This window comes from Actinokineospora auranticolor (assembly GCF_002934265.1).
GTDB classification, from domain to species: domain Bacteria; phylum Actinomycetota; class Actinomycetes; order Mycobacteriales; family Pseudonocardiaceae; genus Actinokineospora; species Actinokineospora auranticolor.
The window spans coordinates 57,672-115,342 of record NZ_PTIX01000014.1 but is presented as its reverse complement, the minus strand read 5'-3'; the positions used below and the strand labels follow the sequence as shown (position 1 = coordinate 115,342).

The 57,671-nt window shown below is 71.6% G+C and carries 44 protein-coding genes and 1 pseudogene (2 of these 45 cut by a window edge); 23 read left to right on the top strand and 22 right to left on the bottom strand.

Annotated elements, in window-relative coordinates; translation table 11 throughout:
* The 5 genes from treS to CLV40_RS23685 all read right to left on the bottom strand — a co-directional run.
* Positions 1-1,041, bottom strand: partial view of a maltose alpha-D-glucosyltransferase gene (gene treS / locus CLV40_RS23705; RefSeq protein ID WP_104481187.1) — the 5' portion only. It extends 651 nt beyond the left edge of the window; the window shows 1,041 of its 1,692 coding nt (coding positions 1-1,041); the start codon lies at positions 1,039-1,041; its stop codon lies off the left edge, out of view.
* The gene (locus CLV40_RS23700; protein WP_104481186.1) at positions 1,038-2,984 is read right to left on the bottom strand and encodes an alpha-1,4-glucan--maltose-1-phosphate maltosyltransferase; all 1,947 of its coding nucleotides are present in this window, start codon (positions 2,982-2,984) and stop codon (positions 1,038-1,040) included. Before CLV40_RS23700 ends, treS begins: the two co-directional genes overlap by 4 nt.
* A 127-nt stretch (positions 2,985-3,111) precedes the next feature.
* Positions 3,112-5,004, bottom strand: coding sequence for a right-handed parallel beta-helix repeat-containing protein (locus tag CLV40_RS23695; protein ID WP_104481185.1), 1,893 nt, complete (start codon positions 5,002-5,004; stop codon positions 3,112-3,114).
* A 535-nt stretch (positions 5,005-5,539) separates the two neighbouring features.
* On the bottom strand, positions 5,540-6,352 hold the full coding sequence (locus CLV40_RS23690) for an NYN domain-containing protein (RefSeq protein WP_245931514.1): 813 nt from the start codon (positions 6,350-6,352) through the stop codon (positions 5,540-5,542).
* Between the two features lie 26 nt (positions 6,353-6,378).
* The gene (locus tag CLV40_RS23685) at positions 6,379-9,132 is read right to left on the bottom strand and encodes an AfsR/SARP family transcriptional regulator (RefSeq protein ID WP_104481183.1); all 2,754 of its coding nucleotides are present in this window, start codon (positions 9,130-9,132) and stop codon (positions 6,379-6,381) included.
* Positions 9,133-9,520: 388 nt separating this feature from the next.
* Between CLV40_RS23685 and CLV40_RS23680 the strand changes: the two genes are divergently transcribed.
* Positions 9,521-10,732, top strand: a complete 1,212-nt coding sequence (locus tag CLV40_RS23680; protein WP_181043689.1) for a vanadium-dependent haloperoxidase — start codon at positions 9,521-9,523, stop codon at positions 10,730-10,732.
* Positions 10,733-10,788: 56 nt separating this feature from the next.
* Here CLV40_RS23680 and CLV40_RS23675 read toward each other — a convergent pair whose 3' ends face one another.
* On the bottom strand, positions 10,789-12,105 hold the full coding sequence (locus tag CLV40_RS23675; RefSeq protein ID WP_181043688.1) for an alpha/beta hydrolase family protein: 1,317 nt from the start codon (positions 12,103-12,105) through the stop codon (positions 10,789-10,791).
* Positions 12,106-12,391: 286 nt separating this feature from the next.
* Between CLV40_RS23675 and CLV40_RS23670 the strand changes: the two genes are divergently transcribed.
* On the top strand, positions 12,392-13,870 hold the full coding sequence (locus tag CLV40_RS23670) for a benzaldehyde dehydrogenase (protein ID WP_104481248.1): 1,479 nt from the start codon (positions 12,392-12,394) through the stop codon (positions 13,868-13,870).
* 219 nt (positions 13,871-14,089) lie between these two features.
* A complete protein-coding gene (locus CLV40_RS23665; RefSeq protein ID WP_104481182.1) occupies positions 14,090-14,917 on the top strand; it encodes an SDR family oxidoreductase in 828 nt (275 codons plus the stop codon).
* Positions 14,918-14,943: 26 nt separating this feature from the next.
* Here CLV40_RS23665 and CLV40_RS23660 read toward each other — a convergent pair whose 3' ends face one another.
* Both CLV40_RS23660 and CLV40_RS23655 read right to left on the bottom strand, forming a co-directional pair.
* Entirely contained in the window at positions 14,944-15,717 is a 774-nt protein-coding gene (locus CLV40_RS23660; protein ID WP_104481181.1) for a sulfite exporter TauE/SafE family protein, read from the bottom strand.
* Complete coding sequence (locus CLV40_RS23655; RefSeq protein ID WP_104481247.1) at positions 15,714-17,087, bottom strand: MBL fold metallo-hydrolase; 1,374 nt, start codon at positions 17,085-17,087, stop codon at positions 15,714-15,716. The genes CLV40_RS23660 and CLV40_RS23655 overlap by 4 nt, the downstream gene beginning before the upstream one ends.
* Before the next feature lie 94 nt (positions 17,088-17,181).
* On the opposite strand from CLV40_RS23655, the gene CLV40_RS23650 reads away from it, so the two are divergent.
* The 3 genes from CLV40_RS23650 to CLV40_RS23640 all read left to right on the top strand — a co-directional run bounded on the left by CLV40_RS23650 (position 17,182) and on the right by CLV40_RS23640 (position 23,370).
* The gene (locus CLV40_RS23650; protein WP_104481180.1) at positions 17,182-17,895 is read left to right on the top strand and encodes a GntR family transcriptional regulator; all 714 of its coding nucleotides are present in this window, start codon (positions 17,182-17,184) and stop codon (positions 17,893-17,895) included.
* A gap of 348 nt (positions 17,896-18,243) precedes the next feature.
* Positions 18,244-22,608: a molybdopterin cofactor-binding domain-containing protein gene (locus CLV40_RS23645; RefSeq protein WP_104481179.1), complete on the top strand. Its 4,365-nt coding sequence runs from the start codon at positions 18,244-18,246 to the stop codon at positions 22,606-22,608.
* Positions 22,609-22,854: 246 nt separating this feature from the next.
* Positions 22,855-23,370 carry an RNA polymerase sigma factor gene (locus tag CLV40_RS23640; RefSeq protein ID WP_181043687.1) on the top strand — a complete coding sequence of 172 codons (516 nt, stop codon included), beginning with the start codon at positions 22,855-22,857 and terminating at the stop codon, positions 23,368-23,370.
* A 10-nt stretch (positions 23,371-23,380) separates the two neighbouring features.
* On the opposite strand, the gene CLV40_RS38255 is transcribed toward CLV40_RS23640, so the two are convergent.
* Both CLV40_RS38255 and CLV40_RS23635 read right to left on the bottom strand, forming a co-directional pair.
* Positions 23,381-23,536 carry a hypothetical protein gene (locus tag CLV40_RS38255; protein WP_181043686.1) on the bottom strand — a complete coding sequence of 52 codons (156 nt, stop codon included), beginning with the start codon at positions 23,534-23,536 and terminating at the stop codon, positions 23,381-23,383.
* A gap of 152 nt (positions 23,537-23,688) precedes the next feature.
* Positions 23,689-24,537 (bottom strand): NAD(P)-dependent oxidoreductase, encoded by an 849-nt coding sequence (locus tag CLV40_RS23635; RefSeq protein ID WP_104481177.1) that lies wholly within the window; start codon positions 24,535-24,537, stop codon positions 23,689-23,691.
* A gap of 58 nt (positions 24,538-24,595) precedes the next feature.
* Between CLV40_RS23635 and CLV40_RS23630 the strand changes: the two genes are divergently transcribed.
* Positions 24,596-24,961 (top strand): MerR family transcriptional regulator, encoded by a 366-nt coding sequence (locus CLV40_RS23630; RefSeq protein WP_104481176.1) that lies wholly within the window; start codon positions 24,596-24,598, stop codon positions 24,959-24,961.
* Between the two features lie 108 nt (positions 24,962-25,069).
* Here the strand turns inward: CLV40_RS23630 and CLV40_RS23625 are convergent, their stop codons facing one another.
* Positions 25,070-25,753 carry an HAD family hydrolase gene (locus CLV40_RS23625; RefSeq protein WP_104481175.1) on the bottom strand — a complete coding sequence of 228 codons (684 nt, stop codon included), beginning with the start codon at positions 25,751-25,753 and terminating at the stop codon, positions 25,070-25,072.
* Positions 25,750-26,778 (bottom strand): ROK family protein, encoded by a 1,029-nt coding sequence (locus tag CLV40_RS23620; protein WP_181043685.1) that lies wholly within the window; start codon positions 26,776-26,778, stop codon positions 25,750-25,752. Before CLV40_RS23620 ends, CLV40_RS23625 begins: the two co-directional genes overlap by 4 nt.
* 12 nt (positions 26,779-26,790) lie before the next feature.
* Here CLV40_RS23620 and CLV40_RS39765 point away from each other — a divergent pair.
* Positions 26,791-27,864 (top strand): annotated as a pseudogene (locus CLV40_RS39765) (MFS transporter); the annotation flags it as partial.
* 135 nt (positions 27,865-27,999) lie between these two features.
* Here the strand turns inward: CLV40_RS39765 and CLV40_RS23610 are convergent.
* On the bottom strand, positions 28,000-30,648 hold the full coding sequence (locus CLV40_RS23610; protein WP_104481173.1) for a SpoIIE family protein phosphatase: 2,649 nt from the start codon (positions 30,646-30,648) through the stop codon (positions 28,000-28,002).
* A 45-nt stretch (positions 30,649-30,693) separates the two neighbouring features.
* The gene (locus tag CLV40_RS23605) at positions 30,694-31,455 is read right to left on the bottom strand and encodes a methyltransferase domain-containing protein (protein ID WP_104481172.1); all 762 of its coding nucleotides are present in this window, start codon (positions 31,453-31,455) and stop codon (positions 30,694-30,696) included.
* 103 nt (positions 31,456-31,558) lie between these two features.
* On the opposite strand from CLV40_RS23605, the gene CLV40_RS23600 reads away from it, so the two are divergent.
* The 7 genes from CLV40_RS23600 to CLV40_RS23570 all read left to right on the top strand — a co-directional run bounded on the left by CLV40_RS23600 (position 31,559) and on the right by CLV40_RS23570 (position 38,097).
* Positions 31,559-32,053, top strand: a complete 495-nt coding sequence (locus CLV40_RS23600) for a hypothetical protein (RefSeq protein WP_104481171.1) — start codon at positions 31,559-31,561, stop codon at positions 32,051-32,053.
* Positions 32,054-32,137: 84 nt separating this feature from the next.
* Positions 32,138-32,905 carry a MoaF C-terminal domain-containing protein gene (locus CLV40_RS23595; protein WP_104481170.1) on the top strand — a complete coding sequence of 256 codons (768 nt, stop codon included), beginning with the start codon at positions 32,138-32,140 and terminating at the stop codon, positions 32,903-32,905.
* Between the two features lie 31 nt (positions 32,906-32,936).
* Positions 32,937-33,323, top strand: coding sequence for a nuclear transport factor 2 family protein (locus CLV40_RS23590; RefSeq protein WP_104481169.1), 387 nt, complete (start codon positions 32,937-32,939; stop codon positions 33,321-33,323).
* Positions 33,324-33,602: 279 nt separating this feature from the next.
* Positions 33,603-34,796, top strand: a complete 1,194-nt coding sequence (locus tag CLV40_RS23585) for an ABC transporter substrate-binding protein (RefSeq protein ID WP_104481168.1) — start codon at positions 33,603-33,605, stop codon at positions 34,794-34,796.
* 43 nt (positions 34,797-34,839) lie between these two features.
* The gene (locus CLV40_RS23580) at positions 34,840-35,700 is read left to right on the top strand and encodes a branched-chain amino acid ABC transporter permease (protein WP_104481167.1); all 861 of its coding nucleotides are present in this window, start codon (positions 34,840-34,842) and stop codon (positions 35,698-35,700) included.
* On the top strand, positions 35,687-37,408 hold the full coding sequence (locus CLV40_RS23575; RefSeq protein ID WP_104481166.1) for a branched-chain amino acid ABC transporter ATP-binding protein/permease: 1,722 nt from the start codon (positions 35,687-35,689) through the stop codon (positions 37,406-37,408). The genes CLV40_RS23580 and CLV40_RS23575 overlap by 14 nt, the downstream gene beginning before the upstream one ends.
* Entirely contained in the window at positions 37,405-38,097 is a 693-nt protein-coding gene (locus tag CLV40_RS23570) for an ABC transporter ATP-binding protein (protein ID WP_104481165.1), read from the top strand. The genes CLV40_RS23575 and CLV40_RS23570 overlap by 4 nt, the downstream gene beginning before the upstream one ends.
* Before the next feature lie 63 nt (positions 38,098-38,160).
* Here CLV40_RS23570 and CLV40_RS23565 read toward each other — a convergent pair whose 3' ends face one another.
* Positions 38,161-38,871, bottom strand: a complete 711-nt coding sequence (locus CLV40_RS23565) for an SDR family NAD(P)-dependent oxidoreductase (RefSeq protein ID WP_104481164.1) — start codon at positions 38,869-38,871, stop codon at positions 38,161-38,163.
* A 143-nt stretch (positions 38,872-39,014) separates the two neighbouring features.
* Here CLV40_RS23565 and CLV40_RS23560 point away from each other — a divergent pair, with 143 nt between their 5' ends.
* Entirely contained in the window at positions 39,015-39,803 is a 789-nt protein-coding gene (locus CLV40_RS23560; protein WP_104481163.1) for a molybdenum cofactor biosynthesis F family protein, read from the top strand.
* Positions 39,804-40,096: 293 nt separating this feature from the next.
* On the opposite strand, the gene CLV40_RS23555 is transcribed toward CLV40_RS23560, so the two are convergent.
* The 3 genes from CLV40_RS23555 to CLV40_RS23545 all read right to left on the bottom strand — a co-directional run bounded on the left by CLV40_RS23555 (position 40,097) and on the right by CLV40_RS23545 (position 44,772).
* On the bottom strand, positions 40,097-41,545 hold the full coding sequence (locus CLV40_RS23555; RefSeq protein WP_104481162.1) for a GMC family oxidoreductase: 1,449 nt from the start codon (positions 41,543-41,545) through the stop codon (positions 40,097-40,099).
* A gap of 1,953 nt (positions 41,546-43,498) precedes the next feature.
* A complete protein-coding gene (locus tag CLV40_RS23550) occupies positions 43,499-44,383 on the bottom strand; it encodes a GNAT family N-acetyltransferase (RefSeq protein WP_104481161.1) in 885 nt (294 codons plus the stop codon).
* A 2-nt stretch (positions 44,384-44,385) separates the two neighbouring features.
* Positions 44,386-44,772: a YchJ family protein gene (locus CLV40_RS23545; protein WP_104481160.1), complete on the bottom strand. Its 387-nt coding sequence runs from the start codon at positions 44,770-44,772 to the stop codon at positions 44,386-44,388.
* A 160-nt stretch (positions 44,773-44,932) separates the two neighbouring features.
* Between CLV40_RS23545 and CLV40_RS23540 the strand changes: the two genes are divergently transcribed.
* A complete protein-coding gene (locus tag CLV40_RS23540; RefSeq protein ID WP_104481159.1) occupies positions 44,933-46,498 on the top strand; it encodes an alpha/beta hydrolase in 1,566 nt (521 codons plus the stop codon).
* 78 nt (positions 46,499-46,576) lie between these two features.
* Here CLV40_RS23540 and CLV40_RS23535 read toward each other — a convergent pair whose 3' ends face one another.
* A complete protein-coding gene (locus tag CLV40_RS23535) occupies positions 46,577-48,001 on the bottom strand; it encodes a peptide ligase PGM1-related protein (protein ID WP_245931512.1) in 1,425 nt (474 codons plus the stop codon).
* 377 nt (positions 48,002-48,378) lie between these two features.
* On the opposite strand from CLV40_RS23535, the gene CLV40_RS23530 reads away from it, so the two are divergent.
* From CLV40_RS23530 to CLV40_RS23505, 6 genes are all read left to right on the top strand, one after another.
* Positions 48,379-49,503 (top strand): FkbM family methyltransferase, encoded by a 1,125-nt coding sequence (locus tag CLV40_RS23530; protein WP_181043684.1) that lies wholly within the window; start codon positions 48,379-48,381, stop codon positions 49,501-49,503.
* A gap of 166 nt (positions 49,504-49,669) precedes the next feature.
* Complete coding sequence (locus CLV40_RS23525; protein WP_146108201.1) at positions 49,670-50,968, top strand: hypothetical protein; 1,299 nt, start codon at positions 49,670-49,672, stop codon at positions 50,966-50,968.
* Positions 50,969-51,174: 206 nt separating this feature from the next.
* A complete protein-coding gene (locus CLV40_RS23520; protein ID WP_104481155.1) occupies positions 51,175-52,419 on the top strand; it encodes an ABC transporter substrate-binding protein in 1,245 nt (414 codons plus the stop codon).
* Positions 52,420-52,514: 95 nt separating this feature from the next.
* Positions 52,515-53,387 (top strand): carbohydrate ABC transporter permease, encoded by an 873-nt coding sequence (locus CLV40_RS23515; protein WP_374065100.1) that lies wholly within the window; start codon positions 52,515-52,517, stop codon positions 53,385-53,387.
* Positions 53,384-54,244, top strand: a complete 861-nt coding sequence (locus CLV40_RS23510) for a carbohydrate ABC transporter permease (protein ID WP_104481153.1) — start codon at positions 53,384-53,386, stop codon at positions 54,242-54,244. Before CLV40_RS23515 ends, CLV40_RS23510 begins: the two co-directional genes overlap by 4 nt.
* Before the next feature lie 16 nt (positions 54,245-54,260).
* On the top strand, positions 54,261-55,130 hold the full coding sequence (locus CLV40_RS23505; protein ID WP_104481152.1) for a LacI family DNA-binding transcriptional regulator: 870 nt from the start codon (positions 54,261-54,263) through the stop codon (positions 55,128-55,130).
* A 36-nt stretch (positions 55,131-55,166) separates the two neighbouring features.
* On the opposite strand, the gene CLV40_RS23500 is transcribed toward CLV40_RS23505, so the two are convergent.
* The 3 genes in view from CLV40_RS23500 to CLV40_RS23490 are tightly spaced (each overlapping or abutting the next) and all read right to left on the bottom strand, a layout consistent with a single transcriptional unit that may run on beyond the window.
* Positions 55,167-55,361: an MbtH family protein gene (locus tag CLV40_RS23500; protein WP_104481151.1), complete on the bottom strand. Its 195-nt coding sequence runs from the start codon at positions 55,359-55,361 to the stop codon at positions 55,167-55,169.
* Positions 55,351-56,589, bottom strand: coding sequence for an MFS transporter (locus tag CLV40_RS23495; protein WP_104481150.1), 1,239 nt, complete (start codon positions 56,587-56,589; stop codon positions 55,351-55,353). The genes CLV40_RS23500 and CLV40_RS23495 overlap by 11 nt, the downstream gene beginning before the upstream one ends.
* A protein-coding gene (locus CLV40_RS23490; protein WP_104481149.1) for a non-ribosomal peptide synthetase crosses the window boundary here: on the bottom strand, positions 56,586-57,671 show its end. Its footprint extends 17,928 nt past the window's final position; only the last 1,086 of its 19,014 coding nucleotides appear in the window; its start codon lies beyond the right edge, outside the window; its stop codon occupies positions 56,586-56,588. Before CLV40_RS23490 ends, CLV40_RS23495 begins: the two co-directional genes overlap by 4 nt.

Sequence of the window (57,671 nt, the reverse complement as noted above, 5' to 3'; positions counted from 1 at the left end):
GATGTTCGCCTTCATCCGGGGATCCTTGGCGTACTCGGCGTACATGTAGTCGCGTTCCTCGTCGCTGACCATCTCCAGCGTCAACTCGTCGTGGTTGCGCAGGAAGATCCCCCACTGGCAGCCCGACGGGATCACCGGTGTCTGCTCCAGGATCTCCGAGATGGGGAACCGGCTCTCCCGGCGCAGCGCGATGTAGATGCGCGGCATCAGCGGGAAGTGGAACGCCATGTGGCACTCGTCGCCGCCGATGCCCGCGTCGCCGAAGTACTCGACCACGTCGGCGGGCCACTGGTTCGCCTCGGCCAGCAGCACCCGGCCCGGGTACTCGTCGGCCATGACCTTGCGGCAGCGCTTGAGGAAGTCGTGGGTCTCGGGCAGGTTCTCGCAGTGGGTGCCCTCGCGCTCGAACAGGTACGGCACCGCGTCCACCCGGAACCCGTCGATCCCGAGGTCGAGCCAGTACCGCATGACATCGATCATGGCGTCCTGCACGGCCGGGTTGTCGTAGTTGAGATCGGGTTGGTGGGAGAAGAAGCGGTGCCAGAAGAACTGGCTGCGCACGGGGTCGAAGGTCCAGTTGGAGGTCTCGGTGTCGACGAAGATGATCCGCGCGTCCGGGTAGCGCGAGTCGTCGTCGCTCCACACGTAGTGGTCGCCGTAAGGGCCGTTGGGGTCACGGCGGGACTCCTGGAACCAGCGGTGCTGGTCGGAGGTGTGGTTGACGACGAGGTCGGTCACCACGCGAAGACCGCGGCGGTGGGCCTCGTCGAGCAGGTGCACGAAGTCCTCGATCGTGCCGAATTCCGGTAACACGGCACGGAAGTCGCTGATGTCGTACCCGCCGTCGCGCAGCGGGGACGCGTAGAAGGGCGGGAGCCACAGACAGCCCACGCCGAGCCACTTCAGGTAGTCCAGCTTCTCCACCAGACCGCGGAGGTCGCCGGCACCGTCGCCGTCGGAGTCGTTGAACGAGCGGACCAGCACCTCGTAGAACACGGTGTGCTTGAACCAGTCCAGGTCGTCACCGGGAAGCGTGGTCACGGGCGCACCACCACCGCGATGTGCGCGACCGCGCGGCGGGGGTCGAGCTTGACGTAGTCATCGCCGTGCCAGCCGTACAACTCGTCACTGACCTGGTCGTGCACGGCGAACAGCGCACCCTCGGCCAGCCCGAACGCCGTCTGGTCCCACTGGACCGTGCCCTCCTGCATCACCCACGGGTCAAGGGTGACGACGCACAGCACGGTTTGGCCCGTCCCCGGATCCGTACGGCTGTAGGCGATCAGGCTCTCGTTGTCGGTCTTGTGGAACACCAGGCCGCGTTGCTGCCGCAAGGCCGGGTGCGCGTGGCGGATCTGGTTGAGCCTGGTCACCCAGGGTGCCAGGGAGTGCGCGGTGGCGTAGTCGCGAGGTCGCAGCTCGTACTTCTCCGATGCCGCGTACTCCTCCGTCCCAGGACGCAGCACCCGGTCCTCGTACAGCTCGAATCCGGAGTAGACACCCCAGGTCGGGCTCAGCGTCGCGGCGAGGGTGGCGCGGATGGCGAAACCCGCTTCACCGTTGTCCTGCACGCTCTTGGGCAGGATGTCCGGGGTGTTGACGAAGAGGTTTCCGCGCATCTCGTCGGCGCGCTCCACCAGCTGCTCACCGAACTCGGTCAGCTCGGCTTTGGTGTCGCGCCAGGTGAAGTAGGTGTAGCTCTGGGTGAAACCGAGACGGGCCAGGCCGTAGAGCTTGGTGGGGTTGGCGAACGCCTCGGCGAGGAAGAGGACGTCCGGGTGGTCGCGTTTGACGGCCCAGATCAACCAGTGCCAGAAAGCGGGTGGCTTGGTGTGCGGGTTGTCCACCCGGAAGATCCGGACCCCGTGGTCGATCCAGTGCTCGACCACCCGCAGCACCTCGCCGCGCAGACCCCGCGCGTCGGAGTCGAAGTCCAGCGGGTAGATGTCCTCGTAGCGCTTGGGCGGGTTCTCCGCGTAGGCGATGGACCCGTCGGACCGCGTGTGGAACCACTCGGGGTGCGCGGAGACCCACGGGTGGTCGGGCGCGCACTGGAGCGCGAAGTCCAGTGCCACCTCGAGTCCCAGTTCCGCCGCGCGGGCGACGAACCGGTCGAAGTCGTCGATGGCGCCGAGATCCGGGTGCACGGCGTCGTGGCCGCCTTCGCGGGCCCCGATGGCCCACGGCGAACCGACGTCCTCCGGGCCCGCGACGATCCGGTTGTCCCGGCCCTTGCGGTTGACCCTGCCGATGGGGTGGATGGGCGGCAGGTAGACGACGTCGAACCCCATGTCCGCGATGCGGTCGAGGTCTTTCCGCGCGGTGGCGAAGGTGCCGTGGACGGGCTTGCCGGACGGCGCGCGGCCCCCGGTGGAGCGCGGGAACATCTCGTACCAGGAACCGAAGAGCGCGCGCGGGCGGTCCACCCAGATCTGCCAGGTGCTGCCCTTGGTCAACCGGTCGCGCACGGGGAACTCCCGCATGGCCCGCTCGACCTCGTCGGTCATCGCGGCGGCGAACCGCTCGCGCGGGGTCCGGTCGGCGTCGCGCAGCGCGTCGGCCGCGGCGAGCAGCAGGTCCCGCTCCGCGCGGCGGTCGGGCCGGTAGGCGACGCGTTCGAGCAGGTGCGCGCCGTCGGCGAAGTCGTTGCGCAGCTGGGGCGCGTGCAGGCCCGCCGCGAGGTTGGCGGTCATCTTGTGCCGCCAGGTCGCCCACGGGTCGCGCCACCCGTCGACGCGGAACGTCCAGCGCCCCACCGCGTCGGGGACGATGGTCGCGACGAACCCGTCCTCGCCGTCGGGGGTCATGCGCGCGCGACCGCCGCCGTACGGACCTTGCCAGACCACGGTGGCGGCCACCGCCTCGTGGCCTTCCTGCCACACCGTCGCCGAGATCGGCACGTGCTCGCCGACCACCGCCCGCCCGGGGAACGCGCCTCCCGCGACGACCGGCCGAACCCCCTCCACGACCACACGCCCCACCATGTCGACCGCCTTCTGTCCCGAGCACCGCCTCGGTTGACAGAGTGACCGGGCCCGTTCCGGGGCAGCCATCAATTCGCGGGGAATGCGCGTAGTTGACGAAGCCCCGCCTGGGCGGGCTGGTGGGGATCTACTTGTAGAACAGGGATTCCCCCGCTTCGGTCAGATCCGCGAAAACACCGTTGTTCTGCGTGTAGTCCCTACTTTCGTTGTGCGCCCAGTCGGTGATCGGCGCACTGTCAACCCGCAAATGGCGGTACTCGGTACCCGACCACCCGAACTGGTAGACGCGGTGGCGGTCGGCGTAGAAAGGCTCATAGGGACCGTTCTCCGTCAACTGCTTTGCCATGGCGTTGTCGAAGAACACGTTCCGCGGCCCGGTGGCACAGGACCACTTGACGGCCTTCTCCCCCGCGCCCCACCAGATCGGGTACCAGGTCGAGTCGTCGGGACCGCCGCCGCCCTCCTCGCCGCAGTTGCTCGCGCAGTTGGCGGATCGGTGGGAGTAGGGGACGCGGACGGTGTTGCGCTCGAAGAGGTTGTGGCGTTCCCAGCCGCCGTGCAGGTTGATGTCGAAGGCGAAGGAGTTGCCGGTGACGACGTTGCCCGAGGCAGACCACTGGAAGGTGAAGTGGCGCAGGCCGGTGGCGGTGTTGTTCTCGTAGAGGGAGTCCCAGACGCGGGAGCCGCGCAGGTAGCCGTTGCCGCCCTTGCCCTTGTTCCACGAGCCGGTGAACTCGTTGTCGGCGATGGTGAGGTTCTTGGCTTCCTCGGTCACGATGGGGTGCGACCCGGTCATGGTCGCGTGGACGCCGCGGACCCAGGAGTCGGCGGCCCACTTGAAGACGATGCCGTGCATCTCGGCGGCGGGGGCCAGGTTGCCGTAGTTGGCGCGGGCCGCGTCGGGGTCGAGGCCGGTCTCCTGGGTGAGGGAGAAGGACTCGAAGCCGACGCCGACGACCGGGTCGACGATCGGGGACGCCTTGGATTGGTAGGCGTCACCGTCGATCGCGGGTGATCCGTCCGAAGTGGAGTCGACGGGGACGTCGAACTCCAGGGGTTTGTCGAGGGTGATGGTCTTGTCGGCGGCCACGGTGACACGGAACACCTGCTGCCGCATGTGCTGGTTGACCGCCTTGTCGACGGGCGCGTTTTGCTGCTCGTAGAACTTCGCGGTGTTAGCGGCGCGGATGTTGACGAGGGTGCCTGTGGTGAAGGTGTTCTTCTTGGCGAGGTGGATGACGGTGTCACCGGTGCGGGCGCTGAAGCCTTGGTCGCCGGGTTTCGCGGCCAGCGGGACCCCGGCTTTCCAGTGCACGTTGACGGTGCCCTCGAAGAGGTCCTTGCGGTTGGCGGGGGCGGATTCGTAGTCCTTGCGGTAGGCGGGGTGCACCGCGCGGGACTGGACGCGGAAGAGGCCGCGCCCGGGCCAGAGCCAGCCGCCTTTGCCCTGTTTGTAGGACATCCCGTCCTCGTCCCAGTCGCCGCCGTCCGGGGTGAGGGAGTCGTAGAGGGTGTCTCGGTCGGGGCGGAAGGTGACGCGGGTGTCGGGGCCGGTGCCGCGGATGAGGAGGTAGTCGGCGTCGACGGCGAGCTGCCTGGTGACGAGGAGGGTGCCGCGGGGGAGGTCGATGAGGCTGAGGTGGTCGTGGTCGGCCGAGGGCGAACAACGGTCACGGAGGGTATCGATGGCCTGTTGGAGGCCGGCGGTGTCGTCCTGGGAGTCGTCGGGGCGGGCGCCGAGGGCGGCGAGTTCGTCGGGGGTGACGCGGCAGGCGTCGTCGGGGGTGAGCTGGGCGTCGGTGGGGAGGGGTGCGCCGCCTCGGTAGCCCGCGTGGCTCCAGTCGTAGAGGCCGGGGATCGGCTCCCGCCGGTTCGCGGCCCGGGGTTGGGGCGCGCCTACCACCTGGGCCGCCTCGGAGTCGGCCTTGGCCTGGGGTTTGTCGTCGTCCTCGGCCTGGAAGAACACCACCCCGGCCACCGCGACAACTACGACCCCGACCAGCCACCCGCGCTTCGCCATGCCGCCCCCGTCCGTCTCCTCCACAGACGGGACCGATCACGATCCGGTTCCCGGCGGGCGCGCGGGTATGCCTCCGGCCCCCGGAATCCATTCTACCGGCGGACACCGACAATTCGCGACGAAGACGATCATGCCTGTGGACAACCCGGCGAGGCGGTGGGCAGGCAGCGGCGGACGGGAATGAGACGGCCGAGGTACGCCTCGGGCGCCATATTCACTCCAGTAGCGGGCACCGACGATGTGGGGAGAAGGCAATCGTGCTTGTGGACAAGCTCGTGCGAGGCGACGGGCAGGCGACGTATGCCTCCGGCCTCCGATACCCATTCTAGTGGCGGGCACCGACAGTTCGGCGAGAAGACGATCATGCCTGTGGATAGGCCGGGTGGCGGTTCGGCCGTGCGCGAACGGAACGCGGATCCACCATCCGACCGGGTGAGAAGTCGGCGGGGTTGTCCACAGGTCCGACAGTCGAGGCACCGAAACTGTCGGTGCTCGGCACTAGAATGGATATCGAGGGCCGGAGGCGCGCGCCCGGTCAGTCCACAGGGGACGGACCGCGGCCGTTGGGTGGGAGCAGGGAGAGGGTGATGTCGCTGCCCGACGTGCCCGACGTGGTGATCCGGTGGTCGAAGCGGGCCAGGAAGTCCCGGAAGCTGCGGCACCCGTAGTTCCGCTCGTCGAACGCCGGGTCCAGAGTGATCATCTTCCCCTTCACCCAGCTGGCCGTCGGCGTGGCCACCGTCGCCTGGGCCATCGCCGTGACCAACAGGGTCTCGGCGTCGTCGATGTCGAAGTGCGCGGCCGGACCGCCCGCGTCCGGTTCCACTTGGGCTACCAGGGTTCCCCAGTACTTGTACTCCGAGCAGACCGACACCAACCGGGGGCTGGCGTTGGCTTCCGTGCCCACACCGACCACTCGTTTGCCGAACTCGCGTAATCGCTGGACCAGGGGGGTGTAGTCGCCGTCGCCCGCGACCAGGACGAAGACGCTCACCTCCGGGTGGGTGATCAGGGTTTCCATGGCGTCCACGGCCATCCGGATGTCGGCGGCGTTCTTGCGGGCCGTGCCGAAGCGGACCACCTGGATGAGGTCCACACCATTCATGGCCAGGTCCTGTTGGTAGCGGCCGAACTGGGTGTTGGCCCAGTCCGCGTACGCGCGGCGGATGACCGCGTTGCCGTAGTCGCGGCACAGGCAGGTGATCGCGGCGTACGGCACCGGGTTGCGGCCGGGCAGTCCCGCGCCCGCGCCGCAGACCAGGTTTTCGAAGTCGACGTACACCCCGACCGAAACGTCGTCGCTCAGCTCGAGCCTGCCGGGCTTCATGGGTTGGTTATCGGCGGGCACCCGGTGCGCCTTGAGAGGCACGGGTTTCAGCCCGCGAGTTTTCCCGCCACCCCGGTCGCCTCGCGCAGCCGGTGCTGGCCGCGGTAGAGGTTGAGCGCCGCCTGCCACGCGGAGCGGGCCTGCTCGGCCGCGCCCGTGGCCGCGTGCACGTCGCCGAGGTTGACCAGGGTGTTCGCCGCCTCGTAGGCGTTCGCGTTGGCGCGGAACAGTCCCAGCGCGCGGTTGTAGTGGGTGATGGCCTCGCCGTGCCGTCCCGCGTTGTGCGCGATGTAGCCGAGACTGTCCAGAGTGCCCGCGACGCCGTCGTGGTAGCCGGCGGCCTCGGCGAGGGACAGCGCGCGTTCGCAGTGCCCCCGGGCGGTGTCGTAGTCGCCGAGCAGCGCCAGGCACCAGCCGACGGAGTTCAACGCCGTCGCGTGCCACACGGGGTTGTCGAGGTCCTGGTAGATGACCAGCGCCTGCTGCGAGTGCGCCAGCGCCCGTTCGAGGTCCCCGCGCTGCTCCCACGCGATGCCCAGCGCGCGGTGCGCGTGCGCGCGTTCGGCCGCGTCCGCGGCGCCGTCGGCCAGTTCCAGCGCCAACTGCAGGTGTGTCACGCCCTCGACGATCTCCCCGCCGCGCGCGCACGCGTCGCCGAGCCGCCGGTGCGCGGTCGCCCGGACGGTGGTCCCACCGAGCCGCTCCGCCGCCGCCAGGCCCGCGCGCCACGACGCGATGTGGTCGGGGACGTGGCCGCGCAGGAAGTGGAACGGGGTCAGCGCCCACGCGATGTGCCACACCGCGGTGTCCCACCCGTGCAGCGCGGCCAGCCGCTGGGTGGCGAGCAGGTTGGCGTGCTCGGCGTCGAACCAGGCCATGGCCTCGGCGCGGTCGGTCAGCTCGTGCGGCGCGCACCCCGCGGGCAGGTCCCCCGGGGTCATCGGCGGCCGGTACGGGTTGAGCAGCTGGTCGCCCAGGTGCGCGGTGTGGGTGTAGAAGTCGACGAGCCTGCGCGACTTCTCGACCTGGTCGGTGCCCGCGCGTTCGGCCGCGTAGAGGCGGATGAGGTCGTGCATGCGGTACCGCCCGGGCCGGTGCTCCTGCACCAGGTGCGCCCGCCGCAGTTCCCGCAGCACCGAGCGCGCGGAGGTCACGCGCAGCAGGTTGGCGGCAGCGGGCAGGCTGATGTCCGGGCCGGGCGCGGGCCCCAGCAACCGGAACGCTTCCGCGGCAGCAGCGGACAACGCGCCGTAAGAGGCCGCAAAAACACCACGTAGGCTCGCGTGCAGTTCACCACCGTCGAGGGCATCCAAGCGCGTGGGGCTGTCGCGCAGCTCTTCGACGAGTTCGGACAACGGGTAGTCCGGCGTACTCGCGACTTGCACGGTGGCGATGGTCAACGCGAGCGGTAGACCGCCGCAGTGGTCGAGCAGCTCCCCCGCCGCCGCGCCCTCCTCGGCGAGCCTGTCCTCCCCCAGCCTGCGCACGAGCAGTTCCCGGGCCTCGTCCGCGGTCAGCACGTCCAGGTGCAGCAGGTGCGCGCCGTGGGCGGCGGTGAGGCCGGTGAGCTGGTGCCTGCTGGTGACCAGCACCGCGCACTCGGCGCTCCCCGGCAACAGGGGCAGCACCTGCGCGGTATCTCGCGCGTTGTCGAGCACGACGAGCATCCGCCGACCGGCCACCAGGCTGCGGTAGAGCCCGGAGCGCGCGTCCACGTCCGCGGGCACCGCGTCCGGCGCGACGCCGAGCGCGTCGAGGAACCCGCGCAGCGCGGACGACGGCGACACCGGGTCGCTGGTCGGGTCGAAGCCGCGCAGGTCGGCGTAGAGCTGGCCGTCCGGGAAGCGGTCGAGGTTGTGGTGCGCCCAGTGCAGCGCCAGCCAGGTCTTGCCGATGCCGCCGATACCGCCGATCGCGGCGACCAGCACGGTGCCGCCGGGCTCGCGGGGCGCGCTCAGCAGCTCGTCGAGCCGGGTCGTCGCCGCGGCGCGGCCGACGAACGGGGCGGGCGGGCCGGGCAGCTGCCGCGGCACCGTCGCGGCCCGCTCGGGCCTGCACGGCACCGGGTCGCCCGCGAGCACCCGCCGGTGCGCGTCGCGCAACTCGGCGCCCGGGTCGGCGCCGAGGTCGTCGGCGAGGCGGTGGCGCACGTGCTGGTAGTGCGCCAGCGCCTCGGCCTGCCTGCCGCAGCGGTACAGGGCGAGCACGCACTGCGCGGCGGCGCGCTCGTCGAGCGGGTGCGCGCGGGCCAGCGCGGTGATCGCGGGCAGCAGCGCGTGGTGGTCGCCGAGCCGCAGCCCCAGGTCGTTGCGGTCGAGTTCGACGCCGAGCCGCTCGCGCTCCAGCGCCAACCGCTGCTCGTCCACCCACGGCAGGTCCAGACCGGAGAACGGCTCGCCGCGCCACAGGCCCAGGGCCTCCTCCAGCAGCCGCAGGGCCTCCTCGTCCGGCGCCGAGCGGGCCGTCGCGACCAGTTCGCGGAACCGGAAGAGGTCGACCGCGCTCTTGTCGACGGACAGCACGTACCCCGACGACCGGCGGGCGATCTCGACATCCGCACTGGACAGCGCGCGCCGCAGGCGATAGAGATACCCGTACAGCGTGTCACGTGCCTGTCGCGGCGGGTGATCCGCCCAGACCCGGTCCACCAGCCGGTCGACCGGGACAGGCAGGTTCGGTTCCACGAGCAACGCGGCCAACACGCTGCGCTGCCGTGAGTGACCGAGGTTGGCCGTCTCGCCGCCGATCCGCGCCTCGAGGTCACCGAGCACGCGGAACTCCACCTCGTTGTGGTCCCCCATGGGTCAACCATCCCAGAACGGCCCCAGATTCGCCCCAGACCCGCCACGAAGACTCGATCTCGCAATCGGGTTTCGTTTAGCGGCAAGGAAGGTCTGTCATGTCGAAGTCACTGGGGTGGCGAGCGGGCAACGCGCTGTCATTGGACGACCGCGAGTGGTGATGGGGAGTCACCACGTCCCGCGCGCACGAGGGGTATGAGACCCACGCGGACACCGGGCAGTGCTCTGACGTCGGACCATCCGACGCGGGCACTGCCCTTCTGCTTGTCCGGCCGTAGCAGAACGGGGTCACGCGAACGTGTCACCCCACAGTGTGGGCGACGTGGACGGGCGCGGCGCGGACGTGGTTGATATCCGGGTGACCGACCGCGCCGACACCGGAGCCGCTATGCGAAACCGCGTCACGATCGCCACCAGTGCCAAGGCCGGACTGGCCGTCGCCGTCCTCACCGCCACCCTGACCACGCCCGCCGCGGCCACCACCCGGGTCGACACCGCCCTGGAGTGGTACGACGTCACCGCCCGCACGATCGCGGCCGCGCAGGCGCCGACCCAGATCACCAACAACCGCACCTGGGCCATCGCCTGGTTGGCCGCCACGCGCGCGGTGCGCCACGGCGACGGCCGCGACTACGCCGACGCGGCGCTGGCCACCGCCGTGCACGACTCCCTCGCCGAGTTGGCGCCGACCCGCGCCGCCGACCTCGACGCCGCCCTGCGGACCACCCTGGCCCGGATCCCCGACGGCCGGGACAAGCGGAGCGGCGCGGCCGAGGGCGGCAGGCAGGCCGACCGGGCGCTGCGCGAGCGCGCCGGGGACGGCCTCGACCCGGCGTCGGTGAACGCGCCGTTCCCGGTGCCCGCCCCGGCGCCCGGGGTGTGGCAGCCGACGCCCCCGGCGTACGCGGCGCCGATCCAGGCGGGGAACCGGGCCGCGCGGCCGTTCCTGCTGCGCCGGGCCGACCAGTTCCGCCCCGCGCCGCCGCCCGCCCTGGACTCGGCGCGCTACCGGGCGGACCTGGCGGAGGTACGGGCCGTCGGGTCGGTGACCAGCACGGTCCGCACGCGGGCGCAGACCGATGTCGCGGCGTTCTGGTACCAGGGCTCGCAGCCCGCGTTCGTGACCCCGGTGCGGGCCGCCTTGGCCGCCAAGCGGGGGTCGGTGGCTGAGCGGACCGGTCTGGTCGCCGCGTTCAACGTGATCGCCGTCGACACGCAGATCGCCACGTCGGACGCCAAGTACGCGTATGTCCTGTGGCGGCCGGTGACCGCGCTGCGGGCGCAGGGCAAGCCGGAGTGGACGCCGCTGCACGTCACCCCGGCGCACCCGGACTACCCGAGCGGGCACGCCACCTACGCGGGTTTCGCCGAGGAGACGCTGACCTCGCTGGTGGGCCCGCGTACGTCGTTCGACCTGACAAGCCCTACCGCGCCGGGTCTTACGTTCCACTACACCTCTTGGCGCGCGGTCACCCAGGACAACGTCAACGCGCGCGTGTGGTCGGGTATCCACACCCGGATCGCGGACGAAGTGGGTGTACAGGTAGGCCAGTCCGTGGCCCGGTACGCGCTATCGAGGTTCGAACGCCTTGCTCGCTGACCGGATAGGCGAAGACCTGCCCCCGTGCTGGGGGCGGGTCTTCTGCTGTCCGATCGTCACTGGAGGAATGTGACGTCCGGGTGGCGGGGAGGCTTGTTGCCGAACAGGTGGCGGTCGCGCCCCTTGAGGTGCAGGTCGAAGAACGCCGAGTAGTAGTCGGTCTGCGCCGCCCACGACCGGGCGGGGTCGATGGTGCCGACCAGTTCCTGGACCTTGCCGGGAGGCATGGCCTTCGCCAACTGCGGGACGACGAACTGCAGGTCGGTGACGCCGTAGTGGGTCGCGTGGTTGAGGTGCAGGTCGCGCGTCCACCCGCGCTGGTTGGCCCAGAACTTCGCCCAGCTCACGTCGAAGCCCTGCGGGCGGTGCGAGTGCTCGTCCCAGGTGCCGTCCGGGTTCGCGAAGTCCGCGCCCACCAGCAGGAACGGCCGGTCCAGCCCGTGCGCGGCCACCTGGCTGGGCCGTTCCTCGGTGCCCATGGAGCCGTCGAGGTTGATGCCCGCGTCGATGCGCCGGTCGTGGAACATGGCCTCACCGGCGGTGTAGCCGCCGTAGGAGTGGCCGTACATACCGACGCGCGACAGGTCCAGCGCGCCCGCCAGCCCGCGCGGCAGCGACTTGCCGTCCACGTCGGGGTTCTGGCCCCGGGTGAGCCGGGCGAGCTCGTCGAGCACGAACCGGGTGTCGGCGACCCGGGCGTCGATAGCGGTCTGCATGGTCGCGGGCTCGTAGTCGGGGACCACACCGAGTTCGGTCCGGCCACCGGGGAACTCCACGGCGAACGACTCGAAGGTGTGCGACAGGGAGACGACCACGTACCCGTGGCTGGCGAGGTCGTCGACCATGGCCGCGCCGAGCTCGCGCGGCGAGCCGAAGCCCGGCGAGAACAGCACCACCGGCCACCGCCCATCGGCGCGGGTGTCGGCCTTGGCCGCGCGGCGGACCCCGGTCCAGTCGACCGCGCCCGGCTGGACGCCGAACAGCTCCGGGCCCGCGGCCTGGTCGATCACCGCCGCCAGTCCCGGCGTGACCCAGTTCGCCCGCTGCCCCCCACCACCGGACGGGTAGCTGATGGTGACCATCAGCTCCCGCTTGCGGTCCGGCTTCCACGGGTCGACCCGGTCCTGGTCGACCAGGTGCAGGTCGGTGGTCCCGACGCGGGACCGGCCGGTCGGCTCCGGTACCCGGACCCGGACCGGGTTCGCGCCGGGCTTGGCGGCCTTGGTCGCGTCGACGCGCAGGTCGCCGAGACCGACCTCGACACCGGGCGCCCGCCCGGCGGGAGCCGCGGCCGCGGGTGTCGCGGTGGCCAGCGCGGATAAGACCGCGAGGCCCGCGACCACCCCGGTAGCCCGGATGTGCTTTGTGGACACTGCTTCCCCTTCCCCTCGTGCCGGACCGGTCTTCCCGGCCCGGCACGGCCATCGTGGCAACGCCGTGCTCGCGGCCGCGTCGTCCTCGTGGTGGACGGTCAGGTAGCTCCCCGGGAGGAGTCCGACCTCCGCCCCGTAGGGGACGACCGGGCGCGTACCCTCGCGTCACCTGCTCCACCGGGACCGGTTTTCGCAGCTCACGCCTTGTGCGCGGGGGTGAGCCGAGTTGTCCGGGTGACCCTGGTGCAGCAGGCTCGTGGTGCGCTCGCGGTGGATGGAGGAAGGCATGTCGACGCTCGATGGCACAGCACTGCTCGATGACGGCGCCTGGCAGGGCAAGGTCTGGACCGGGTCGTGGACCGACGGGAGCGGTGGCACCTACACCGCCGTCGAACCCGCCACCGGTCAACCGCTCGGCGAGGTCGGCCGGGCGACGCCGGAGGACGTGCGCGCGGCGACCGAACGCGCGGTGGTCGCGCAGCGGGCCTGGGCGGCCGCGCCGTACGAGACCCGCGCGGGCGTGCTGCGGCGCGCGGGCGACCTGCTGGTCAAGAACGGCGAAGAGATCAAGGACTGGCTGTCGCGCGAATCCGGCGCCATCCGCCCGTTCGGCGACTTCCAGGTCAACACCAGCGCCCAGGAGTGCTACGAGGCGTCCGCGCTGCCGTCGCACCCCTACGGCGAATTGCTGCGCACGGGCGCGCCCCGGCTGTCGTTCGCCCGCAGGCTCCCCGCGGGCGTAGTGGGCGTGATCGCTCCCTTCAACGTCCCGACCATCCTCGCCATCCGCGCCATCGCCCCCGCGCTGGCCCTGGGCAACGCGGTGATCCTCAAGCCGGACCCGCGCACCGCGATCTGCGGTGGCGCGGTCTTCGCCCGCGTCTTCGCCGAGGCGGGCCTGCCGGAGGGGCTGCTCCAGGTGCTGCCCGGCGGTGCCGACGTGGGCGAGGCACTGGTCGTCGAGCCCGCGGTGCGGGTCATCGCGTTCACCGGGTCGACCCGCGCGGGCCGGGCCGTCGGCGCGCTGGCCGGTCAGCACCTCAAGCGCGCGCACCTGGAGCTGGGCGGCAACTCGGCGCTGGTCGTGCTGCCCGATGTGGACGTCACCGGCGCGGCCTCGGTGGGCGCGTGGGGCACCTTCACGCACTCCGGCCAGATCTGCATGGCCACCAGCAGGCACCTGGTGCACGAGTCGATCGTCGAGGAGTACACCGCGACGCTGGCGGCGAAGGTCGCGGACCTGCCCGTCGGCGACCCGTACCGCGACCAGGTGGCGCTCGGCCCGCTGATCGACGCGGGCCAGCGCGACCGGGTCCACGGGCTGGTCACCGCGAGCGTCGACGGCGGCGCCACGGTCCGCGCGGGCGGGTCGTACGAGGGCCTGTACTACCGGCCGACGGTGTTGGGGAACGTGCCCGCGGACACCCCGGCGTACCGGGACGAGATCTTCGGGCCGGTCGCCCCGGTGACCGCGTTCTCGTCGCTGGACGAGGTCGCCGCGCTGGCCGGGGACACCGAGTACGGCCTGTCGCTGGGCATCCTCACCCGCGACGTCAACGCGGGCCTGGCGCTGGCCGAGCGCATCCCGACCGGCCTGGTCCACATCAACGACCAGACGGTCAACGACGAGGCCACGGCCCCCTTCGGCGGTCTGGGCTCCTCCGGCACCGGTTCCCGGCACGGTGGCGCGCAGGCGAACATCGAGGCGTTCACCGAGACCCAGTGGGTCACCCTCCGCGGTGACCTCCCCGTGTACCCGTTCTGATCCTCCCGGCGGTCGGCCCACCCGGGCCGACCGCCGTTTTCCGGTCACCCGCACCCATTTCGGGCGCCACGGAAAAGTGCGCCACTCCCCAACGGTTCTTTTCAGCCTTCCGCGCCCCGGCCTTGCGATTCGCCTGTGCAAATACCCATGTGCGGCGGCTCTTCACCTGTGGCTAGCGTCGAAAGCGCACTGATCTTCCAGGGGAGAGGACCTCAAATCATGCGCGTGCTGGTTACCGGAGCCACCGGTTCCGTGGGCAAGCATGTTGTAGACAACCTGGTGAAGGCGGGCGTCACCGTCCGCGCGGTCACCAGGAATCCCGACAACGCCACCTTCCCCGACGGCGTCGAGGTCGTCGCGGGCGACCTCGAACAGCCCGACAGCCTGACCGACGCGCTCACCGACGTGCAGCGCGTCTACGTGTTCCCCGGCGGCGACACCAAGCGGTTCGCCGAACTCGCCCGCCAGGCCGGGGTCGAGCGCATCGTGACGCTCTCCTCCGCCTCCGCCGCTTACCCGGACGACTGGGGCGGCCGCCACCACCGCGACGTCGAGATCGCGGTGGAGGAGTCCGGCGTGCCGTGGACGCACGTCCGTCCCGGCATGTTCATCGGCAACCTCTTCGAGTGGGTCGAGGGCATCCGCGCCGAGGGCGTCGCCCGGGCACCCTACGGCGCGCTGCGGCTCGCCCCGGTGCACGAGGGCGACATCGGCGCCGTCGCGGCCAAGGTGCTGGTGGAGGACGGCCACGAGGGCCGGATCTACCAGCTGACCGGGCCGGAGACGCTGTCCCGCGCCGAGATGGCCGGGGCCGTGGCCGCGGGCATCGGCCGCCCCGTGCGGTTCGAGGAGCTGACCCCGGACCAGTGGCGGGAGCGGGTCTCGGCCTTCATCCCCGCCCCGGCCGTCGACTGGCTGCTGCAGCTCGCCGCGGACAACCTCGACAACCCGGAGCCGGTCCTGTCGACCGTGCCCGACCTCCTCGGTCGCCCCGCGCGCGGCGTGACCGAATGGGCCACCGAGAACGCGGACGCCTTCCGCGCCTGACCGGTACTTGCCTGGTGTTCGCCTGGTCAGGTGATCGCGTCGGCGAACATACCCAGCGCGACCAACGCGAGCACCGCGCCGAATGCGCGTCGCAGCGTCTCCGGGGATACCGACGCCGATAGGCGCTTACCGTCCCAGGCGGCAAGAACGGCGGCTCCGGCGAACGGGCCCACTACGGCCCAGTCGAGCGAAATGGGCACCGCGGCGAGGCGGGTGCCGAGGGCGACGAACGAGTTCACGACGATGACGAACAGACTCGTCCCGATCGCCACGCGCATCCGCATCGACAGCGCGGCGACCAAGGTCGGCACGGCCAGGAACCCACCGCCTACGCCCAAGAGGCCGGTGACCGCGCCGAGTCCGGACCCCGCGCCCAACACGCGGACAGTCCGTACCCGGGTTCGGACCGCAACCGATCCGGGCCGTGCTTCCTCTGGCACCTGAGGAGGTTTGAGCATCACTACGGCGCCCAGCGCCGCAACGAGCGCGAAGGCGCCGTTCAACAACGCGGTCGGTAGGTACGCCGACAACGCGGCTGTGCCACCGGCCACCGGTACGCCCGCCGCGGCAACCAACAACCCGGTACGCCAACAGACGTTCCCGGCGTGGGCGTGCCTACCGAGCGCGGTGACCGAGGTCAGCGTCACGATCATCAGGCTGGCGGTCGCCGCTGTCGTCGGCGGAACACCCAGCAGGTAGACGAGCGCGGGGACGGCGAGGACACCGCCGCCACCGCCCAACGCGCCCATGGCCAGCCCGACGACCCCACCTGCCGCGAGGGCGGTGACCACGGCGCTCACGCGGCCTCCACCGGTAAGCCCGCGGCGGCCCACGCGGCGAACCCGCCAACGAGGTCGGCGACGTCGGCGAATCCGCGCGCCCGCAACAGCGAGGCCGCGACCGACGACCGGTAGCCGCCCGCGCAGTAGACGACCGTCGGCACCTCGGGATCGAGTTCTCCCAGGTAGGAGACCAGGGTGGGGAGCGGCATCCGCCGCGCGCCGGGGATGACGCCCAGCCGGGTCTCGCTCGCGGCGCGGACATCGACGACCTGCCGCGCCCGCGGCGCGCGGTGGAGGTCGGCGGGCATCAGCCGGGTGGCGGTGACCTCGGGGCGCGGCGCGACGGTGCCGACCACGTGGTCGAATCCGATGCGCGCCAGCCGGTTGCGCGCCTCGGCGGCCGAATCCGGTCGGCAGACGAGCGCGATCCGGTCGTCGGGCTTGAGCACCGCTCCCACGATCTCGGCGTAGCGACCGCCCAGACCGACGTTGATCGAGCCGGGGAGGTGGCCCGCGGCGAAGTCTTCCGGATCGCGTGTGTCGAGCAGGACTACACCGTCGGCTCGCGCACGGTCGAGGTCGCGCACCTCCGGGACGGGGTCGTCTTCACGCAGGGTCGGTCGGGACTCGCGGTTGCGCGTAGAGGCGTAGGCGAAGTATCGGGGCGCAGTGGGCTGTCCTTCGCACACGACGCGGACGAACTCGTCTTCGGTCATCGGCGCCAAGGCGTAGTTGGTGGCGCGCTGCTCGCCGATGGTGCCCGTAGTGGCAGTCGACAGGTTCTTGCCGCACGACGAGCCCGCGCCGTGGGCGGGGAAGACGCGGGTGGCGTCCGGTAGGTCCAAGAGGGACCTTGTCGACCGGTAGAGGGCCCGCCCCAGTTCGTCGGCGGTCCAGCCGTTGGCACCCAACAGATCCGGTCGGCCCACGTCTCCAAGGAACAGCGTGTCGCCGGTCAGCACTCCGTAGGGAGCCCCGTTGGCCTGTTCGCGCACCACTACGCAGATCGACTCGGGTGTGTGCCCCGGGGTGTGCAGGATCTCCAGGTCCACCGAGCCGAGGGACAGCCGCTGCCCATGGGCCAGCCGTTCGATGGGGAAGTCGACCTCGGCGGCGGACCCGTAGCCGATCCGCGCCCCGGTCGCCTCGGCCAGCTCCAGGTGGCCGGACAGGAAGTCGGCGTGCACGTGCGTCTCGATGACCCATTCGACGCGCAACCCGTGTTCCCGCGCGTCGGCGAGGTAGACCGCGACGTCGCGGCGTGGGTCGACGACCGCCGCGCGTCCGGTGGTCCGGTCGCCGATCAGGTAGGACGCCTGCGAGAGGCAATCGAGGTAGTACTGGGCGAGGAAGAGCTCGCCGGGGCCACCTGCGCCGTCGGGGTTCACCGCCACCTCCTGTCCAAATGTCCGGACAAATGACGGTAGGTATCACCCGATCGCGGCTCAAGCTTCCGGCACAAAAGGTAGGTACTTTTAGCGGGTGACCATCCCGGACCGCACCCGAGACCTACCGCTGTGGCGCCAGGTACAGGAGGACCTCGTACGCAGGCTGCGCACCGGTGAGTTCACCGAGCGCTTCCCCAGCGAGGTGGACCTGGTGGCGGAGTACGGGGTGAGCAGGACCACCGTGCGGCAGGCGTTGCGCAAGCTGCGGGACGAGGGCGCGGTGAGCGCGGAACGCGGACGACGGCCTCGCGTCAACCGGTCGCAAGAGGTCGAACAGCCCCTGGGTGTCCTCTATAGCCTGCACGCCTCGGTACGCACTACCGGACTCACGCAACACAGCATCGTGCAGAAGCTCCACGTGCACGCGGACGGCGTCATCGCCGACCACCTGGGCCTGGACGGGTCCACCCCGTTGGTCCACCTGGAACGGCTGCGGCTGGCCGGTGACGAGCCGCTCGCCATCGACCGCGTGTGGCTGCCCGCCGAACACGCGCGCTGCCTGCTGACCGCGGACCTGACGGCGACCGGCGTGTACACCGTGCTCGAGGAGGCGGGGATTCGCCTCGACCGCGGCCAGGAGAGCATCCGCGCCGTCCCCCTCACCGCGGCCGAACAGGACGCGTTGGGTTGTCCGGTAGCCCTATCGATTCACCGACTCAGCCACGCACAGGGCATACCCATGGAATGGCGGCACACCTTGGCCCGCGGCGATCGGTTTACCCTAACCGCCACCATTGGCGCGCTCTAGCAACCGTTGAACGCATTAGCGCTACCGGTCATCGAGGGCACCTAGGGCGCCCGAAGTGGACTCTTGGCCATGGTCTACGCTTCGGTGGCAGGCAAAGCGGAGTGCGTCCACAGTAGATCTTGATGTTCCCCGATCGACGTAATCGCGATGTTCACTACACCGCGCGGCGGCCCAGCGAAATCCGCCGGTCAGGCCTGCGCGACGCCGATCGACTTCGACGTCGATCTCCCTCCGGCGGTCCTCCGAACGGGCACTCGATCCCGATATCCGTGACCTTCGGTGTCATTCCAGTGGGCGGTGGCGATAAAGGCGAGTGCGTTTCGCCGGAGATCAACCTACTTTGGATTCGTGACCGACAGCGTGTCCTTCTTCCTCAACGGCGAACCGGTGACCATCACCGACCCGCCGCCCGAGCTGCTGCTCATCGACTACCTCCGGGAACCGGGCGTGGCGCTGACCGGCGCGAAGAAGGCCTGCGGCCAGGGTGGGTGCGGGTCCTGCGCGGTCGTGCTGTCCAGTTGGGACGCGGTGGCCCGGCGGGCCGTGCACCGCGCGGTCAACGCCTGCCTGCGCCCGGTGTGCGCGCTGGACGGGATGGCGGTCACCACCATCGAGGGCACGGGCCAGGCCCGGCGACCCGCCGCCCGGCACGCGGCGCCCCAGGAGAACCCGGACGCCGGAGAGTTCCCGGCGGAGGAAGCGGGCATGAACCCCGTCGCCCACCGGCTCGCGGTGAACCACGGCACCCGGTGCGGGTACTGCGCCCCCGGTGTCGTGATGACCGTGTGCGCGGTGCTGGCGGCCAAACCGGAGGCGACCAAGCGCGAGATCGAGGACGCGCTGGACGGCAACCTCTGCCGCTGCGCGGGCTACCGCTCGATCCTCGCGGGCGCGCGGAGCTTCGCGGCGGACTGGACCGGGGTGGACGAACAGGACCGCCTGGACCGCGTGGGCGAGGACGGTGTGGCCGAGGTGCCGCCGGGGCCGCTGCCGGACTTCGGGCTGCCCACAAGCGCGCGCCGCGCGCCGGACCCGGTCGAGATCGTCGGCGACGGCCGGGTCTGGCTGCGCCCCACGACCCTGGCCGATCTCGGCGCGGCCCTGCGCGCGCACCGGGACCGCCGGGTGCGGCTGGTCAACGGCAACACCTCGTACGGGCTGTACCCGGCCGAGGTGGACGCCGCCGAGGTGCTGGTCGACATCCAGGTCGTCCCCGAGCTCGCGGGCACCAGGGTGGGCCGGGACTGGATCGACGTCGGCGCGTCGACCACCTACAGCGAGCTGATCGAGGTGCTGGGCGACCTGGGGTCCGCGGAGGACACCGCGGTCGGCGCGCTGCGGTTGATGGCCCGGCGCACCGCGGGGGCCGTCGTGCGCAACGCGGCGACCGTCGCGGGCAACACCATGCTCGTGTTCGAGCACATCGAGCGCGGCGAGCCGGTCACCTCGGAGCTGATGACCGCCATGGTGGCGGTGGGCGCGGAGATCACGGTGTGGCAGCCGCTGCTCGGCGAGGAACCCGCCCGGCTGCCGCTGTCGGACCTGCTCGACCGCGTGGTCGACGACCCGGTGCTGTTGACCGGCCTGGTGATCCGCGAGCTGCACCTGCCGTTGCTGCCGCCGGAGTTGCGGGTCTTCGCGCAGAAGGTGGCGGTGCGCGACGTCGACGCGCGCGCGGTGGTCACCGCCACCACGGTGGTGAAGATGGACGGGCCGGTCGTGGAGGACGTGGCCGTGGTCATCGGCGGTATCGCGCCGTTCCCGTGGCGCGCGGTGCGCACCGAGGACGCGCTGCGCGGGGTGAGCCTGCGGGTGGACGCATTCGCCGAACTGGGCGCGGTTCTGCGCGCGGAGGTGATCGACGAACTGGACCGGTGGCGGCTGCGGAAGCTCGGTGTGCCCTGGGACGGGGTCACCGACGACCAGCGCGCGGATCTGGCGGTGTCGTTGCTGTACAAGGCGGTTGTCAACGCCCTGCTCGGCTCCGCGCCGGAGACGGTGCCACCGGCGGTGCGCTCGGCGGGGACCGGCACGTGGGGTCGCTGGCCGCTCAGCGGCGGCACGCGGAGCCACGAGGCCGAGCCGTGGCAGGCGCCGGTGCCCCAGGCCCACGTCACGCTGCTGGCCTTCCAGCAGGCGACCGGCCGCGTGCGGTACACCGGCGACCGGTCGCCCGCGGCGGTGGTCGAGGCGGCGTTCGTGCCGAGCGGGCGCGCGTTGGCCGACTTCCACTTCGTCTTCCCCGGCGGCGAGGCGCCGATCGGGCCCGCGGCGCTGGCGGACCACCTGGCGGCGCGGTGGCCGGGGTTCGTCGACCTGATCACGCACGAGGACATCCCCCCGCACGGGCACAACCGGCAGGGCCTCGGCTCCGACCAGCCGCTGTTCGCCGTCGACCGGGTGAGCTACCCGGGCCAGGCCATCGCGCTGGTGCTGGCGACCACCGCGCGGGAGGTCGACGCGATCGCCCGCCACGTCGCCGAGACCTGCGTGGCCTACCACGACGTGGCGTGGGCGCCGCCCTACGACGAGCCGGTGCTCACGCTGGACCGCGCGCTGGAGATCGGCAGCGTGTTCCCGGACCACCCCGAGTCGGCGAACACCGCCGCGCACCTCTGGCGGGTCACCCGGCCGGGCAGCGACCTGGGGTGGGTGGCGGAGAAGTACCCGCTGGACAAGGCCATCAGCCGGACCGTGGAGACGGTGGACGGCGTGTCGTGCGTGGTGGTCGGGGGCACGCAGACCGCGGGCGGGCAGGCGCACTTCCCCCTGGAGCCGCAGTCGTGCGTCGTGGAACCGGTGGACGGCGACCGCCTGCGAGTGGTGGCGTCGACGCAGAGCCCGATGGAGGCGCACCAGAGCGCCGCGCTGGCGCTGGGGGTGGAGCACCACCGCGTCGAGGTGGAGGTGCCGCCGGTCGGCGGCGGCTTCGGCGGCAAGACCGAGCAGACCAGGTTCGTGGTGGGTCCGGCGGTGGTGGCGGCGAACGCGGTGGGGCGACCGGTGCGGCTGGTCCTGCCGCGCGAGCAGGACACCGCGATGATCGGCAAGCGGCACGGGTTCTACGGTCAGTACCAGGTCGCCATCGACCCGTTGTCGGGGCGGGTCCTCGGGCTGGACACCAGGCTGTGGGGCGACGGCGGGGCGTTCTACGACTGCTCCTTCACCGTCGCGAACCGGGTGCAGCTGCGCGCGGACAACGCCTACCTGGTGCCGAACTTCCGCAGCCAGGTCGACGTCTGCCGCACCAACAAGGCACCGAGCACCGCGTTCGACGGCTCGGGCGACCTGCCGAGCAAGATCGTCCTGGAGAGCGCGGTCGACGATGCCGCGTTCGCCGTGGACATGGACCCCACCGAGGTGCGGGAGACCAACCTCTACCGCCCCGGCGACGTCACGCCGTTCGGGCAGGACCTGGCGCACTGCCACCTGCGCGAGGTGTGGGCGTTCCTGCGGGAGAAGTGCGACTACGGCAGGCAGAAGCTGGCCGTCGAGGCGTTCAACCGGTCCAACCGGTGGCGCAAGCGCGGGATCGCGATGATGCCGGTGCGGTACGGGATCGGGCACGACACGGCGGGGCCGGAGCAGGCGGTGGCGCACCTCGCGGTGTACTCCGGCGACGGCAGCGTGGTGATCCGGCAGAGCGGTGTGGAGCTGGGGCAGGGGCTGCGCACGCGGGTCGAGCAGGTGGTGTCGTACCTGCTGAACGTGCCGTTCGACCTGCTCCGCGTCGAGGGGCCGCACACGGGGTTCATGCCGAACCCGGCGGGCGACGCGGGCGGTGTGGCGGCCGTGCGGCGGGCGTGCGAGCAGCTGCGGTGGCGGCTCACCGAGTTCGGCAACCGCGTGCTCCGCGACCACGGGCCCGAGTGGTGCGCCGAGCAGGGCATCGACTTCTGGGACCACCCGGAGAAGGGCTGGGCCACGCCACTACCCGGGCCCGGGGCGCCCCGGCTGATCTGGCAGAACCTGGTCCGCCTCGCGTACGAGCACGGGGAGGACCTCACGGTCTCGTTCACCACCCGGGGCCACGGCGCGGAGACAACGACGCCCGCCGTCGAGTTCAAGCCCGTCGAGGGGCAGCGTGACATCCCCGGCATCGCGGTCGACCGCTCCGCGCCGGTGGGCGGCCCGGTCGAGCGGTTCCGCGACTTCACCTACTCCGCCGCGTGTTCGGTGGTGGAGGTGGACATCCTGACCGGCGAGGCGAAGGTGCTCCGCGCCGACATCGCCTACGACGTCGGGTGCAGCCTCAACCCGGCGCTGGACGCCGGGCTGGCCGAGGGGGCGTTCGTCCAGGGCATCGGGTACGTGCTGAGCGAGGAGCTGGTGTTCGAGCCGGACGGGCCGGGGGCGGGCGGGCTCACCACGACCAACACGTGGGGCTACAAGCCCCCCGCCGTCACGTCCGTGCCGCTGCGGCTGAACACGCACCTGTACCCGAGGGCGCGGGCCGCGTCGGCGTCCGGGGAACCGCCCGAGGTCCTGTCGGCCAAGGAGGTCGGCGAACCCGCGTCGGCCCTCGCGACCACGGTCTTCCTGGCGGTGAAGGCCGCTGTCCGCGCCTCGCGCGTCGAACGCGGACTGGACGGTCTGTTCCGGCTGGACGCGCCCGCCACCGCGCGGGAGGTGCGGCGGGCGTGCGCGGTGGACCTGACCGCGGTCGAGCGGACACCGGTCCGCCCGGGTGGGGAGTCCTTCCTGGACAATTGATCGACCGCGCGGTCGACTCGCCACAAGGGCGACTGTCGGGCCGGGCGCGATAGCGGGTTGGCATACCACGGAACGCGAACCGGGTTGTCCCTTGTGGATGGACAAGCGGACCGCCGTTCGCTGACCGGCCGGGATCGCCGCGGCCGATGTCGTATGAGTGCGTTCGCCCCTAATCCGATGGACTTTCCGCGATTACCGTCGGATACCGGATCACCACCGACATCAATGCCGACCTGGGGGGCGGGCATGTCCGGTAACGGGTTCCACGCTGGGGTGGACGAGTTCGACGCGGCGTTCTTGACCGTGATGGAGCGCCTGCGCCGCCGAATGGCGCTGGTGCTGGACAACCGGCACATGGCCGAGGACGTCGTGCAGGACGTGTACGTGCGGTTGAAGAGCACGCGGCGCGGTCGCCGTTCGTTCACCGCACATCCGAGTCCGTACGCGCACGCCCTGGCCATCGCGGTCCGCGTGGCGCGGGCGCGGTGGGTCGAGGTGGGGCCGGTGGTGCCGCTGCGCGACCTGCCCACGGCGGACCGGCGCCGGGAGTCCGTCGAGGCGTGGCAGGAGGTGACGCGGCTGCTGGGTTCCCTGACGGCCAGGGAGGCGGCCGTGGTGCTGCTGGTGGACGTCGACGGTCGCTCCCTGCGGGAGGCGGCGTCGCTGCTGGGCGTGCACAAGGCGACCGCGCAGCACAACCGCAGGCGGGCGCTGGACAAGCTGCGGGTCGGGCTCCGGTCGGCCCTGGGGCACCCGTGCTAGTCCACAGAGGTCAGGAAGTCCGCGGCGACGACAGGCACTGGCCCGCGGTGTGCGTGCCGGGCAACCTGCCGCAGCGGCAGGCGCAGAGGTCGTTGTACTCGGCGTCGTCTATCGGGCGGGTGTGACGGGCCTCGGTGGGACGGGCGGGCGTGCGCGTGGCGGACATGGCGGGCTCCGGTGGGCAGCTGGATCAACCATCGTGCAGGTGACGTACCACCAACGGGGGTATTCCTATCCCGCGATCCGGTGAAAGCCCGCCCGCCGTCCACACGGCGTCGACCCGTCGACGGGCTTCGCTTGCCGCCCAACGGAAACCGGTCAGAGCACGTCGACCACCGCGCTGAACCCCGCGTCCCCGCGACCGGACTCCACCGCGCGGGCCGCGACGGCCTCGGCAGCCGTGAGCACCCCGGCGTCCAGGCCCTTGGCGCGCGTCGCGTGCAGCACGTGGCGGATGCCCGCCAGCGCCGATCGGGTGGTCGAGTCGTCGCCCGGGTGGGTGCCGGTGTCGACGTGCTCGGCGTACTCGGTGACGACACCGGCCAGCAGCCCCGCGATCCCCCGGGCGAACGGCGCCAACTCGCGCCCGGCGACGCCTTCGGCGCGGGCCAGGGCGAAGGCGTGCACGACACCGCTCATCGACGTCCAGAACAGGTCGAGCAGGGCGACGTCGAAGGCGGCGGCGCGCCCGGGGTCGGTGCCGAGGTGGGTGCCGACCCCGCCGAGCGCGGACAACGTGTCCTGGTGCGCCCGGTACCGCTCCTCGGGGCCGCTGTAGATCACCACGGCGTCGGGCCCGCCGACGGTGGCCGCCGGGCTCAAGATCGAGCCGTCGAGGTAGTCGATGCCGTGCTGGGCGGCCCAGTCCGCCATCGCGCGGGCGTTGTCCGGCGAGTCGGCGGTGAGGTTGACCAGCGTCCGCCCCTTGAGCTCGGCCGCGACCGGCCGCAGCACCTCCCGCACCGCCGCGTAGTCGATCACGCACACGACGACGAGCCCGCTCGCGCGCACCGCGTCGGCCGCCGTCCCGGCGACCACCGCCCCCACCAGGTCGTCGCCCTTGCCCGGCGTCCGGTTCCACACCGTGGTGGTGTGGCCCGCCGCGAGGAAGGCGCGGGCGATGGCCCGCCCCATCGGTCCCAAACCGAGCACTGTCGTCGTTGTCACGCGGCTAAGCTAGGGCTTCACGTTGACGTGAGGGTCAATGCGCGGTGAGGGAGGCCACATGCGCATCGGGGAACTGGCGCGCCGCAGCGGCGTGAGCGAACGCGCCCTGCGCTACTACGAGGAACAGGGCCTCTTAAGCCCCAACCGCACCCCATCGGGCTACCGCGACTTCGAAGAGTCCCATGTGGACACCGTGCGCCGGATCCGGTCGCTGCTGGCGGCGGGCCTGTCCACGGCGATCATCGCCGAGCTGCTGCCCTGCATGGTCGACACCGGCGAGGGCCTGGCCCCCGGCTGCCCGGAGCTGCTCCCCCACCTGGAACGCGAGCGCGACCGCATCACCGCGTCGATCGACGAGCTGACCACCGCGCGGACCTTGCTGACCAAGGTGATCACCACGACCCCGCCGGTGGGCGCCTGCTGAGGAGTTCCGAACGCGGCGTGCCGAACCACGGCAACCGCGGGCGCGGTTGCCGTCGGCCCCCCGGTATCCATGCTACCGGCGCGCACCGACGGTTTCGGTCGAAGATGATCAAGCCTGTGGACAACCCGGGGACAGGGTCAGGCCGAAGTCGTGGGACTCCAGGTGGGTTCCGGCGCTGTCCGTGCGCACGGTCAGGTGCGTGAAGTCGGTGATGGTGGCCAGTGCGCCCGCTTCGAGCAGGGCCGGGTCATCGCCGATCCCGACGCAGCGCGCGCCTGCGGCGCGGGCGGCTTGGACGCCGCTGTGGGAGTCCTCGAAGACCAGGACGTCCTCGGGGCGGACGCCCAGGTTCGCGCAGGCCCGCTCGTAGGGCTCCGGGTGCGGCTTGGCGTTGCGGACGTCCTCGCGCGTGATGACCGTGGCGAAGCGGATGTCGAGCGCCCGCGTGGCGGCTCGGGTCTTGCCCGCCGCGCTGCCCGTGACCAGGCCGGTCGTGACCCGCGCGGCCGCCAGCGCGCGGAGGAGCGCGTGCACCCCGGGGATCAGGTCGTACGTCGCGGACTGCTCGAGTTCGTCCGCCTCCGCCCAGATCTCGGCGTGCGCGGTGGGGTGGTCCGGGAACAGCGCGGCGACGGTGTGGCTGCCGACGCGGCCGTGGACGTGCTCGTCGATGTCCCGCCTGCTCAGGTCGCGGCCGGTGCGACGGGCGAGCACGCGGGCCCACACCGACTCGATGACCGTGCGGGAATCGATCACCACGCCGTCCATGTCGAACAGCACCGCTGTGATCACGGGGACACCTCCGGGAAGTCGGCCGGGTCGTCGAGGAAGGGGTCGAAACCGAGTTCGGCGGCGCCGACCAGGACCGGGTCGGTCACCTGGCCCGCGACGATCTCCGTGTGGTCGGTGCGGGCCACGACCGAACGCGCCACGTGGGCATCGACGCGGTCGCCCGCCACCCGGTGGATCTCGCCGAGCACCCCCGCGAGGACGACCCGGGCCGGGACCACCACGTTCACCAGGCTGCTCAGCGCCCACCCGAGCCGGTCCGCTGCGGCGGCGACAACGTCGTAGTGCTCGAAAGCCTCCGACAACGTCGTAGTGCCGGTCTCGCGTAGGAGAGCCCTACCGTCGACGTACATCTCGAAACAGCCGCGTTGACCGCATGGGCACAGCAGCCCCTCTTGCTCTATCGAGAGGTGTCCGACCTCCAGCACGTGCCTGGCCAGTCCGCCGCCCATGAGCGCACCGCCGACACCGGTGTGTTCGCACGCCAACACCAGCACGGTCCCCGGTCGGCGACCGGCCCCTCGCCGGTGCTCCGCCAACGCGGTCAGTCCCGAGTCGGACTCCACCCGCACGGGCCACCGCAGGCGCGTACCCAGCACGTCTTCCGCGCGGACCCCGTCCCACCCGAAGTGCACCGCGTTGCGCACCACCCCGGACCTGGTCATTCCGGCCAACGCGACCACGACGCCCACGCACCACCGACCGGACCGCGCGACCGCCGCGGCGACGTCGGCCGCGACCCGCGCCAGGGTCTCGTCGGGCGAACTCACGTCCACCGGGCAGCTCTCGCGCTCCGCCACGGCCACCCCGAGTCCCACTACGGCAACGTCGACCCGGTCAGGCCGAAGGTGCGCGACGGCGACCACCGGACCGTCGTCCGCCAACCCCAGCAGCGGCGACGGTCTCCCCCGCCCCACCGGCGCGGAGGCGGCCGTGCGGAGGATCCCGGCGTCGGTCAGCCACGCGGCGGCGTCACCCACGGCGGTGCGGGTGAGTCCCAACCGCGTGGTCGCGGCTGCGCGGCTCATCTCCCCCTCTTCGTGCAGCAGTCGCAAGAGGCGGGACACGGCTGTGGGGCGAGCGGGTCTTTCCATAAGCGGTTTCCTCACCTACGGTGGCGTCAGGGATTTTATCCACTCGTGGGACAAAAAAGGAAGGAGGCCGGGGTGCGTCGACTGGCCGCGTTCGGGGCGTTCCTCGCCTTCGGCGCCGTGGTGGCCGGGTTGGGCGCGGCGCTGCCGTTCCTGCGCGACCACTACGACCTCGGCCCGACCGGCGGCGGCGCGGTGGTCAGCGTGTTCAGCCTGGGCGCGCTCGTGGCCATCGCGGGGTGCGGTATCGCCGACCGCCTGCTGCCGCCGCGCGCGACCATGTCCGGGCTGCTGGCCGCCTTCGTCCTCGGCCTGACCGCGGCGGGTCTCGCGCCGTCCTGGCCGCTGCTGCTCGTCGCGGTGGCGCTCACCGGCATCGGCTACGGCGGTCTCGCCGTGCACCTCAACGCCGCGTTCGCCCGCGGTGACCGGGGCCTGCTGATGATCAACCTGCTCAACGCCACGTTCGGCGCCGGTGCCGTGCTGGGGCCGGTCGTCGTCGCCGTAGTGGCCCGGTTCGACGTGCGGTGGTTCTTCCTGATCGTCGCCCTCTTGGCCGCACTTTGCTACCCCGTGGTGCGTTGCGATGTGGCACAAGAGACGGACGACAGCGCTACCGGCGTCCGCACCACATTGCTGGCCGCATTGCCGTTCGCGTTGATCGCGTTCCTCTACGCGGGCGTGGAGACGACCATCGGCGCCTGGGAAAGCACCTACCTGACGTGGACGGGCATCCCCGCCGAGTCCGCCGCCGGGCTGACCGCGCTGTTCTGGGCCGGGCTCGCGGTCGGCCGGGTCATCATCCCGTTCCTGGCCCGCAGACCGGCGGTGATCGTCCTGACCGGCTTCGCCGTCGCGGCCGCCGGTCTGGGGCTCGCCGCCGTGCCGGGGCTGGCCGTGGCCGGGCACGCGGTCGCCGGGCTCGGTCTCGCCCCGGTCATCCCCACGGTGCTGGCCTGGCTGGTCACCCGCACCAGCCGCGCCCGGCTGGCCACATCGGCGGTGATCCTGTGCTCGATGCTGGGCGGCGCCGTGCACCCCTCGGTCATCGGCGCGCTGGCGAACGCCGAAGCGCCCGCGGGCATCCCGCTGTCCATCGGCACCTACGCGGTCCTCGGGCTGCTCGCGACGGTGTGGGCCGCGAGGACGTCCCGCGGCTCAGCCCACGCGGATGTCGAGGACCTCGCCGATCCCGGACAGCGCGAGGATGCGCTCGGGAGCCCCACCGGCGGTCACGGTGACCACCAGCCGGGAGCCGGTCAGCGCGGACGCGGTGTCCAGTAGCAGCGCGACCCCGGAACTGCTCAGGTAGTCCACCGCGGTCAGGTCGACCGCGATCTCCCCCCGCGCGGCCTGGCCGAGCAGGGTCTCGCGCAGCGCGGCGGCGCCCGCGAGGTCGAGCGCGCCCGCGAGCCGGATGGTGCGGGCGGGCACCGGGTGCTCGACGTGGTCAGCTGCGGGGAATCCGGGGCGGGGTCCGGCCGTACCCGCGATGCGGAACTCGACCGTGGTGCCGTCGTCGGTCTGGTCGTAGGCCACCGAGTCCGCGAGCGCGCGGATCAACCCGAGCCCGCGGCCCCGGTGCCCGGTGACCTCGGGTTCGGGGCGCCACCGGCCGCGGTCGCGGACCCGGACCTCGACCGCGCCCTCGCCGGTGTGCGCGAGGTCGACGTCGAAGTCCCCGCCGCCGTCGGGGTAGGCGTGTTCGACGGCGTTCGCGGCGGCCTCGCCGAGGGCGAGGTGCAGGTCGTTGCGCAGCTCCTGCGAAAGCCCGGCCGCGACCGCCCAGGAGTCGACCGACACGCGCAATGCGGGAAGCTCGGCGGGGTTGGCCGGTAGTCCCTGGTAGGTCAGCGGCGGCGGGATGTAGCGCGCTACTACTACGGCGACATCATCGCCGTGACCGCCGTCGAGCATGGTGTCGGTGATGAGCGCGGTCAACGCGTCCGGACCTAACCCGGCCACGGTCCGCACTACCTCGGCAAGGCGAGCGAACCCGACGTCGATGACACTGCCCGGTCGTTCCACCAGTCCGTCGGTGTACAGCACGGCGGACGTTCCCGGCACAAGGACCTCGGTGTTGTCCCTGTAGGGCGCCCGACCTGGCACACCGAGGACTGCACCGGAAGTGCCGAAGAGGTAGCGCGGGCCATGGGGTTCCACCAGCAGCGGCGGCGGGTGCCCGGCCAGCGCCCACCGCAGGATGCCGGTGCTCCAGTCGAAGGTGAGGCAGGCGCAGGTGCTGCCGATCGCGCCGTTGGTGCGGGAGGCGAACGCGTCGAGGCGCTCCAGCGCGGCGGCCGGGGTGTGGCCGTCGAGCAGGTACCCGGCGAGGGCGCTGCGCAGCTGACCCATGATCGCCGCCGCCGTCGGCCCCTTCCCGACGACGTCGCCGACCGACAGCGCGACGACGGTGTCGGTGAGCGGCAGCACCTCGTACCAGTCGCCCCCGGCCTGGCTGTAGCGCGCGGCGGGCAGGTAGCGGGCGGCGGTGGCCAGCCGCGCGAGCCGGGGCAGCTCGCGCGGCAGCAGGCTGCGCTGCAGCGCCGCCGCGATCTCGTGCTCGCGCTGCAGGACCAGCTCGCGCTCCGCCTCGGCCCGCTGACGCGCCGTGACGTCCCGGCCGATGGCCTGCAACCCGGTCGGCGTCGCCTGGATGCTCAGCTCCAACGAGACCACGGCCCCGTCGGCCCGCCGGATGTCCCAGACCTCGGTGACCACGTGACCCGCGGCCAGCTTCGACACCATGGACGCGAGCCTGTCCGCGTCGTTGGGGGAGATGAACTCGTGGACGGTCCTACCGAGCAGCTCTTCGCGCGTGTATCCGAAGAGGGCGCACCCGGCGGCGTTGGCCTCGACGTAGCGCAGTTGGTCGTCGACGATCCAGATGCCGTCCGTGGCGCGTTCGAACAAGAGGCGGTAGCGGCGTTCGCTGTCCCGGAGAGCCCTACCGGAGTGCGCGCGCTGGAGGGACTCCCATAGACGTCCCGCGACGATCACGACGGTATCGACCTCGTCTTGCGTCCACTGGCGCACCGTGGCCTGGTGGACGGCCATCGCCGCGACGAACCGTCCCGACTTGAGCAGCGGTACGCAGACCACCGCGCGGATGCCCGTGGTCTCGTAGGCGCACGGGTCCGCCAACCGCGGGTCGGTGAGGCTGTCCGCGACCACCCACGGCGCACCCGCCCGCATGGCCGCCACCGCGCCCGCCCCGAACGCCGACATCGCGAACCGACCGGGCAACGACGGCAGGCCGGACGCGTAGTCGCCGCTCATCACGAAGTGGTCCTCATCGGCCTCGGCGCGCGCGTAGGCACACCGGTCGGCCCCGAGGTGCTCACCGAGCCTGCGCGTGGCCACCGCCATGATCTCCTCGGCGTCCTCCAGCGACTGCAGCTCGCGTTCGAGGGCGACCAGGAACCGCTCGCGTTCCTCGGCGGCGCGCCGGGCGGTGACGTCGATGGAGACGCCGCGCAGCCTGCGCGGCGCGCCGTCGTCATCGCGCACCACGTGCACCACGTCGTGCAGCCAGCGCACCCGGCCGTCGGCGGTGACCACCCGGAAGTCCAGCTCGTAGTCCTCGGCGGCGGCGCGCGCCCGCAGGCAGGCGGCGCGGTCGTCGGGGTGCACGACCGCCACCCAGAAGCCCGGTTCGGCCAGCCACCGCGCGGCGGGGTGGCCCAGCAGCGCCTCGGCCTGCTCGGACACGCTGGTGACGCGGCCGGTGACCGCGTCGGCCTCCCACAGGATGAGCGGGAGGCCGTCCAACAGGCGCGCCTGCTCGTCGGGGGAGGTGGTGCTCATGCCGCCAGAGCCTTCCCGGTCGGGCGGGAGGGCACAACCGGGGACTCAGGCGCGCACGCGCAGCACGAACAGGGTCATGACGGCCAGGAACGGCCCGGTCCGCAACTCCGCCAGCCAGTCCCCCGCCCGCTCCGGTGCGAGGGCGGCCGCGGCGACCGCGCGGGCGGTGAGGCGGGTGAGACCGAGGACGAGGTCGGCCTCCTCCAGGTCGTCGAACATCGGCGCGGTGGCGGTGACCTCCTCCACGGTCAGCCCGGCGGCCCGGGCCAGCCGGGGCAGCCGCCTGCCCACGTCGGGGTGGGTGATCGCGTTGGCGCAGGCGTGGTCGATCACGGTCCGCACGGTCCGCCAGTCACCGGGGTCGACGGTGAGGGTGGTGTAGTCGGGCTGGGCCAGCACCGCGACGGCGCCCGGCCGCAGCACCCGCCGGACCTCCGCAAGCGCCCGCGCGGGGTCGGTGACCTGGTGCAGGACACGGTCTACCCGGGCCCGGTCCACCGAGCCGTCGGCGACCGGGAGGGCGAGCGCGTCCCCCTTGCGGACGTCGACGCCCAGGCAGGCCGGGTGCCGCCGCCGGGCCTCGGCGACCATCGCCGGGTCCCGGTCCACCCCGATGACCGAGCCCGCGGGCGTCACCCGCTCGGCGACGGCGGCCAGATCGGTCCCGGGCCCGCACCCGATGTCGAGCGCGGTCTCCCCCGGGCCGGGGTCGAGCAGGTCGAGCAGGTGGCGCTTGTAGGCGCGGCCCACGGAACTGGCCGCGGTGCGGTCGAGGTAGTCGACAGGGTCCGGGCTAAGAGTGCTCACGCACCCACTCCACCAGCGGTCCGTGTTCCGGTCGTGGGGATCTTGTGTCGATATCGGGGAGAAATCCGGTTCGCGGCGTCGGAGGAGGAGAAAGACTACCCACGTGACCTACATCCTGGAAGCCGTTATCGGCCCGGAGCACGTCGTGCGCGCGGTGGCGGACGAGGTGCCCTGCGGGGTCGTAGTGGCCCTCGGACAGAACCTCTTCCTGCTTCCCGCCACCGAGGAGTTCCTCGCGGCGGTGGCGGACCCCGACGCGCCCGCCCTCGACGGCTTCCGGCAGGCCCCTGGCGGCTTCGGCGCGCGGCTGGCCGCCTGGTCGGCGCGCGGCCCGCTGGCCTACGTCGAGGCGGACTACTTCGGCGGTTCCGGCGAGCAATACGCGGCCGTCTGGGCGGGCGGCGAGGTCACCCTGGGCCCGGTGCTGAAGCCGGAGCGCGCCCCGCTGCCCGCCGCGGGCTCCCCCATCTCCCAGGCGCTGCGCGCCTTGGGCGCCGTGGTCACCGACCCGGCGGTCGACGAGTTCGACGCCGTGGGCCTGGGCAGGCACCGGCGCACCGAGTCGTGGCTGCCCGGTCAGTCCCCCGAGGACAGTTGACCCGCAGCGACCACCTGTTGCCTCCCAGCGCTCGGCCCCGGCCCCCGGCTGGCCGACCCGGCGGCGGACTCGCACGATGAGCGCATGTCGACTCCCCCCGAGGACGAGTGGCGCACCTACGACGAGTTCGCCGCGGGTATCGCCACCTACCGCCTGCCCAACGCCGACCTGACCGGCCGGGAGCTCGTCGTCGCCCTCGACGACGGGCCGATGCTGCAGCTGCGGTTCGAGGACGCCACGCACGTCACGGTGAACGGTGTCCGCGACCCGTACGACGCGGTCGCCGTGCGTGACGACGTCTACTTCGTCAACCTCCCGCTGACCAGCGTCGAGCGCGAGGCGCTCACCCTGGTGTTCTCCACGACGACCCACCGCGCGCTCGGCGTGCTGTCGGTCATCGGCGCGGAGAGCGTCGAGGGCACGCCGCAGGTCGCGCAGACGTTCTGGACGGGCACCACCAACGGCGGCGAGGCCACCGGCGAGGTCCCCGGCCCCTCCCGCGACCTCATCGGTCGGCGCAACCTCTACCGCTACAGCCCCAACCACCTCTACGAGCACATGTACGTGTCCTCGCAGCGGTACGCGTGGCAGTGCCTCGAGGGCGTGCAGCGCGGGCACGGAGACATGGACCTGTCGACGGTGTGGAAGTTCGACGAGGGCCTCTACCTGTTCTGCTTCCGCGAGTTCCGCATCGCGGTGGCCAGCGTCTGGCTGCACGACTTCGGTCTCGCCCTGCGCACGACCGGGATCTTCCTCGGCCTCAACGGCGAGGGCAACTCCGAGCACTCGACCGCCGGTGGGCACGTCTACCCGCTCGGCTCGGTGACCTACCCCGATGTCCAGCCGGTCTGACCGGCTCGCACAACCAGCTTAGGAGACTGCATTGTCTACTGTGGACGTCGTCGCCGCGCACTACGCGGCCAGCGACCGCGGCGACCTCGACGGCATGCTCGCCCCGATCACGCCGACCACGACCTGGACCGAGGCGGCCGGGTTCCCGTACGCGGGCACCTACACCGGTCCCGACGAGGTGCGCGAGAACGTCTTCATGGCCATCGGCCGCGACTGGGACGGCTACACCTTCACCCTCGCCGAGCTGGTCGACGGCGGCCAGACCGTCGTGGGGCTGGGCAGCTACGCGGCCACGAACAAGGTGAGCGGTCGTTCGTTCACCGCGCGGGTGGCGCACGTGTGGAAGTTCGACGGCGAGACCTGCGTGAGCTTCGAGCAGATCGTGGACTCCGTGCCGGTTGTCGCGACAATCGACTAGTACGGGCTGAGTTTTCCTCAGCACAGGGCCGTTCCCGGGCATTTCGTGCCCGGGAACGGCCCTTTCGCGCGTCCGGGGAGCGGAGTACAGTCCCCGAACGCCACGTGTGGGGTGATCCACAAGTGATGCAGGTCGCACCCCGTGCCGGGCGAGACAACACGCGTGCCCGCAAAGTCAAGGCCGCGTGCCACACCCGCTCGTAGGGTCCCTTCCACCTCGAAGATCCCGCGTACTGCGAGCGTAAGCGACCGCAGCCGAAGAAACAGGACAGGGACCGCTATGAGAAAGATTCTGCGCAGCGCGGCGGTGGCCCTCGCGGTCACGCTCGTCGCCGCGGGTTGTGCCAACAGCGATGGCGGCAGTGGCAGCGGCGGCGGCAGTGGGCCGATCGTGGTCGGCTCGGTCAACGCGCTCAGCGGCGCGGCGACCTTCCCCGAGTCGTCGGCCGCGGCCAAGGCGGTCTTCGACGCCGCCAACGCCGCGGGTGGCGTGAACGGCAGGCAGATCCAGTACAAGGCGCTCGACGACAAGGGCGACCCGGCCGCCGCGGCCGCTGCGGCCCGCGAGGTCGTCGGCGCGGACAGCGCCGTGGCGCTGGTCGGTTCCTCGAGCCTGATCGAGTGCGAGATCAACAACAAGTACTACGAGCAGCAGAAGATCCTGTCGATCTCCGGCATCGGCGTGGACCCGGCCTGCTTCAACAGCCCCAACATCTCCCCGGCCAACGTCGGTCCGTACCACGACATGACGCTGACCCTGCTCTACGGCTCCGAGGTGCTCAAGCTCGACGACATCTGCGCGCTGCTGGAGATCGCGGGCAACACGCTGCCCTCGTACCAGGCCGCGATCGACGAGTGGACCAAGATCACCGGCAAGAAGCTCAAGTACATGGACGCCACCGTCCCCTACGGCGGCTCGGACTACACGTCCTACATCGTCAAGGCGCGGTCGGCGGGCTGCAAGGCCATCACCGTCAACCCGGTCGAGCCGGACTCCATCGGCCAGCTCAAGGCCGCCGCGGCGCAGGGCTGGGACGACGTCACCTGGCTGCTGCTGACCTCGGTCTACAGCGAGAACTACGCCAAGGCCATCACGAACGCGGGCAAGGGCGTCTACGTCCCGGCCGAGTTCTACCCGTTCACCGACGCCAACGCGTCGCAGAACAAGGAGTGGCGGGAGCTGATGACCAAGAACAACATCCCGCTGACCTCGTTCAGCCAGGGCGGTTACCTCGCGGCGAAGTACTTCCTGCAGGTCATCAAGGGCATCAAGGGCGACATCAACCGCGAGTCGGTGACCAAGGCCCTGCAGGAGATGCAGCCCATCACCGATCCGATGGTCGGCACGCCCTACGTCTTCGGTGCGGGCAAGACCCACCACGACAACACCGCGGGCTGGCCGATCAAGCTGACCACCGGCAGCAACAAGTGGGAACTGGCCGCCGACGACTGGCTGCGGATCCCGAAGAAGTAGTCCCCGGAGTAGGTCCCGTCTTCGCAGGCAAGGGGAAATCTCGATGCTGCAAGGAGCTTTGGCAGGCTTGGCCGCGGGTGGTTTGTACGCGGTGCTCGCCGTCTGCCTGACTCTCATGTCGCGACTGGTGCGAGTGGTGAACTTCAGCCAGTCCGCGACGGGGATGTTCGGCTGTTACGTCGCGGTCTGGCTGTCGATCCACGTGGGACTGCCCACGTGGGCGGCGACGGTGGTGGGCATCGTGCTCGGCACGGCGCTGAGCGCGTTGCTCGGGTGGATCATCTCCACCTGGCTGGCGGAGGCCGACATCGGCACCCGCTCAGCCGTCACCGTCGCCGTGCTCCTGCTGCTCATCTCGCTGTCGTTCATCCTGTTCGGCAACAAGCCGCAACCGTTCCACCCGGTGCTCGACGGCCCGGCGTTCACGGTCGGCGGTGTGGTGGTCAGCCAGGTCACCGTGGTCACGGTGGTGCTGTCGGTGCTGATCGCCGTCGGCTGCCGGACGCTGCTCACCAAGACCTCCTTCGGTCTGGAGCTGCGGGCGCTGTCCGAGCGGCCGACCACCGCGGAGCTGCTGGCCATCCCGGCCAAGCCGCTCGCGGTGGCGGTGTGGGCGGTGACCGGGCTGCTGAGCACCCTGGTGATCTCGATCGTGGCGCCGTCGCAGTCCAACGACGCCACCTCCCTGGCGATGCTGGTGGTGCCCGCCTCGGCGGCCGCCCTGCTCGGCGGGTTCCGCAGGCTCGACCTGGCCGTCATCGGCGGCCTCGTGCTCGGCATGGCGCAGGGTGCCGTGGCACAGGTGGACAGCCTGTCGGTCGTCCGCTACTTCCTGCCGTTCCTCGTCATCGTCGGGCTCTTGCTGTGGTCGCAGCGCAAGGAGGTGTGGGATGTCGCGCGGTGAAGCCGGGCCGCTGACCCGGTTCGGTATCCCGCTGGTCGTCGCGGGTGCGGCGATCCTCGTGGGGTACATGCTCAGCGTCGGGCTCGACGGGTACTTCGTGTACCTGGGGATGAGCGCCATCGTCGCCGGTATCGCGCTACTGGGGCTCGGTGTGGTCACCGGCTCCGCGGGCATGGTGTCGCTGTGCCAGCTCACTTTCGCGGCGGTCGGCGCGTGGGTGGTGTCCTGGCTCAACCGGATCGAGGCGCCCGGCGGGTTCCTGCTGTGGCTGCTCTGCGGCGGCGTCGCCGCCGGTCTGGTGGGCGTGCTGGTGGGTCTGCCCGCGCTGCGGTTGCGCGGGATCAACCTCGCGGTCGTCACGCTCGGCTTGGCCGCCGCCGCCGACCTGACCCTGGTGCAGATCCAGTTCCCGGGCACGGTCGACGGGATCTCGGTCGAGCGGCCGGACGCGTTCTCCGACGACCGCAACTACTTCCTGCTCGGCATCATCGTGCTGACCGCGTGCTGCCTGCTCGTGCACTTCCTGCGCCGTAGTAGGTGGGGCAGCGGGTGGCAGTCGGTGGCGTTCTCCGAGCGCGGTACCGCCGCAGCGGGCGCGAGCGTGCGCACGTCCAAGCTGAGCGCCTTCGCGGTCAGCGCGGCCCTCGGTGGCGTCGCGGGTGGCCTGCTGACCGGCCAGGTCGGGTTGGCGTTCCCGGCCAGCTTCACCGCGATGCAGTCGCTGGCGCTGTACGTGCTGGCGGTCATGTCCGGCGTGCACCTGATCGACATGGCGATCTTCGGCGCGATCCTGTGGGTCGCGGTGCCGGAGCTGCTCAAGCGCTGGGGCGTGCCGCAGGACTGGGGTTTCGTGGTCTTCGGTCTGCTCGGCACGCACGCGCTGGTCACGGGTGGCAACCTGGGCGTGGCGGTGCGCGAGTTGGTGCGCAAGCGGTCCAAGACGGCCGCGGGCGTGGAGCTGACCTCCGCCGTCGACGACGTCGAGGTGCTGCCGCCCGGTGAACCGGTGCTCGTGGTGCGGGACCTCAGCGTCAGCTTCGGCGAGGTCAAGGCACTGTCGCATGTGGACCTGGAAGTACCGTCCAACGGCGTTCTGGGTGTGATCGGCCCCAACGGCGCGGGCAAGTCGACGCTGGTGGACATCCTCACCGGATTCCTCCCGCAGGCCACCGGGTCCGTGGAGCTGGACGGGCGGTCGCTCAACGGCCAGTCGCCCACCAAGCGGGCGCGCGCCGGGTTGCGGCGCACGTTCCAGCAGGACCGCGTGCCGTCCGGGCTGACGGTCGGCTCGTACGTGCGGTTCGTGGCGCGGCGGCGGCTGACCTCCGCCGAGATCGACGAGGCGCTGGAGTTCTTCGGCTGCCCGCCCGCGCGGACCCCGCTGCGCAGCGTCGACGTGGGCGCGCGGCGGCTGGTCGAGGTCGTGGGGCACCTGCTGGCCAAGCCGAAGGTGCTGCTGCTCGACGAGCCCGCCGCCGGTCTGCCGCACGAGGAGCACGTGGCCTTCGGCGCCCGGCTGCGCCAGGTCCCGGCCCGCTTCGGCGTGTCGGTGCTGCTCATCGAGCACGACCTGGACCTGGTCCGCTCGGTGTGCGACCGGATCACGGTGCTGGACTTCGGCCAGGTGCTGGCCAGCGGCCCGCAGGCCGAGGTGCTGGCCAACCCCGCGGTCCTCAAGGCCTACATGGGCGAAACGGAGATGCTGTGAGCGGGCTGCGCGTACAGGACGTGACGGTCACCCGGGGCGCCGGTCCGGTGATCCGCGACGTCGCGTTCACCTTGGAACCCGGGCGCATCACGGCGCTGGTCGGGCCCAACGGCGCCGGTAAGACCAGCCTCCTGGAATCCATCTCCGGTGTCGTGCCCGCCGCCTCCGGGTCGGTCAGCATCGACGGGACCGACATCACCAAGCAGTCCCGCGTGGCGCGGGCGAAGCTGGGGTTGGCCCACATCGAGCAGGGTCGGGCCGTCTTCCCGGGTCTGACCGTGGTGGAGAACCTCAAGCTCACCGCGCGCACGTGGCCGCGGGTGGAGGAGGTGCTGGCGCTGTTCCCCGAGTTGGAGAAGCGGCGCAACTCCCCCACCGCGCTGCTCAGCGGTGGCGAGCAGCAGATGGTGGTGCTGGCGCGGGCTTTCGCGGCCCGGCCGCGGTACCTGCTGATCGACGAGATGTCGCTGGGCCTGGCGCCGGTGGTGTTCACGCGGCTGCTGCCGATGGTGACCCGCTTCGCCGAGGAGGGCGCCGCCATCCTGCTGGTGGAGCAGTTCACCCACCTGGCGCTCGGTGTCTCGCAGGACGCCCTGGTGGTGTCGTCGGGGCGGGTGACCTTCCAGGGCACCGCCAAGGAGTTGCTGGACGCGCCGGAAACCCTGCACTCGGCTTATCTGGGCGAATAGCCGCCGCACCTCGGCCCGTCACCCTGGTCAGAGGGTGGCGGGCCGAGCTGTGTCCGGGGTCCCCTACGCGGGGAAGCCCGAGCGGGCTGAGTAGCCGAAGTCGGCGAGCACGGCCTGGCCGTTGATGGCCCGGGAGCGCGCGGACGCGAGGAAGAGCACCTGCTGGGCCACCTCGTCGGCTGTCTGCACCGGAAAGTCCGCCTCGTCTATCGCGGCGTCACCGAGGTCGGCGCGGGCCATGGGGGTGTCCACAATGGAGGGGCAGACGCAGTTCACCCGCGCGCGGGTGAACTCGACCGCGAGCGCCTTGGTCAGGGAGACCACGGCGCCCTTGGAAGCGCAGTAGGGGACCATGCCCGGTGCGGACACGAAAGCCGAGTCGCTGGCCAAGAGCACATACGCGCCGCCATCTGCCATATGCGGATATGTGTGCTTGGCGAGCAAGAGCTGCCCGGTCACGTTTACCGCCAAGACGGCCGCGATGGCGTCGGCGGGCGTATCCACCAGAGGGGTTCCTACGGGGCCTGAAATGCCCGCACAGCCCACTACGACGTCCAGGCCACCCAAATGTCCTACCGCCTTCGTGACCGCGGTGGAGAGCTGGGAATCGTCGGTGACGTCCGCCCGGACGCCGAAAGCCCCTTTGGGACCCTGGGCGCGGTCGATCACCGCCACGTCCGCGCCCTCGTCGAGGAACGCCAGGGCGCAGGCCAGGCCGATCCCCGACGCACCCCCGGTGACCAGCACTTTCTTACCCGTCAGTTGCAACCGCATGCTGCCATCCTGGGGCTCGTGGTACGGGGCGGGTTGGCGTGCAACGCACCGTCTTTGACCGGTGCCGCACAACGGCCGGGCGGGCGTTCCGCCCGGCCCCCGAGAGGCCAAGACTGGCCGACAAGCGCATGGAAGGACTGCCGATGACCGAGACCACATCGACTCTTTCGGACACCTCGACCTGGCTGCCGCTCGACGGCCTCGCCCCGGGGTTCGACGCGAACAAGGCGCCGACCGTGGGGGACCTGCACGGGCGCGAGGTCGTCCTGGAGGGGCCGGACGGGCCGCTGCTGACCGCCAAGTTCAGCGGGACCCGCGTCGAGTGGGACGGCGGCGTCGACCAGTGCGAGACCTTCCTGGTGGACGAGGACCTGTACTACACCCAGTTCCACCCCTCGGCGCGGCCGAAGGACGCCGTGTCGCTGTTCCTGGACCTGCGCGCGGGCCGGGCCCTGCTGGTCACCACGACCATCAACGAGGCGGGCACGCCGCGGGTGACCCAGCGGTTCGAGACCGCCACGCTGCGGGGCTCCGACGTCTCCGGCGAGGCCGCCGCGCCGACCCGGGCGCTCATCGGCCGCCGGGCGATGTGGGTGTACAGCGAGGTGCACGCGTACGAGCACGTGTACCTGAGCCCGCACTGGTACACCTGGCAGTGCCTGGCCGGTCCGGAGAAGGGCCTGGCCGACACGGACGAGAACTCGGTGTGGCAGCTGCGCCCGGGCATCTACGTCTTCACCTGGCGCGAGAAGGTCATCGACTGCGCCTCGGTGACCGTCGCCGACCACCGCGACATCCACCGGCTCCGCTCGCACGGCGTGCTGTTCGGCCTGGACGAGGCGGGCACCGGCTCGACCCACTTCACCTTTGGCGCCTTCGGGCGGCTGCTGAGCAACACCGTGCACCCTGAGGAGTATGACCCGGCTCTGTAAGAGGGTCGAAAGAAGGCTCTTAGCCCTGCGGGGCTAAGAGCCTTCTTTGCATTTAGGTCATTTTCGCGACGTTATCCACGATCGGGTGTATTCCCTGAACAGGCCTGGTCCGAGCCGACAACCTGGATTTGTGCCCCGGAAATCCCCAACGGCACTCATCCGAAATCCGGACTCGCCCCATCGAATGCCAGGAGAACCACGATGTCGTCCCCGTTGTCCCCGTCGTTGCCCTTGTCGACCTTGTCACCCGTCCCGGTGCCGGGCGGCACTCGCGTACCGCCCGGCACCGGCGGTCACGCCAGGATGAAGTTCGCGGCCAGCTCGCCGATCAGCACCGCCGGGGCGTTGGTGTTGCCCGTCGGCACGGTGGGCATGATCGACGCGTCGGCGATCCGAAGACCGGTCAGCCCGTGGGCGAGCAGATCGGGCCCGACGACCGACTCGGCGTCCGTGCCCATCTTGCAGGTGCCGACCTGGTGGTGGTAGGTGATCGCGTTGCGCCGCACGTAGTCCTCGACGTCGGCACCGGGCTCCGGGTAGATCTCCCGGGCGCCCCACTCCTCGGCCAGCGCGGGCGCGGCGCCGAGGCGCCTGCACTGCTCCACCGACGCGACGAGGCTGGCGAAGTCGTCGGGGTGCTCCAGGGCGGCCAGGTCGATCAGCGGCTCGTCGCGCGGGTCGGCGCTGGTGACCCGCAGGCTGCCGCGGCTGCGCGGGGTCACGATGCCCGCCATGAGCGAGAAGCCGGTGGCCGGCCCGGACATCCCCGGCTGGTACATCGGCACGCTGAAGTGGATGGGCTGGGTGTCGGGCACGTCCAGGTCGGGGCGGCTGCGCCAGAACAGGTGCGTCTGGGTCACCGAGCGCCCGGCGCTCGGCGGCTCCACCTCCCGGCGGTCGGTGGCGTAGATGACCGGCGCCAGCAGGTGGTCGTGGAGGTTGCGGCCGACACCCGGGACGTCGGCGACGACCTCGATGCCCGCCGCGCGCAGCTCGTCGGCTGGGCCGATGCCGCTGCGCAGCAGGATGGCGGGTGAGGCCAGCGCACCCGCGGCGAGCACGACCTGGTCGGCGCGCAGTTCCTGGAGCTCACCGTCGATCTCGACGAGCACACCGACCGCGCGGGTGCCGTCGAGGAGCAGGCGGTGCACCAGGGCTCCGGTGTGGACGGTGAAGTTGTCGGCCCCCAGGATCGGCCTGCCGTAGGCGATCCAGGTGTTGACCCGCTGCCCGTCGCGGGCGGTGATCTGCTCGATCGAGATGCCGTCGAGGGACCCGGCGTTGTAGTCGGGGTTGAACTCGATGCCGATCTGCTCGGCCGCGTCCAGCATGGACTGCTGGATGGGGTGCAGGGGTTCGTTGGCGACAACCGGAAGGAGATCCTTCTCGATGCGTTCGTAGACCGGCAGCACGTCCTGCCAGGCCCACCCGGGCTGCCCCCACCCGTCATAGTCCTGCGCCGCCCCACGCACCCAGATCATCGCGTTGAGCGAGTGCGACCCGCCAAGCACCTTGCCACGCGGCAGGTGCAACCGCCGGTTCCCGGCGTGCGGCTGGGGGACGGTGTAGTGGTCCCAGTCCTCGGGGCCGTGCCACAGCTCCCCCGCGCGCGAGGGGTCGTGGATGGCCGGGTTGGTGTCGGGACCGCCCGCCTCCAGCAAGGTGACCCGCGCCCCCGCGTCCACCAGCCGACGCGCCACGACCGAGCCAGCCGAGCCCGCTCCGACCACGATGACGTCCATACGCCCTGCCTTCCCGTGTGCTTGGCCACAGCTTGACCCCACCACGGCCCATCGGCCTCCCCCACCGGCCGATTCCTTCACTGACCGACAACGACAGTGCCGCGCCGGTCAACCAACGGCACCCCAGCCCAGCACATCTCACCGAATCGAGGTCACCCCGGAACCCCACCACCCACCGAATCCGGCTCGCCCGGCTCAGCCCCCACCACGACCTCGTTACGCCATCCGCCAAATCCTCCACCGACTACGCACATTGCCCTTCACCACCCGTGCCCGGCCGACCCCACCGTCAGCCGCCCCGCCACCACACGACTCACACGTACTTGCCCCGCCAACGCACACCCACCAAGCCCGACCCACCCGCCCCAGCCCCACCACGACCTCGCTACGCCATCCCGCGCTCGTTCCCCCAGCCACTCAACCGAGGCATCCCCAACACCGACGAACGACCAGCACCCCAATCCCGCCCGCCCCTGCGCCCAGCCCGCTCACCCCACCCCGCGACACCTGCCCGAACCATCACCAGGCACCGCCCGCCAAGCCCAACACCCGACTACGCACGTCGCCCTTCACCAACCGTGCCCAACCGACCCCACCATCAGCCGCCCACCCACCACACGACTCACGCCTACTTGCCCCGCCAAGGCACACCCACCAAACCCGGCCCAGCCCCCACCACGACCTCGCTACGCCGTCGCGCCCTCGGTCCCCAGCCACTCAACAGAGGTATCTCCCAACACCGTTGAACGACCAATACCCAACCCCACCCGCCCCTGCGCCCAGCCCGCTCACCCCACCCCGCGACACCCGCCCGGACCACAACCAGGCACCGCCCGCCAAGCCCATCACCCGACTACGCACGTCGCCCTTCACCAACCGTGCCCGGCCGACCCCACCGACAGCCGCCCCACCCCAGCCCGTGTCCCGCCACACAACTCAGGCGTACTGACCCGCCAAAGCACAGCCACCAACCCGGCTCACCCCCACCGCCCACCGAATCCATCCCACCCGACCCAGCCCTCACCGCCACCTCGTTGCGCAGTCCCGCCTTCATGCCCACCCAGTCACTCAACCGAGGTATCCCAATGCCGACGAACGGCCAACGCCCAATCCCGCCAGGCACCACCCTCCAGGCCTTCACCCGACTGTGCACATCGCCCTTCACCAACCGTGCCCGGCCGACCTCACCGTCGACCGCCCAACCACCACACAACTCACGCGTACCTACCCCGCCAAAGCACAGCCACCAAACCCGGCCCACCCGACCCAGCCCCACCACAACCTCGCTACGCCGCCCCGCGCTCGTTTCCCCAGCTACTCAAAAGAGACATCCCCCCACACCGACGAACGACCAACGCCCCAACCCCACCCGCCCCTGCGACCAGCCCGCTCACCCCACCCCGCGACACCCATCCGAACCACCGCCAGACACCGCCCGCCAAACCCTTCACCCGACTACGCACGTCACTCTTCACCACCCGTGCCCGGCCAACTCCACTGTCGGGCCGCTCAACCCCAGCCAGTGCTTCTCGCCACACAACTCACGCTTACCAACCCCGCCAAAGCACACCCACCAAACCCGGCGCCTCACAGCTCCACGAACGCCAAGGACGAGGCGACCGTCAGAGTGGCTTGCCGCGCCAGATGGGCATGGCCGCCTTCGAGATCGCCAACCCGGCGACCGGCGACGCGCGCAACCACATGCCCGGGGCGGCCCCGGAACTCGCCACTCACGGGATCGAGGTCAGGCGGAGATGTCTTGCCCACGTCTCGCACCGGGGCACGAGCCCCAGCGGCTCAACGGCCAGCCCGCGATCGCCGCCGCGCACAGCCCCGCCCACGCCACGCCTGGCTGCGCTGAGACCTCGATGACGGCGAGTGGTTCGCCGACGTCCCGTCCTGCTGGACTCCGACCACGAGCACCTCGAAGTCGACTCCCCGGCCGCCGAAGTCCTACTTGGACCAAGCCATCACGATCGTGCGTTCGACGTCGAGGTAGCCGGCTCTGGTGAAGGCGGCGGCCATCGGGGTGTTGTCGAGGTCCGTGGCGGCTCGGATGCGCGGAACCCCCTGTGCCGCAAGGATCCGCGTCGCCTCCGCCAGGAGGTCGTTGATGTACCCGTTCCCCCGGTGCTCAGGAAGCACAGCCGGATACCCGATCACCGCGTTGTAATCATTGCGCCCCGGCGTGATGAACCCGACCGGCTCACCACCGGGCAACGTCGCCACCCGCCACCACGAGCGTGGGCTGTGGAAGCGGGCCAGTTCGTCGTCGAAGTGGCGGGTCGCCGCCGCGCGGGGCGGTAGGCGGGTCAGGTCGTCGAGGCTGTGGGCGTCCAGGGTGCCGTCCAGGGCCCTGGTCATCAGGTCCAGGATCTCCCCCGTGTCCCGCACCGACCGGAACACCAGGCGACCGCTGGACGGGGGCACCGGGGTACCGGGACGCCACTCGAACCGCACACGTTCCGCCAGCAACCAGGCCCCGGTCCGCTCCAGCGCCGCCACGCACCGGGTCGTCGCGGGGTCCGTTCGCCATTCGGCCGTGACGGTGCGGAGGTAGTGCGGCCGGGCCGGGGCCGCCGACGCCATGGCCGTGCGCAGCAGGTGCTCGCCGACCACCACGTCCTCGGTGTCGAAGATGTCCAGCAGGAACGGCGCGTCCTCCCCCGCGCGCCCCCACCAGCCGACCCTGGCCACCAGCCGGTCGTCCCGGAGGGCGACCCACAGCCGTTCCGGTCGGCGGCGGCCAGCCGCCAGGTCGTCCGCGACCTCGTCGTTGAGGACGTACGGCGGTCGGCAGAAGAGGGGGACCTCCTCGGGGCCGGTGATCGGGTGCACCGTCAGGAGACCTCCCCGGTCACGTAGAGCCACCGGCCGGACTCGCGGACGAACCGGCTCACCTCGTGGAGGGTGCCGGGGCGGCCCTCGTGGGTGTAGTGAGCGGTGAACTCCACCGTGCCCTTGGTGTGCAGGAAGCCGCCACCGGTGGTCGTGACGATCGTCAGGGACGTCCACCGCTGCGCCGGGTCCAGGGTGAGCGTCTCGGGGCGGGTGGTCGGGTGCCAGGTGCGCAGCAGGTAGTCGACATCGCCGAGGGCGAAGGCCGCGTACCGGGAGCGCATCAGGGCCTCCGCGGTGGGGGCCGGGGTGCCCGCGTGGGCGGGGCCGCAGCAGGCGTCGTAGGGGGTGGTTGTTCCGCACGGGCACTGGTTGGACACGGTGGGCATTTTCCACGATCGGCGGCCGGTGCCCAACTTGTCCACTATGGACGTGCGGCAATACCTCCACGGGATGATCTCAGGTGTAGCCCACGGTGTGAGTCGGTGGGCGGTCCTCCTTCGCGACAGTGGTGGCGCGCCCCGACGACCGGGGCGAGAAGGGGATGACATGGTGAGAAGAACCGTGGCCGCTGTCGCGGTGGCCGCGTTGGCGGCGGGGACCGTGCCCGGGGTCGCCGCCGCGGGGGACCGCCTGCCGAGGCTCGACTGGCGCCCCTGTCCGACCGACCGGGAACTGCTGTGCGCGGCCGTGCCGGTGCCGCTGGACCACGCCGACCCGCGCGGTCCGAAGATCACCCTGCGGGCGACCAAGCGCCCGGCGGACGACCCCCGGCACAAGATCGGCACGTTGTTCGTCGACAACGGCGGCCCCGGCGGGTCGGCCGCCGACTTCACGCTGGACGTCGCGAGCGCCTTCGGCGCCCGGGTGCGGGCCCGCTACGACATCGTCGGGGTGGACCCGAGGGGCATCGCGGGCGAGAAGAACTGCGTCACCGAGGGCTGCGGCAGCGCGCCGGTCAGGTGCGCGGCCCAGCCCGGCGACCCGGCCCCGCCCGCGACGCCCGAGGAGGCGTTCCCGGTCGGCGCCGAGCAGACCCGGGCCCGCCTGGCCTACGACGACCACGTCCGCGCGCTGTGCGCCGAGCGCGGCGACCCGATCCTCGCGCACATGTCCACCGCGGACACCGTGCGCGACCTGGAGCTGATGCGCCGCGCGGTCGGCGACGACAAGCTGAACTTCTACGGCGTGTCGTACGGCTCCTACATGGGCGCGACCTACGCGGCCATGTACCCGGACCGGGTCCGGTCGATCATCGTCGACGGCGTGCTCGACCCGGTGGCCTGGTCCACCGGCGAGGGCGCGGAGCGGGGGTACCTGTTCACCGGCCGGATCGGCTCGGGCGACGGCACCCGGGAGGCGATCACCAGCGCGCTGGCCGAGTGCGACCGCGCGGGCAAGGCCAAGTGCCCGGCGGCCGGGTCGGTCCGCGCCAAGTACGACGCGGTCATGGCGCGGCTCAAGCGGGGTCCGTTGGAGCTGCCGGCGGAGACGGTCACGTACCAGTCCGCGGTGCAGCTGCTGGCGGACCTGTCCAAGACGCGGGAGGCGTACCCGCGGATCATGGAGCTGGTGGACTACGTCTACCGGGCCATGCGCGCGGTGGAGAAGGGGACCCCGGTCCCGCCGCCACCGCCGTGGACGCAGGAGCAGCCGCCGTCCCCGACGGGCAGCGGCCCCACCACCGACCCGATCACCAACCTGCCCTACCTGGGTGTGGCGTGCTCGGACAGCGCGAACCCGCGCGACCGGGGCGCGGTCCAGCGCACCGCCGCGTGGGCCGAGCGCACCGCGCCCGGCTACGGCGCGCTCTGGACGTGGGACGGCTCCGCCTGCCGGGACTGGCCGATCACCAACCAGGCGGCCTTCCGCGGTCCCTGGCAGGTCTGGACCGCCGCGCCGATCCTCGTCGTGGGCAACACCCACGACCCGGCGACCCCGATCAGCGGGGCGAAGGCGCTCAACCGCCTGATGCCCAACTCGCGACTGCTGACCGTGGACACCTACGGTCACGGCGCCCTCGGCGAGCCGTGCGCCCTCCAGGCGTATGACCGCTACCTGATCGACCGCGCCCTCCCCACGGCCACCTGCAAGACCGGCCCGCTGTTCGGCTGACCCCGAACCCGGGGAGCCCCGGCCGCCCACCGGCGGCCGGGGCTTCCTCGATCCGTCGACGCGGAAGTCCCACTACGCTCACGCGCGTCCGATTTGGACTGGTATGGTCGACTTGGCACGGGCCCGGTTGTTGATGGCGGTCAACATCTTGCGGTACTTGACCTCAGCCGCCGTCGTCGTCTCGTCCACCACTACGATGCCAAAGCGGCCTATTTCCAGAGCACCGAGCATGTAGGCGACCGCGCCGGTGCGCGTTCCGGTGCGGTAGTGGAGTCCGTTGTCCACCAACGTGTCAATGACATCCGTCGGCGACAACACCTGGTACTCCGTGCGATACACCCGATCCGACGCGAAGTAGCACCGCTCGGCGCCTGCGGTGTCGTAGTACGCGGCGGTGGCTGGGTCGTACTCGCCCTCCACCAGCCCGTGCAACAGGAAATACGGTGCCGTACCCCCTCCCATCCGCAGGTTGATCTCCAACGCGTAGTGGCGCCACTGGTTCCCCGTGCGCGCGGACACGAAGTCCACGCTCGCGATGCCGACCACCCCTCGCGCCGCCAAGGCGTGGGCCACGCGTAGTGCCATGGTTTGGATCGGTAGGCGGTAGGCGGGATTGGACGGGAAGACGCAGCCCACGAAGATCTGCTTCGGGTCTCCTTCAAGCAGTTGGTCGTGCGTGGACACCACCCGGGCCGTGCCGTCCGGGGAGAGCATGACCTGGGCGGACGGGGACGTGATCTCGTCGGCTTGCACGAACCGCTCCACCACGCCGCCCATGGTGTCCAGCTTGGCGCTGTAGTTCTCCCAGGTGTCCGGTGGCGCCACGTACACCGCCCGCACCGGCAACTCCCGCCGCACCCAGTCCGCCAGCCCGGTAGGGGGCGCGCCCGCGTAGGAGAACAGCACGTTGCCGCCCGCGCCGAAACTCTCGTTGAGCTTGACGATCGCACCGCCGAGCGTGCTGTCGCGGGCGCGCAGCTCGGCCAGCGCCGCGACCACGTCGGCGGTGTCGCGCAAGCCGTCGAAGCCCTCCACCACCGGGACACCCGCCTCGGCGAACAGCCGCCGCGCGCCGGTTTTGCTGCCCAGGAACGAGTGGTCCGGATCGGGCGCGTACAGCGGTATGCCGATTGTCTCCGCCAGCGTGCGTTCCAGCGGAGATCCGTTGTACGCCACCAGGACCGCATCGCGGGGATCAGGGATGGCCGCGCGGACCCGGTCGAGCAGGTCCGGGCGGCGCAGCAGCTTCGCGGTGAGCGGGACGGGTTCGCGGCTGGCGCAGTCGAGCATCGTCAGGCGCCTGCGGGCGTGGCCGCGGGGCAGCGCGGGCACCAGGTCCAGCGCGTAGTCGACCACCTCGGGGGCGAAACCCGCGCTGGTCACGTAGGTTACCTCGGTGCCCGGGTCGCGCAGGCTCTGGAGCAGGAACAGCATCCGCTCCTCGTAGTGGTTCGCGCCGGGCAGCTTGGCCAATCCGGCGCTGTCGAGGGTCAGACTGGGCACCACGACCACGCTGCGTGGCGATCCGGCCCGTCGGAACGGATCCGGCACACCCCGGTGCCCCGGTCGGGTGGTCTGCGGGTCCCGTACTTGGTCCAGCATGGGTCCACGGCTCCTTTCGCACAGGCGATCCGCGAGCGCTCCCAAGACGTAGTGCGATCAGCGGTTGACGGAGAGCGACCCCCATTGCACCATGGCAGGACGCCGCCCGACCCCGTTCCGGCGGCCGCGGATCCAGCCGAACCCCGCTCCCCGCAAGGATTCCGCCGTGCCGGTCCCACGGTGGTCGAACCATGTCCCGGGGGCGGCGCGACGAACCGGAGGAGGCCCGTGCCGAGTCGAGACGCGCCGCCGCGGGTCGACCGCCCGGGAGCGGTCGCGTGAGCGAGGACCGGCGCCGCCCCGACGTGACCACAGTGGACACCCCGGCCGCGCTGCTCCGCGCGGTCCTGGCCCACCAGGCGGTGGCGACCGCGGTCGTCCGCGACCGCACGGCCTACGTGGTGCCCGACGAGTTCACCGCCCCGCTGCTGCACCACGCGGTCACCACCGACCTGCCCGACGGCCTGGCCTGGCACGAGCCGTCGACGGACCTGCTGGTGGCGGGCACCGACCGCGCCCGGACCAACGCGGCCTACCGGGAAGTGTGGGCGGACAACGCGTACCTGCGCCACGGCGTGGCGTTGCCGGACGACGCGGTGGTGGTGGACGTCGGCGCGGGCACGGGCCTGTTCACCCTCTTGGCCGCCGCGCACAGCCCCGGCGCCCACATCACCGCGGTGGAACCGGCACCGGCCGCAGTGCGGGCGATCGAGGTGAACGCCGAGCTGCACTCGGTGGATGTCACCGTGGTCGCCGCCGCCGTGGGCCGCGCCGGCGGGCCCGCGGTGCCGACGATCCCCGAGCTGGTCGCGGGCCGCCGGGTCGACCTGCTCAAGGTGGACGGCGCCGGGTGGGAGGTGTTCGGCGGCGTGGACGAGACCACCTGGTCGCTCATCGACCAGGTCGCGGTCGCCGTCGACGACGCGCGCGGCCAGCCCGCCGCCGCGCTGGAGCTGTTGCGGGGACGGGGTTTCACGGCGACCAGCGAGCGCGGCCCGGTGACCGGTTCCCGGCACGTCGTCTACGCGTGCAGACGCCCGCGCGCGCAGGCCCCGCGCGTACCGCCGCCGCTCTGGCCGACGGCGGGCTGCCTGGCCGAGGCGTTCGGGCTGCGGCGGGTCGAGCTGGTGCGCGACCTGGCGGACCTCCCGCCGGTCGGCCTGTGCGTGGTGACGGACGCGTCGGTGGTGCTCGCCGAGGTGTGGGCCGACCTCTTCGGCACCACCGCCGTCCGCCCCGACGCCGACTTCTTCGCGCTGGGCGGCGACTCGATGACCGCCGCCCGGCTGGCCACGCGGGTCCGCGCGCGGCTGGGCGTGGACGCGTTGGAGACCCGGACCGTGCTCACCACCCCGCGCTTCAGCGACCTGGCCGCCGCGGTCGAGGCCCGCGCCAAGTCCTGACCGCTCACCGGGAATCGATGGCAAGCAGTCGCTTTCCCTTGACCTGCGACGCCGACCACCCTCCTTGTGGTCGCTTGTCGGCGTGGACGCACCGCCGGTAACGGCGACCGGGGGTAGGCCGACTAGGGAATTGGACCGGGGGCCACCGGGTGGCGGAGCGTGGCGGATGTTTGAACGGCAAGAACGGGTGACGCGCCCGCACGACGGTCACCTCGGGGTCAAGCAGATCCACTTCGACTTCGGCGGCGGGGGACCCGTGCCGCGGGTGGGCACCCCGGACCTGCCGCCGCGGGAGGCGGCGCGGTGGGAGGCGAAGCTGCGCCGGTTCACCCGGCTGACCCCCATCCACCGGGGCGACTCCCGGCCGTGGGTGCCGGACCGGGCGTTCTCCTACGTCAAGTTCCACGACAACACCGCCGCGCTGCTGGCCCGGTTCCGGTCGTCCGAGTCGGGGCTCGACGCCGCGCACGCCGTGCTGGGCGACCCGGTGGACCTGGATCCGTTCGCCATGTACGTCGCGCACTGGAGCGGGTGGCCCGCCGACTCCGACCCGGACCCGGACGGCTTCCCGCCGGTGCGCGCGGACTCCTGGCGGCGCCTGCGCGAGGACTGGCGCGCGCGGGCCAGGGAGGAGGCGGAAGCCCGGTGGTCGACCACGGCGCGGAACCTGGTCGAGGCCGTGCTCACCCACCAGGCGTCGAGCTACACGCTCGTCCTCGACGACGACCCGCTCCCCGTGCTCACGGTGGTGCGGGAGGTGCTCGACCCGGTTCTCTCCACAATGGACCACAGGTTCGGGTGGACCTACTCGACCTACGACCACTCCGACACGATCCCGGGCGCGGACGCCGCGGGCAGCGGGTCGCCCAGGTTCTGGTGCCTGCGGCAGCCGCCGGACGCGGGCGTGACCACGCGCGTCCGGGTCACCGACCAGCCCCCGACGGGCGGCGACGCGGTCGCGTCGTTGGCGAGTTCGCTGGTGGCGGAGTACTTCCGCGCCCCGGATGACTACGCGCGGGCGACGAACGAGCGGCTCGTGGGCCTCAACACCCGTGACGAACGCGTCCTCGCGCTGCTCGACGGAGGCCGCAGGCGAGCGAGTACTCCGCCCCCGAGCGGACAACAGCGGCGGCAGCGCGCGAAACCGCCCGCGGTCGACACCCGCACGGGCCCTCGGGTGGCACGGTCCACCGAACCGGCGCGGACCGATCGAGACGACCCGCAGGACCGGGATTTGGCAGGCGCGGTTCTGTTGCTGCGCAAGAAGGTCGAACTGCTCGTGCGGCTCGTCGTCGCCTCGACGGCGCTGAGCCTGCTGACTGTCGTGCTGACCTTCCTGCTCCGGCCCGGCACGCCGCAGGTGACGCCGCCGCAGCCGGTCGTGGTGACCGAGACGATCACGGTTCCGCTGCGCCCGCCCGCGACCGACCAAGGCACCACCGAGGCGGTCCCGGCCACACGGTGATGGGGAGCGTTCCCGGCGACGAACACGAAACGGCTCGTCCACGGGTAAATCTCGACAGCCTTGACACCGCTGTGTAACCCACGACACACTTTTTCGGTACGTTGCGCCGAGAGCGTTCCCGGAATCCGCCGTCGAACCGAGGGGTTGTCGTGCGTCTTCTGTCCAGGAAAACCCTGTTCCACAAGGTTTTCTCGAAGGCTTTTCCCGTGGTGTCCGCGCTGGCGCTGCTGGCCGCGAGCGCGGCCTGCGGCACCGGCGAGGCCGCGGGCCGGGTCGAGCTGTCGATCTCGACCTTCACCGAGTTCGGCTACGAGGACCTGTTGGCGGAGTACGAGTCCACGCACCCGGGGGTGCGCGTCCGGCACGAGCGCACCGGGCAGGGCGGGCCGTACCACCAGCGGCTGTTCACCCGGCTGGGGGCCGGTTCCGGCGCGGCGGACGTGGTGGCCGTCGAGGAGGGCTACCTGGCCGACGCGCTGGCCCGGTCCGACCTGTTCCAGGACCTCGCCGAGATCGGTCCACCGGACGTGCGGCCGGACCGGTGGCTGGACTGGAAGTACGCGGCGGGGCGGGACAAGGCGGGCCGGGTGGTCGGCTACGGCACGGACGTCGGCCCGCTGGCGATGTGCTACCGGCGGGACCTGTTCGAGGCGGCCGGGCTGCCCGGCGACCCGGAGCGCGTCGCGCCGCTGTTCGCCACCTGGGAGTCGTACTTCGCCACCGGCGACGCGTTCGTGGCGCGCGCGGGCCGCGCGTGGTTCGACTCGGACTCGCAGATCTTCAACGCCATGCACAACCAGCTGCCCAGCGGCTACCTCACCACCGGCGACGCGCTGGCCATCGAGTCGGACCCAGCGATCCGGCGCAACTGGGACCTGGTGACGGCGGCGGGCGGGCGCGGCCAGTCGGCCCGGCTCACGGCGTTCTCGGCGGACTGGAACGCGGGTTTCGCCGCGGGCGCGTTCGCCACCAAGACGTGCCCGTCGTGGATGCTGGGCGTCATCAAGGCCCAGGCGGGCCCGGCCAACGCGGGCCGGTGGGCGGTGGCCGACGCGTTCCCCGGCGGCGGGGGCAACTGGGGCGGCTCGTACCTGGCCGTGCCGAAGCAGAGCGCCCACCCCCGGGAGGCCGCCGCGCTGGCCGCCTGGCTGACCGCGCCGGAGCAGCAGATCCGCGCGTTCGCCAAGACCGGCAACTTCCCCAGCCAGCGCGCGGCCCTCACGGCGCCGGAACTGCTGGGCACCACCGACCCCTACTTCGGCGGCGCGCACACCGGTGCCCTCTTCGCGGGCCGGGCGCAGAAGGTGGGCGAGCCGCAGTACAAGGGGCCGGGTGACGGCCGGATCCAGGAGAACGTCATCGCGCCCGCGCTGCGCGCGGTGGAGGAGGGCGCGAGCCCGGACGAGGGGTGGCGGCAGGCGGTGGAGGGCGCGAAGAAGATCACCCGATGAACACGCGCACCACCGCGCGCCCCTCCTGCCCGGACACGGTTCCACTTCCCGGACCACTGGCGGTGCCGGCCGGCCGTCGCCCTGTCAAGTCCACAGTGGAGCCATACCTCCTGATCGCCCCCTTCTTCCTGGTCTTCGCGTTGGTGGGCGTGTTCCCGTTGCTCTACAGCGGTTTCGTGTCCCTCTACGACTGGGACCTGCTCGACGGCCCCACGCGGTTCGTGGGGTTGGGGAACTACGCGGCCCTGCTCTCGGACGCGCAGTTCGGCCGGGCGTTGGCGAACACCCTGAGCATCCTGGCCATGACCACGGTCCCGCAGGTGGTGATCGCGGTGTTGCTGGCCGCGCTGCTCGACACCCGCCTCCGCGCCCCCACGGCCTGGCGGGTCGGCGTGCTCCTGCCGTGCGCCATGGGGGTCGCGGCGGTCGGGGTGGTGTTCGCCAACCTGTTCGGTCCGACGTTCGGCTTCGTCAACGCCGTCCTGCAACACCTGGGCCTGACCCCCGTCGACTGGCAGTCGAACCGCTTCGCGTCGCACCTGGCCATCGCCACCATGGTCAACTGGCGCTGGACCGGCTACAACGCGCTGATAGTCCTCGCGGCGCTCCAGGCCATCCCCCGCGAACTCCACGAAGCGGCCACCGTCGACGGCGCGGGCCCGGTACGACGGTTCACCGCGATCACCCTCCCCCTGCTCCGCCCGACCCTGGTCTTCGTCGTGGTCACCTCCACCATCGGCGGCCTGCAACTGTTCACCGAGCCCAAACTCCTCGACCCCCTCCCCGGCACCAACGGCGGCGCGACGCACCAGTTCCAGACCGCGAACCTGTACCTCTACCAGTCGGCCTTCGACAACCAGTCCCTCGGCTACGCCTCCGCCATCGCGTGCACCCTCACCCTGCTCGTCGCCCTGGTCGCCGTCGCCAACCACGTCCTCACCCGCCACCTCGCGGGCCCGACCCGATGACCGGGCAGGCACCCGCCCCACCCCACCCCCCAAGGACTCGCCGCCACCCGGCGCGGCGGCGGGCGCGGTTCTGGGTGTACGGGTTGCTCGTGGCGTTCGTCGCCGGTTCGGTGTTCCCGTTCTACTGGTCGTTCCTCATAGCCGGCCACGAGACGTCCGCTGATCCGGTGCCCCCGCTCCTGCCCGGCGGCCACTTCCTCGCCAACGCCGCGCGGGTGTTCGACACCGTGCCGTTCTGGCGGGCGTTGGGGAACAGCGTCGTCGTCGCGGGCACGGTCACCGTGTCGACGGTGGTGTTCTCGACGATGGCCGGGTTCGCGTTCGCGCTGCTGCGCTTCCCCGGCCGCGACCGGCTCTTCTCCTGCGTCGTCGCCACCTTGGCCGTGCCGACCCAGTTGGGGGTCATCCCGCTGTACCTGACCATGGCCGAGCTCGGGTGGGCGGGCGACCTGCGGGCGGTCATCGTGCCCAACCTGGTCACCGCGCTCGGTGTCTTCTGGATGCGGCAGTACACCCTCTCGGCCGTCCCCCGCGACCTCGTCGAGGCGGCCCGGCTCGACGGGTGTTCCACCGGGCGGGTGCTGTGGCACGTCTGCGTCCCGTCGGTGCTGCCCGCGGCGGCGTTCCTGGCCATGTTCACGTTCATGACGAGCTGGAACGACTTCCTCTGGCCCCTGGTGGCCCTCGACCCGGACAATCCGACCGTCCCGCTGGCCCTGGAGCGGTTGCAGGCCGGCCACTACGTCGATTATCCGCTGGTTCTGGCCGGAACCACTTTGGCTTCCATTCCCGTCCTGGTGGTATTCACCCTCCTGGGTCGCCGGATCGTCGCCGGGGTGATGGCCGCACAGGGATAAACCGTGGGAGCCGCCCGTGAACCTCGAAGAGGTAGCCAGACACGCGGGCGTCTCCCGCTCCACCGTCTCGCGCGTCCTCAACAACGGCCCGGGGGTCAGCGAGGAGACGCGGGCGGCCGTGCGCGCGGTGGCCGACGCGCTCGGCTACGTCCCCAACGCGTCGGCCCGGTCCCTGGCCAGCCGCGCGCACCGGCCGGAGACGGTCGCCATCGCCATCACCGGGGACCACCCGCACCTGACCGCGATCCTCCGCGGCGCGGCGGCGGGCCTGCGCGACCTCCGGATCGTCGTCCTCATCGACCCGGAAGACCTCGACCGCACCGCCGACGCCGCGATCGTCCTAGGATCCCACCCGCACCCCACCACGATCCCGAGCGTCCACATCGGACGCCCGCTCACCGACCCCACCGTCCCGTACGTCGCCCCCGACAACCTCACCGGCGGCCTCCTGGCCGGACGCCACCTCATCGCCCGCGGCACCACCAACGTCGCGGCACTGCTGACCTCCCCGGACACCAGCCCCACCGTCGACCGCCTCACCGGCCTCCGCCGCGCACTCGACGAGATCGGCCGCACCCCCGTGGCACAAATCCCCTGCACGCCCGAAACCGTCGACGCGGAACTCGCCACCCTGACCGGCTTCGACGCCGTCTTCTGCACCACGGACACCCTCGCCGTCCCGGCCCTGCGCCACACGAGGACCCTCATCACCTTCGACGACACGGGCCTCGCCACCGCGACCACCCCCCGCCTGACCACGATCCAGCACCGGCCCGAAGACCTCGGCGCCACCGCGGCCTGGCACCTCAAGGCCCAACTCGCGGGCGAACCCCACCTCCCCCTGGCGATCACCCTGCCGATGGAGGTGGTGGCACGCGACACCTAGGGAGGGTGGGCGCCGACCGCCCACCCTCCCGGGCACCTAGGCGTCCATGTGCTCGCGCAGCGACCTGGGGCGCATGTCCGTCCACACCTTGTCCACGTGCGCCGTGCACTCGTCCTTGGTGCCGGTGGTGCCCTCCGCCCGCCAGCCCGCCGGGATCTCCCGGGTCGCGGGCCACAGGGAGTACTGGTCTTCGTCGTTGATCAGGACCTGGTAGGCGATGTCATCCCTCATGGGCGTTCTCCTTCTCCTTTTCGGGTTCTCGCGTGTACTCGCGCAGGGTTCGGCTCAGCGTCACCAGCACGGTGACCACGGCCATGCCCGCCGCCGAGACCAGCACGGCGGTGTCGGGTTCCAGGACCTCGACGAGGACCCCGCCCAGGGCCGGGCCCAGGGCGGCGGCGCTGCCGACGATGACGCCCATGACCCCGCCCAGCCGCCCCCTGAGGTGGTCCGGGGTCAGCAGCAACTGGTGGGTCGTGATGGTGGTGTTCGCCGTCGGCGCCAACAGCGCCATGCCGCTGAACAGCAGGCCGAGCAGCAGCCCGCTCCGGATGAACACCGCCAGCGGGGCCAGCAGCGTGAGCGCCCAGAACACCCCGGCGATCGACACGTGCGGGGTGAGCACGCGGTGCAGGTAGGGGGCGATGAGGGAGCCGACGACCCCGCCGACACCGAGCATGGCGGCCATGACGCCGACCTCGGCGAAGGGCACCCCCTGGCGCTCGGCCAGCACGATGACGACCAGGTAGTAGGCGCTGAAGAACAGGTTCAGCGCCAACGCGCAGATCGCGGTGAGCCGGACCTCCCGGTGCCGCAGCACCCACCGCAGTCCTTCGAGGATCTCGTGGCCCAGCTTGCCCACCGGCTCCGGGACCACCTCCCGCTTGGGCAGCCGTATGAAGGCCAGGGCGATGAACGACACCACGTGCGTCAGGGCGTCCAGCAGGAACGGCACCCACCGGCCGACCGCGAACAACAGCCCGCCCAGGAAGGTGCCCGCCATCTGCCCGAAGGACGAGCGCGCCGCGTTCATCGCCACCGCGTCCGCCAGCTGCGACTCCGGCACCAGCGACGGCAGCGCCGCGTCCTCGGCGGGTTCGAACAGCGCCCGGGCCACACCCATGACCGCGGCGACCGCGATCATGTGCGGCACCGTCGTCGACCCCGCGACCAGCGCGGCGACCAGCGACCCCAGGGCCAGGAACTGCGCCACCTCGCACAGCAGCATCACCCGCCGCCGGTCCCACCGGTCGACCAGCGCGCCGCCCGGCAGCCCGGCCACCAGCTGCGCCGCCGCGTCCGCCGCCAGCACCAGGCCGGAGACCACGGCGGACCCGGTCAACCCCAGCACCAGCAGCGGGAAGGCGATCATGGAGGCGCTGAAGCCGACCTCCGCGCACGCCTGCCCCACCCACAGCAGGGTGTAGTTCCGGTTGCGCCGCAGGGGAACCTCGCTCATCGGGTACCCCCGCAGTCCGCGGCGATCTGCCGCAGCGCCGTCGCGAACCGACCGGCGACGTCCTCGACGGTCGACCGGTGGTGGATGTGCGCGTTGAAGAACCACACGAAGGTCAACTTTCCGTCCGTGGCCTCGCCGACGATGTCGAGCAGGTGCCCGGTCCGGTCGGCCGGGTGGTGGTCCTGCCCGACGGCCGCGAGGGCCTCCCCGAACAGGCTGGTCGACTCGTCGGCCGACTTGGCGTCGAACTGGCCGAGGTAGTTGAACGACACCTCGGGGTCGGCGCCGCGCGCCTCCAGCGCGCCGAGGTGGCGCAGCGCGCTGTAGCCGAAACCGTTGCCCGGCAACGCGCGCAGCTGCTTGCGGACGTCCCGGATGATCGACCGCCAGTTGCCGTCCGGGACGGTCAGCGTCACCGGGAACATCGTGGTGAACCACCCGACCGTGCGGGACAGGTCGACGCCGTCCAGCACGTCCTCCCGGCCGTGGCCCTCCAGGTGGACCGCCACGTGCGGGTTCCCGGTCCAGTGCGCCAGCGACCAGGCCAGCGCGGCGAGCAGGACGTCGTTGATCCGCGTCCGGTAGGCCACCGGCGCGCCGCGCAGCAGCGCGTCCGTCTCGCTCGCGGTCAGCTCGACCGACACGGCGTCGACCGCGATGGCGGTGGAGTCCATGGAGTCGCTGTCCACCGGGATCGCGCCCGCTTCCGGGACGGACCGCCAGTAGTCCAGTTCCTCGTCGAGGCCACCGGAACGCACCAGCTCGCTCAGCCCGCGGGACCACTCCTGGAACGACGTGCTCTTCGACCCCAGGTCGACGGCCGCGCCGCGCGCGGCTTGGGCGTACGCGGTTTCCAGGTCGTCGACCAGGATCCGCCACGACACGCCGTCGACCACGAGGTGGTGGGCCACCAGCAGCAGCCGGGGCGCGGTGCCGTCGGCGAAGCGGAACAGCACCGCCCGCAGCAGCGGCCCGGTCTCCAGGTCGAACCCGGCGTGCGCCGAGTCCGCGATCCGCTCGATCTCCGCCTCGTCGGCCGATGGGAGTTCCACGACGTCCAGCAACTCCACCGGCGACACCGG

Bases quoted from the DNA above. Each gene is read 5' to 3' on its own strand.
- CLV40_RS23700 (WP_104481186.1), bottom strand. From the start codon at position 2,984: ATGGTGGGGCGTGTGGTCGTGGAGGGGGTTCGGCCGGTCGTCGCGGGA.
- CLV40_RS23695 (WP_104481185.1), bottom strand. From the start codon at position 5,004: ATGGCGAAGCGCGGGTGGCTGGTCGGGGTCGTAGTTGTCGCGGTGGCC.
- CLV40_RS23685 (WP_104481183.1), bottom strand. From the start codon at position 9,132: ATGGGGGACCACAACGAGGTGGAGTTCCGCGTGCTCGGTGACCTCGAG.
- CLV40_RS23680 (WP_181043689.1), top strand. From the start codon at position 9,521: ATGCGAAACCGCGTCACGATCGCCACCAGTGCCAAGGCCGGACTGGCC.
- CLV40_RS23670 (WP_104481248.1), top strand. From the start codon at position 12,392: ATGTCGACGCTCGATGGCACAGCACTGCTCGATGACGGCGCCTGGCAG.
- CLV40_RS23665 (WP_104481182.1), top strand. From the start codon at position 14,090: ATGCGCGTGCTGGTTACCGGAGCCACCGGTTCCGTGGGCAAGCATGTT.
- CLV40_RS23640 (WP_181043687.1), top strand. From the start codon at position 22,855: ATGTCCGGTAACGGGTTCCACGCTGGGGTGGACGAGTTCGACGCGGCG.
- CLV40_RS38255 (WP_181043686.1), bottom strand. From the start codon at position 23,536: ATGTCCGCCACGCGCACGCCCGCCCGTCCCACCGAGGCCCGTCACACC.
- CLV40_RS23630 (WP_104481176.1), top strand. From the start codon at position 24,596: ATGCGCATCGGGGAACTGGCGCGCCGCAGCGGCGTGAGCGAACGCGCC.
- CLV40_RS23620 (WP_181043685.1), bottom strand. From the start codon at position 26,778: ATGAGCCGCGCAGCCGCGACCACGCGGTTGGGACTCACCCGCACCGCC.
- CLV40_RS23610 (WP_104481173.1), bottom strand. From the start codon at position 30,648: ATGAGCACCACCTCCCCCGACGAGCAGGCGCGCCTGTTGGACGGCCTC.
- CLV40_RS23595 (WP_104481170.1), top strand. From the start codon at position 32,138: ATGTCGACTCCCCCCGAGGACGAGTGGCGCACCTACGACGAGTTCGCC.
- CLV40_RS23585 (WP_104481168.1), top strand. From the start codon at position 33,603: ATGAGAAAGATTCTGCGCAGCGCGGCGGTGGCCCTCGCGGTCACGCTC.
- CLV40_RS23580 (WP_104481167.1), top strand. From the start codon at position 34,840: ATGCTGCAAGGAGCTTTGGCAGGCTTGGCCGCGGGTGGTTTGTACGCG.
- CLV40_RS23575 (WP_104481166.1), top strand. From the start codon at position 35,687: ATGTCGCGCGGTGAAGCCGGGCCGCTGACCCGGTTCGGTATCCCGCTG.
- CLV40_RS23565 (WP_104481164.1), bottom strand. From the start codon at position 38,871: ATGCGGTTGCAACTGACGGGTAAGAAAGTGCTGGTCACCGGGGGTGCG.
- CLV40_RS23560 (WP_104481163.1), top strand. From the start codon at position 39,015: ATGACCGAGACCACATCGACTCTTTCGGACACCTCGACCTGGCTGCCG.
- CLV40_RS23555 (WP_104481162.1), bottom strand. From the start codon at position 41,545: ATGGACGTCATCGTGGTCGGAGCGGGCTCGGCTGGCTCGGTCGTGGCG.
- CLV40_RS23545 (WP_104481160.1), bottom strand. From the start codon at position 44,772: ATGCCCACCGTGTCCAACCAGTGCCCGTGCGGAACAACCACCCCCTAC.
- CLV40_RS23540 (WP_104481159.1), top strand. From the start codon at position 44,933: ATGGTGAGAAGAACCGTGGCCGCTGTCGCGGTGGCCGCGTTGGCGGCG.
- CLV40_RS23525 (WP_146108201.1), top strand. From the start codon at position 49,670: ATGTTTGAACGGCAAGAACGGGTGACGCGCCCGCACGACGGTCACCTC.
- CLV40_RS23510 (WP_104481153.1), top strand. From the start codon at position 53,384: ATGACCGGGCAGGCACCCGCCCCACCCCACCCCCCAAGGACTCGCCGC.
- CLV40_RS23500 (WP_104481151.1), bottom strand. From the start codon at position 55,361: ATGAGGGATGACATCGCCTACCAGGTCCTGATCAACGACGAAGACCAG.
- CLV40_RS23495 (WP_104481150.1), bottom strand. From the start codon at position 56,589: ATGAGCGAGGTTCCCCTGCGGCGCAACCGGAACTACACCCTGCTGTGG.